Source organism: Vibrio sp. OY15, assembly GCF_000742455.1.
GTDB lineage: Bacteria > Pseudomonadota > Gammaproteobacteria > Enterobacterales > Vibrionaceae > Vibrio > Vibrio alginolyticus.
The window spans coordinates 230,686-281,399 of the sequence record NZ_JPIL01000003.1 but is presented as its reverse complement, the minus strand read 5'-3'; the positions used below and the strand labels follow the sequence as shown (position 1 = coordinate 281,399).

Here is a 50,714-nt window from a genome sequence, read left to right as displayed (position 1 = left end):
TTGTTGTTGAAAATTTCGCGTTCTTAGCTCAGCTGGATAGAGGCCCTGGCTACGAACAAGGCGGTCGGAGGCTCGTATGCATGTGTATAAGCGACATAATAAAGGGGGAAGCCCTGATTTTGGAGAAAGTTGATATCGAAAACTTGCGCGTCCTTAGCTCAGCTGGATAGAGTACCTGGCTACGAACCAGGCGGTCGGAGGTTCGAATCCTCCAGGACGCGCCACTTATTAAAGGGTAATGCCCTGATATTGATGAAATTCGATATCGAAAACTGCGCGTCCTTAGCTCAGCTGGATAGAGTACCTGGCTACGAACCAGGCGGTCGGAGGTTCGAATCCTCCAGGACGCGCCACTTATTGAAAAAGCCTCGCAATTGCGAGGCTTTTTTGTATCTAGACATCTGAAATATGGCGTAGGATCACTAGAGCCTATGTTCCTCTTTTTAAAAGCGAATATGTGCGTATCTAAGCAATTTGCTATCAAGCTTCTGTCGCATCGTGTGAAATCATCCTGATTATCCCTCCTATACACTGACTTCCATTTTTCATTTCAATCACTCTCATGTAGTCACTTTGTTTGTTATTTGTTTATTTATTGTTAATCTTGTTCATCTTTTTGTTTTTGTTGGTTTTTACTGCGTGAGTCCCGATTTGATTTTGAAATCTAAATCGCAGTTTTTATTTATGTCCTCCTTTACTCTGTTCGTAAGGTGATAGCGATTTGAAGTGATTATTTTGTCATGAACTGTGATCTGGGTAGTGAATAAATAATCATTTATCAGGATTACTACAAACCTTCCTTAAACAAAATTGACAAAATTTAACCAATCGAGATAATCCATGGGTCGGGATTTGACACTATTAAAGTCCTGCACGTTGTCAGGATGACAAAGAAAGGAAGCAACATGACTAATATAGGAAGCCTGCTAGTAGATGCGGCCACCCTGATGCTAACGGGGATGGCGGTCGTATTTATTTTCCTCACTATTCTTGTTTATCTCGTTCGGTTAATGTCGAAATTGGTACCAGAAGAAGTACCAGAGCCGATCGCAGCACCAAAAACAAACACTAATATTCAATCAACCTCTTCAGCTGTTAGTCCACAAGTAGTGGCGGCGATCTCGGCTGCGATTCATAAACATCGCGCCTCATTCGCGAAGTAGCCGAACTAGGATTAAAAAGGAGTTTAAGAGCATGTCTAAACCACTAGCTATTACTGATGTGGTCCTTCGTGATGCCCATCAATCACTATTTGCTACGCGTATGCGTATTGAGGATATGCTGCCTATCGCAGCTGAGTTGGATAAGGTTGGTTACTGGTCTCTAGAGACTTGGGGTGGTGCAACATTTGATTCTTGTATTCGATTCTTAGGGGAAGACCCTTGGGAGCGTTTACGTGAACTAAAAAAAGCGATGCCTAATACACCAATGCAAATGCTACTGCGTGGTCAAAACCTTTTAGGATACCGCCATTATGCCGACGACGTAGTAGAAAAGTTTGTTGAACGCGCGCATGCTAACGGCATGGATGTATTCCGTATTTTTGATGCAATGAATGACGTGCGAAACTTCCAGAAAGCCGTGAAAGCAACGGTTGATGTTGGTGCGCATGCTCAAGGTACGTTGTCTTACACAACGAGCCCAGTGCATAACGCAGACACTTGGGTTGACTTGGCAAAACGCCTAGAGGATTTAGGTTGTCATTCGCTGTGTATTAAAGATATGTCTGGCTTACTTAAGCCTTATGAAGCGGAAGAGCTTATCACGCGTATCAAAGCGTCTTGTGATGTGCCATTGGCACTTCATTGTCATGCAACAACGGGGCTGTCTACAGCAACAGCGGTAAAAGCAGTAGAAGCCGGTATTGATATTCTCGATACTGCGATTTCTTCAATGAGTTGTACTTACGGTCATACACCGACAGAAACGGTAGTCGCTATGCTAGAAGGCACCGAGCGAGATACCAATTTGAAACTCGAGCAACTGGAATCTATCGCCGCATATTTCCGTGAGGTACGTAAGAAGTATGCGAAGTGGGAAGGCCAGTTAAAAGGAGTCGATTCACGCATCCTGATTGCTCAAGTGCCTGGTGGTATGCTGACCAATATGGAAGGCCAGTTGAAAGAGCAGGGTGCTGCGGATCGCATTGATGAAGTATTAGAAGAGATCCCTCGTGTACGTGAAGATCTTGGTTTCATTCCATTGGTGACTCCAACTTCACAGATCGTCGGTACGCAAGCGGTGATTAACGTTCTTACTGGCGAGCGCTATAAGAGTATTACCAAGGAAACCGCTGGCCTATTGAAAGGTGAGTACGGTCAAGCGCCAGCCGAGTTAAATGCAGAACTGCAAGCGAAAGTGCTTGATGGTAAAGAGCCAATTACCTGTCGTCCTGCCGATTTACTTGAGCCTGAAATGGAGACGCTTACGGTTGATCTGATGGAGAAAGCGAAATCAGAAGGCATTAAGCTAGCAAGTGAGCGTGTTGATGACGTACTCACTTATGCACTTTTCCCTCAAGTTGGGCTTAAGTTCCTTAAGAATCGTGAAAACCCAGAAGCATTTGAGCCTGCACCAACGCTAGAAGCTGAGAAGCCTGCTGTACCTGTAGCTCAACCAGCAACTGGTGGTGTAGAAACTTATAGTGTACGTGTTGACGGGCAGGTGTATGAGGTGGAAGTTGGCCCTCAAGGTGAACTGACATCTGTTGCTCCTTCTAATGCACCGGCAAAATCGGCTACACCTAGCGCACCTTCTAATGCTTCAGCAGAAGCGGTACCTGCTCCTCTTGCAGGTAACATCTTCAAAGTGAATGTTCAACCTGGTGCTGAGGTAGCTGAAGGCGATGTATTGCTCATCCTTGAAGCGATGAAAATGGAAACTGAAGTACGAGCGGCGCGTGGTGGTGTGGTTCAAGAGCTGAACGTTAAAGAAGGCGATGCTGTCACAGTAGGTGCGCCTCTGTTGAGCCTGGCGTAAGGGAGTATCATGGACGGATTGTTAACCCTTTGGGCAGAAACAGGGATCGCTAACTTCGAGTTCGGCCAAATCTGTATGATGCTGGTTGGTTGTACCTTGCTGTTTTTGGCAATTAAAAAAGGATTTGAACCTTTACTGTTATTGCCGATTGGTTTCGGTGCTATTTTGGCGAATATTCCAAATGCTGGCTTTACTGAGCCTGGTGGCTTGCTCTACTACGTTTACTACATTGGGATTGAATCGGGTGTGTTCCCGCTATTGATCTTCATGGGTGTGGGCGCGATGACTGACTTTGGTGCTTTGATCGCAAACCCAAAAACGTTGTGGTTAGGTGCGGCTGCGCAGTTTGGTATTTTTGCAACACTGTTTGGCGCTATTTTGCTCAACTATGTACCTGGCATGGAGTTCTCCATGGCAGATGCTTCGTCTATCGCGATCATCGGTGGTGCTGATGGGCCAACAGCGATTTTCTTGGCGAGTAAGCTCTCTCCAGATCTGTTAGGTGCGATTGCAGTCGCGGCATACAGCTATATGGCATTGGTGCCGATCATCCAGCCACCAATCATGAAAGCACTGACAACCAAGGAAGAGCGTCAAATCAAGATGGCTCAGCTTCGTCATGTTGGTAAATGGGAGAAAGTCATCTTCCCGCTTGCTGTATTACTGATGACGATTCTGTTCTTACCTTCAGCTACGCCATTGGTTGGTATGTTCTGTTTGGGTAACTTGATGCGTGAAGCTGGTGTGGTCGATCGTTTATCGAAAACTGCTCAAAATGAATTGATCAACATAGTGACTATCTTTTTAGGTCTTGGTGTTGGTTCTAAGCTGCAAGCTGAGCAGTTCTTGAACCTAGAAACGTTAGGTATCTTGGGGTTAGGCGCAGTTGCATTTAGTATCGGTACTGGTGCGGGCGTCCTGATGGCGAAACTGCTTAACAAGTTCTCGAAAGAAGACATCAACCCACTTATTGGTGCGGCTGGCGTTTCTGCGGTACCAATGGCCGCGCGAGTCGTAAACAAAGTTGGTTTACAAGCTAACCCGCAAAACTTTTTGTTAATGCATGCGATGGGACCAAACGTTGCTGGTGTGCTGGGTTCAGCCGTTGCGGCTGGTATATTGTTAGCACTTGTTGGTTAGACATTATTGAAAATGGAATGATCAACCAATTTACAAAATCACGATTAACTTAGGTTAACAAAATGGTTTATAGTCAAAGGGATGCTTTCGCATCCCTTTTTGTTTTCTTGCAGGGAATGGTTTATGGAACACAAACAGATCGTTATCACTGAGTTTGGTGATGCCAACGTACTCGCGATTCAACATGCTTCTACACCATCACCACAGCCTGGTGAAGTCTTAGTAAAAGTCGCTTTTTCAGGCGTAAATCCTATTGATGTCAAAACTCGAGCTGGGCTCGGTTGGGCAGCAGCGCAGAATAAGGATAATTTACCTTGGGTGCCAGGTTACGACATCTCAGGAAAAGTGATGTCTTGTGGAGAGGGGGCATCACGTTTTAATGAAGGTGATGAGGTGGCTGGATTTATTGGTTTCCCAGTTCGAGGCGGTGGTTACAGTCAATACATATGTGTTCCAGAAACTGAGTTAAGTCATGTTCCTAGCTCTGTCACTTTAGAGGCAGCTGCTGCATTACCGTTGGCGGGACAAACTGCGGCACAAGCTCTCAGTAAGGCTAATGTGACGGAAAACGATCGCGTACTTATCCTCGCTGGTGCCGGTGGTGTTGGACACCTCGCGGTACAAATTGCGATCGCGACGAAAGCGGAAGTCTTTACAACCTGCAGTGAACGAAATTTAGATTACCTTGCGACGCTCGGTGCTCATGCAGTGAACTATCAATTTGCACCAGTGTCAGAACGTGTTGAAGATGTTGATGTTTTGATTGATTTAGTAGGCGGAGATGCTGCGTTAGATGCGCTTAAATGCCTGAAAGACAATGCGAGAGTCATCACCGTTCCAACCATAACTGCTGAGCTGATTTGTGAAAAAGCCAAACTCCTAGGCTTTGAGGCTAGTGGCATGTTGGTTGAACCAGACCCTGCGCAGTTAGATACCTTGTTGTACATGGTCGGCGTTGGCTTACTGAAGACTGAAATTCAACAGGTTTATCCTATGAGTGATGTCATTGGTGCTCACCAGCAGGTCGAATCAGGAAGAACCAGAGGCAAGGTGTTGCTTGATATGACATGCTAGAAGCATTTAACACGAGTTTTGAAAGTTTAGCGCTTTGGTTTTCAGATTCAGCATTATGGGTGCTTTTCATGACCGGTTTTCTCAGTGCCACGTTGTTGCCTGGTGGTTCTGAGGCGGGCTTAGTTGCCACTCTCTCATTAAATCAATACTCCGTTTCTTCAATTGTTATGGTCGCTACTATCGGTAATACGCTTGGTGGCTTAACAAATTATTGGCTTGGCTTGTGGATTCCCAACAAAGCACAAGAGGAAAAGCACGGTCATACCGCATTAAAGTGGCTCTCTAAGTATGGCTATTGGGGATTATTTTTTAGCTGGTTACCTGTAATAGGAGACCCGCTGTGTTTAGCCGCAGGGTGGCTAAGAATGAAGTTTCTGCCTTGCGTGATTTTAATATTTTTAGGAAAGGCTGCTAGGTATAGCTTACTTGCGGCCATCTATCTCGGATTATTTTAAGGAAAGTACATGAAGATGTTTTGGGTTGGCGCGTGTTCACTGTTGGTGATCACGGGCTGTGCATCAAATACGCCAGTTTCATCACTGCCGAAAGGGGTAACTTTCGTTGAGTCATCGAAAGCTGAAGAAGGCAAAGTTAAGATTCCATACCAAAAGTATAAACTCGATAATGGTTTAACGGTGATCTTAGCTCCTGAAGATTCTGACCCATTGGTCCATGTGGATGTGACTTACCATGTTGGTTCAGCTCGTGAAGAAGTGGGTAAGTCTGGTTTTGCGCATTTCTTTGAGCACATGATGTTCCAAGGCTCAGAGAACGTTGGTGACCAAGAGCACTTCAGAATCATCACAGAGGCTGGCGGCACGTTAAATGGTACAACAAACCGCGATCGTACTAACTACTTTGAAACGGTCCCTGCTAACCAGCTCGAGAAAATGCTGTGGTTAGAGTCTGACCGTATGGGCTTTTTGTTGGATGCGGTTTCTCAACGCAAATTTGAAATTCAGCGTTCTACTGTAAAAAATGAGCGAGCTCAGCGTTACGATAATCGTCCTTATGGCTTAATTTGGGAGCGCATGTCCGAAGCGCTATATCCTGAAGGTCACCCGTATTCGTGGCAAACCATTGGTTATGTTGAAGATCTTGATCGTGTTGATGTGAACGATCTCAAAGCGTTTTTCTTGCGTTGGTATGGCCCAAACAATGCGACTATCACGATCGGTGGTGACTTAGACGTTGAACAAACTCTAGAGTGGGTAAATAAGTACTTCGGTTCGATTCCTCGTGGTCCTGAGGTTGAAAATGCGCCGAAACAACCTGCAAAACTGCAAGAAGATAAATACATCACTCTAGAAGATCGTATTCAACAACCTATGGTGATGATCGCGTGGCCAACAACCTACAACGGCGAAGAAAGCCAAGCGTCTCTCGATACATTATCAGAAGTATTGGGTGGCGGTACCAACAGCGTGCTCTATCAAGACCTAGTGAAGACTCAAAAAGCGGTCGATGCTGGTTCATTCCATGATTGTGCTGAACTGGCGTGTAACTTTTACGTTTACGCAATGGGTGATTCTGGAGACAAAGGCGACCTATCAAAACTGTACGACGAGCTTTTACAATCACTGAATCAGTTTGCGGAAAAAGGCGTGACAGAAGATCGCCTTGAGCAGTTGAAGGGTAAAGCGGAAGCGGATGCTATTTTTGCGCTAGAAAGCGTTAAAGGTAAAGTGACTCAGTTGGCTTCCAACGAGACATTTTTCGGCGATCCTGATCGTCTTGAGCAACAGCTTGAGCAAATCCGTGCAGTTACGCCGACTTCGGTAGAAAAAGCGTATACGGACTTTATCCAAGGTAAGAACAAAGTGACCCTAAGCGTGGTCCCAAAAGGAAAAACAGACCTTGTCGTAAAACCTGCGACCTTTGTGACGCCAAAGCGCACGCTGCCAGAATATGAGAAGATTTCCGATGACCAATTGGCGTATCGTCGTGCGACCGATAACTTCGATCGCTCAGTGCAACCGCCAGTAGGAGAACCAGTGAAAGCGACGATGCCAGAGCTGTACGAGTTACATTTCAAGAATGGCTCAGAGCTGCTTGGTGCAGTTAGCGATGAAACGCCGACGGTGATGATGCAATTTAGTCTACCTGCAGGGACACGTTTTGTTGAAAAGGGTAAAGAAGGTCTTGCCCAATTGACCGCTGCGATGTTGCAAGAAGGTACAACGAAACGCAGTGTCGAAGAGATTCAAGCTGAGCTTGATAAACTGGGTAGTGTTATCTCTGTTAATGCCACAGGTTATACAACAAACATCAGTGTTTCTGCTCTAGAAAAGAACTTAGAGCCGACGTTAGAAATTGTCGAAGAGATGTTGCTGTCTCCTGCATTTAATCAAGATGATTTCGAGCGTGTAAAAATGCAAGCGCTAGAAGGCCTGGTGTATGAGCACCAAAATCCAAGTTGGATGGCGTCACAAGCGAGTCGCCAGGTGCTCTATGGGGATTCGGTTTTTGCTCGACCAAAAGACGGCACGCAAGCAGGTGTCAGTGCATTAACGTTGGATGATGTCCGTGAATTCTACTCGAAGCATTACACGCCACAAAGTGCGCAAATCGTCGTTGTTGGTGACATCAATAAACAGGAAATTGAGCAGCAACTGACGTTCTGGAAAAACTGGCAAGATGAAGCTGCGCCATTGTATGCACCGCAAAGCATTGCTGCATTAGGTGAGCAAAAGATCCATCTTGTTGATAAACCAGGAGCGCCGCAAAGTGTGGTCATGATGGTTCGTCAAGGTATGCCTTACGACGCAACGGGCGATTTTTACCTAAGTCAACTGGCAAACTTCAACTTAGCTGGGAACTTCAATAGCCGCATTAACCAAAATCTACGTGAAGACAAGGGTTACACATACGGTGCTTACGGCTACTTCTCTGGTAATCCAGAAACAGGCTCGGTGGTTTTCACCGCGCAAGTACGAGCGGATGCAACGGTTGCTTCGATCATTGAGATGGAAAATGAGCTAAATGAATACTCGCAGTCAGGTATTACTGATGAAGAGATGAAATTTATGCGTCAAGCGGTCGGTCAAAAAGATGCACTGAAATATGAAACGCCAACACAAAAAGCGGAGCTCATCAGTGATATTCTTAAGTACAACCTCGATCATGATTACTTGCAGCAAAGAAACGCTATCGTAGAAAAAGTCGATAAGCAGACGTTGAATGCGCTGGCTCAGAAATGGTTTGATCCAAATGACTATCAAATTATCGTCGTTGGTGATGCTAAATCGTTGCGTCCTCAATTAGAAAAGTTGGGGAAAGACGTAGAAGAGCTTGAAATCATTCGATAGAGTACACATTTAATAGCGGAGAAACGTTTCTCCGCTATTCATCTAGATAAGCAACTTTTCGTGGGTTATTTATCTAGATGCATTAACTATCAATAACTTAGCTTACACTTGTGTTATGTAACAAGTGTCCTGCTCCCAATATAAGCGAACCTCATTTTGACTGATTTTGCTGCGCGACTAAAAAAAGTTGCATCAAACCCCGAAGTATTTAAGCAGTTTGGACGCGGTGTTGAGCGAGAAACTTTGCGCTATCGTCAGGATGGACATCTAGCTACAACTCCTCATCCTGAAGGGTTAGGCTCTGCGTTCACAAATCAATGGATCACAACGGATTTTTCGGAATCATTGTTAGAGTTCATTACGCCTGTGTCACATGAAATTCCAGAACTGATGGCACAGCTGAAAGATATCCATCATTTCACTCAAACCAAAATGGGTGAAGAGAAAATGTGGCCACTATCAATGCCTTGCTACGTAGGCTCAGAGGATGATATTCAGTTAGCCCAGTATGGCTCTTCGAATGCAGCGAAAATGAAAACGCTGTACCGAGAAGGCCTAAAGCGTCGCTATGGCAGCCTGATGCAAATTATTTCAGGTGTCCATTTTAACTTCTCGTTTCCTGAAACATTTTGGGATGCGCTCTATGGCGAGCAAGATGAACAAGCCCGCCAAGATGCTAAGTCTGATGCGTACTTTGCGTTGATCCGTAATTACTACCGCTTTGGCTGGATGATTCCCTACTTCTTTGGTGCATCACCAGCGTTATGTGGCTCTTTTATTCAAGGTCGTGAAACCGATCTGCCATTCGAGAAGATTGGCGGGACATTATATTTGCCGAAGTCGACGTCTTTGCGTTTGAGCGATCTTGGCTATACCAATAGTGCTCAAAGTGTGCTGAAAATTGGTTTTAACAGCATTGACCAATACCTCGATGGTTTGAGTGATGCGATTCGCCACCCATCAGAAGAGTTTGCGAAAATTGGGGTAAAAGTGGATGGTGAATACCGCCAGCTTAATTCCAATATCTTACAAATTGAGAATGAACTGTACGCTCCGATTCGTCCAAAACGTGTATCGAAAAGTGGTGAGAAGCCTTCAGATGCGTTACGACGCGGTGGTGTCGAATACATTGAAGTTCGTTCTCTAGATGTTAACCCATTCAGCGCAGTGGGCTTAAATGAAGAGCAAGTACGATTCTTGGATCTCTTCCTTACCTGGGCGGCCTTGTCAGACTCAGACCCTATGGATAACTGTGAATTAGAGTGTTGGCGCGATAACTGGAATAAAGTCATTGTTTCAGGCCGTGAAAAAGGTCTAATGCTGCAAATTGGTTGCCAAGGTGAGCGTCTATCTCTACAAGATTGGGCACACCGAGTTTTCGTCGAGTTACGTCAAATAGCACAGCAAATGGATATGACCGCTGGTGGCTGTGCATACCAAGATGTGTGTAATCAACTCGAGACATGGATTGATAACCCAGAACTAACGATCTCTGGTCAACTATTAGAGCTAACGAAAGAGCTGGGTGGGCTAGGTAAAGTCGGTTGTACTCTTGGTATGAAGTACCGTGATGAAAACCTAGCTCACGGTTATCAGTACTATTCACAAGATACGATGGAAACGGAAGTTGCGTCGTCCGTGGAAAAACAAAAGCAAGCAGAGCAGAGTGACATGCTTTCTTTTGATGATTTTTTGGAAGATTACTTTGCTTACCTGAAGCAGTAATGACTAACTAAGGATTGGTGGGGTTGAACATTAAGTCGTTAGTAGTAGCGGTACTTGGAAGCGTGTTACTTGCAGGTTGTGCTACGGCACCGCCAAAGCAGCAGAATAACTTATGCGAGATATTCCGAGAGAAATCCGGTTGGTACGATGATGCCAAAGATATGGAAGATGAATGGGGTACCCCTATTCATGTCGCTATGGCCATCATTAAACAAGAAAGCAGCTTTCGGCACGATGCAAAACCACCTAAAGATTATTTGCTAGGGTTTATTCCTTGGGGACGAGTCAGCAGTGCGTATGGTTATGCTCAAGCTCAAGACCCTGCTTGGGAAGACTTCCAAGATGCGACAGGTCAGGGGGGCTCTCGTACCAACTTCGATGATTCTATGATGTTTGTCGGTTGGTACACTCATGAAACACGGCGTCAGCTAGGGATTTCATTATGGGATCCCTATAACCAGTATCTGGCTTATCATGAAGGGCGAGGTGGATATAAGCGAGGCACTTATAATCGAAAACCTAGTTTAATCAAAGTCGCTCGACGTGTTGAACAAACAGCGAAAACTTATGGCTGGCAGCTGAAGCAATGTCGTGAGGAATTAGAAGACAACAGCAGCTGGTTCTTTTAGCCCACAGTCAGTTCATGTGCTGTAGGGATGAATGACATTTATCCATTACCGAAAGGTACTGGAGTTACAATCAGGAGAGATGTAATGCCTTTACTCGATAGTTTTACCGTGGACCACACTCGTATGAATGCACCGGCAGTGCGAGTGGCGAAAACCATGCAGACCCCAAAAGGGGATACGATTACTGTTTTCGACTTACGCTTTACTGCGCCAAACAAAGACATTCTTTCTGAAAAAGGTATTCACACCCTAGAGCACCTTTATGCAGGCTTTATGCGTAATCACCTAAACGGTGATTCTGTTGAGATCATCGATATTTCGCCTATGGGTTGCCGCACAGGTTTTTACATGAGTCTGATTGGCACACCATCAGAGCAGCAAGTCGCAGATGCTTGGATTGCAGCAATGGAAGACGTGCTGAAGGTAGAAAGTCAGAATAAGATCCCTGAACTTAACGAATACCAATGCGGCACGGCAGCAATGCACTCTTTAAAAGAAGCACAACAGATCGCAAAGAACATTTTGGATGCTGGTGTTTCGGTGAACAAAAATGATGAACTTGCTTTGCCTGAGTCGATGTTAAAAGAGTTGCGCATCGACTAGGTGCTCATTAAGAAGCATATTGCCCCAATAAGTAAAAAAGCCTGACATGAGTCAGGCTTTTCTTTTGGTTATTTGGATGTCGATTTTTTCTTCTTCGGATAAACACGAACGAGCTTGATTCGGTTCTCTTCAATCTCAACAAGTTCCATTGGGTGACCCGCTACTCTCACGCTTAAATGGCTCTCTGGAATATCTTCCAGGTGCTCCAAAATAAGACCGTTTAACGTTCTTGGGCCATCCGTTGGTAAATCCCATTTCAGGCCTTTGTTAATATCTCGAATATTGGTGCTGCCTTCAATAAGAAAGCTTCCGTCACCTTGAGGACTGATTTCATCAGAGAGGCTTGGAGAAATTGACGTCGTGAACTCACCAATGATCTCTTCCAGAATATCTTCAAGAGTGATTAGACCGATGATATCACCGTACTCATCCACGATCAGACCGATACGTTGCTTGTTGCGTTGGAATTTCAACATTTGCACGTTCAGTGGTGTGCCTTCTGGGATGTAATAGACCTCATCAGCAGCACGTAATAGCGTTTCTTTGTTGAATTCGTTCTTTTCCAACATCAGACGATAAGCTTCACGCAAGCGCAGCATGCCAACCACTTCATCAATTTGGTCACGATAGAAAACTATGCGTCCATGTGGTGAGTGTGTTAGCTGGCGAACAATGGATTTCCAGTCGTCGTTAATATCAATACCGGTAATTTCATTGCGTGGGACCATAATGTCGTTCACGGTGACGTGCTCAAGATCTAAAATAGACACTAGCATGTCTTGGTGTCGGCGAGGGATCAAACCGCCAGCTTCATTTACCACCGTACGCAGCTCATCGGAGCTAAGATGATCTTCTGCTGAGTGATCCGCTCTTACACCAAGTAAGCGGATAAAGCCATTCGTAATAAAGTTAACAAGCATCACTAAAGGCGACAGTAACTTCATCAGTATGGTCAATAATATACTGCTCGCGTAGGACACACGTTCAGGGTAAAGCGCTGCAATTGTTTTAGGGGTAACCTCGGCAAAAACCAATACAACCATAGTTAGTGCACCGGTTGCGATAGCGACACCTAAATCACCATACAAACGCATACCAATAATGGTCGCGATCGCGGACGCGAGAATATTAACGAGGTTGTTGCCGATAAGAATAAGACCAATCAAACGATCTGGACGGTCTAATAGTCTTTCGACTCGCTTAGCACCCTTATGCCCGTTTTTGGCTAAGTGTTTTAAGCGATAACGATTCAGAGACATCATCCCTGTTTCTGAACCGGAAAAGTAACCTGATATGACGATAAGACACGCGAGTAGCGCAAACAAGATACCCGTAGAGATGTCGTCCAAAACGTTGCTGTTCCTTGTAAGTATTGGGTTATATAACGGTTGAGTAAGTCCGTTAAGTCAAAGAGTTAAGGCGTACTGTATTTTATCTAGCCTAAAATATAAAGGATAGGAGCCCTAGAGCTCCTTAATTCAAGATGATTTCTTTTACAAAGCGACTGCCAAAATATGCCAGAGTTAACAGTGTTGCTCCTGCAACAGCGAACCATGTGACTTTTCTACCACGCCAGCCTTTTTGATAGTGACCCCAAAGCAGTATTGAGTACACCACCCAAGCGATGAAAGAAAGAATGCCCTTATGTGCCTTACCTTGGGCAAACATATCCTGCACAAAGACAAAGCCAGTAATGAGCGTGGCAGTTAACAATAAGTTACCGATCAAAATAATTTTGAAGAGTTGACGCTCCACCATTAATAGAGGCGGCAGGTTTGGGTTAATCGCCAAAGATTTTTTTGCTTTCAGTTTGTGATCCAGCCAAGCCAACTGAAGCGCATAGAGTGCCCCGATAGTTAAAGTCGCGTATGAGAAGAGCGCAAATGAAATATGAATGAGTAGCTTAGGGTCATTCTCTAGGTGCTTTATAAACGTGCTTGGCAAAAATGTGGCAGCAGATAAATTGATGGCAGCAAAGCTATAAACGACTGGCAATAAAAACCACAGTCGGTTTTTCAACATAGCAAGGCTCATGACCAGAGAAATAATAAAACTGATCAAAGAAGCCACGTTGAGAATACTCAGGTTTTGACCTGAACCATCAAAAATCAGATCACTCAAAATCCACGCATGAAAAACAAGCGCACAGGCAGCACTAGCAAACACTGTTTTTGCTTTGATTCCTGACTGTTGTGAGAGTCCGGGTATGATGGTCGCAATCGCCAAGACATAAAGTATGGCGGCCGCGATGGCTATTAAGCTATCCATGAATCCTAAATATTATTGTGCACGATGGAGAAATTATACCTTGCATTACACTTTGGGGCTACGTTATATCCGACATCAATCGTGAGAGATGAGATATTGAAATTAATAAGTTACCGCACCATATATAAATAGAGACAAGAATAGGACAGCGGTACGGGTATGACTCAGACCTTGGCTAATGTATACTCACACTAATTAATCGCCATTTTAGCGAAGAGACAAAGATGTTTGAGAATTTAACGGATCGATTATCCAAAACGCTGAAAAATATCAGTGGTAAAGGTCGTCTGACCGAAGACAACATTAAAGAAACCCTACGTGAAGTCCGAATGGCTCTACTTGAAGCTGACGTTGCGCTTCCGGTCGTTCGTGAATTTGTGAACCGCGTTAAAGAAAAAGCGGTGGGCGTAGAAGTTTCTAAATCTCTGACTCCAGGTCAGGAATTTATCAAGATCGTTCAAACAGAACTTGAAGCCGTAATGGGTGAGTCGAATGAGGCGCTAAACCTTGCCGCTCAACCACCTGCTGTGCTTCTTATGGCAGGTCTACAAGGTGCGGGTAAAACCACATCGGTAGGTAAGTTATCTAAGCTTCTAAAAGAACGTGACAAGAAGAAAGTTTTGGTTGTGTCTGCCGACGTTTACCGTCCTGCGGCAATCAAGCAGCTTGAAACACTGGCATCAGACATCGGTGTTGACTTCTTCCCATCATCACCAGACCAAAAGCCTATTGATATCGTCAATGCAGCGATTGACCATGCGAAGAAAAAATTCTACGACGTACTTATTGTCGATACCGCAGGTCGTTTGGCAATTGATGAAGAGATGATGGGGGAGATCAAAGATCTTCACGCAGCTATCAACCCAGTAGAAACGCTATTTGTTGTTGACGCCATGACGGGTCAAGACGCAGCAAATACAGCAAAAGCCTTTGGCGATGCGCTACCTCTTACCGGTGTAGTTCTAACTAAGGTTGATGGTGATGCTCGTGGTGGTGCGGCACTTTCAGTACGCCATGTAACGGGCAAACCAATCAAATTCTTGGGTGTCGGTGAAAAAACTGACGCGCTAGAACCGTTCCACCCAGATCGTGTTGCTTCACGTATTCTTGGCATGGGTGACGTTCTGTCTTTGATTGAAGACCTACAACGCAACGTTGACCAAGAAAAGGCAGAAAAGTTAGCGAAGAAGTTCAAAGAGAAGAAAGGTTTCGACCTTGAAGATTTCCGTGAACAGCTAGGCCAGATGCAAAACATGGGCGGCATGATGGGGATGATGGATAAGCTTCCAGGAATGTCCCAGCTACCAGACAATGTAAAAGACAAAGTTGATGACAAGATGTTCAAACAGATGGAAGCGATCATCAGCTCCATGACAATGAAAGAACGTCAACGCCCAGAAATTATCAAGGGCTCGCGCAAGAAGCGTATCGCGGCTGGTTCTGGTGTGCAGGTTCAAGATGTAAACCGCTTACTAAAACAGTTCACCCAAATGCAGAAAATGATGAAAAAGATGCAAAAAGGTGGCATGAAAGGCATGATGCGCAATATGCAAGGCATGATGGGCGGCATGGGTGGTGGCGGTGGCTTCAATCCATTTGGTCGTTAATTAATCGATCACGCATAGATTCAGGGTGTTAGGTACGTCACAAACTTTAAATTCAATTTATGTTGGTGAAAAAGTAACTAAACTCCTTGCATTGCTCCGGGAGAAGAGTAAAATTCCGGAGCTTTATTTTGGCACGAGACCCCAAACTGTTTAATTTATTGAATGGTTTTTGGGGTTAATTTTATTTTTGAGAAAGCAAAGAGGACGACATGGTAACCATTCGTTTGGCACGTCACGGCGCTAAAAAGCGTCCATTTTATCAAATCGTAGTAGCGGACAGCCGCAACGCTGCAACTGGCCGTTTCATCGAGAAAGTTGGTTTCTTCAACCCAACTGCTAAAGGTCAAGAAGAAGGTCTACGTCTAGACCTAGACCGCGTTAACCACTGGGTTGGTCAAGGCGCGTCAGTATCTGACCGTGTTGCTAAGCTAGTTAAAGACGCTCAAAAAGCGGCTTAATTTTTTACTTGAAAAGTAGAAACTAGTTTATGTCGATGAAAGGTAAAGAAACAATGAGCAACGAAAAGATTGTTGTAGGCAAGTTTGGTGCTACTTACGGCATTCGTGGTTGGCTTAAGGTTTTTTCCTACACAGACAATGCTGAAAGCATTTTCGATTACAGCCCTTGGTACATTAACCAAAAGGGCAAGTGGGTTGAGTACAAAGTAGAAAGCTGGAAGCGCCATAACAAAGGTATGGTGGCTAAGCTGGAAGGCATGGATGTTCGTGAAGACGCGCATCTAATGACGAACTTTGAAATTGCTATTGACCCTGCGGTACTTCCTGAATTGTCAGAAGATGAGTTCTACTGGCGCGAATTGTTTGGGATGCAAGTTGTAACCACTAAAGGTTACGATCTAGGTGTTGTTACTGACATGCTAGAAACTGGCTCAAACGATGTTCTGGTTGTTAAAGCAAATCTTAAAGATGCTTTCGGGCAGAAGGAACGATTAATCCCGTTCCTTGAAGAGCAAGTGATCATTAATGTTGATCGCGAAGCTCAACGGATCGAAGTTGACTGGGATCCTGGATTCTAATCTCCAAAATTACAGAGCGAGATAAACATGTGGGTTGGCGTTATTAGCCTTTTTCCAGAAATGTTCCGTTCTGTTACTGATTTTGGAGTAACAGGTCAAGCGGTTAAAAAAGGTCTTTTGTCGATTGAGACTTGGAATCCTAGAGATTTCACTCACGACAAACATCGCACAGTCGATGACCGACCTTACGGTGGTGGCCCTGGTATGTTAATGATGGTTCAGCCTTTGCGCGATGCCATTTATACCGCGAAAGCAGCCTCACCGGGCAAGACGAAAGTCATCTACCTTTCTCCTCAAGGTCGCAAGCTCGACCAGAAAGGAGTGGAAGAACTGGCAACGAATGAGAACTTGCTTCTGATTTGTGGTCGTTATGAAGGGGTAGATGAGCGCATCATTCAATCTGAAGTCGACGAAGAATGGTCGATTGGTGATTTTGTGATGACGGGTGGTGAGATACCAGCCATGACGTTAATCGACGCTGTCTCTCGGTTTGTTCCGGGTGTACTAGGGGATTTCGCGTCAGCAGAAGAAGACTCTTTTGCAAATGGCTTGTTAGATTGCCCTCACTATACGCGTCCAGAAGTATTGGATGACAAAGAGGTACCAGCGGTACTGATGTCAGGCAATCACAAGGACATTCGTCAATGGCGACTCAAGCAGTCGTTGGGCCGTACTTGGCTAAGAAGACCAGAGCTCCTGGAAAACCTAGCTCTGACTGACGAACAGGAACAATTACTTGCTGAGTTTGTTAATGAGCATAAAGCCATTAAAGAACATAACGCAAAGTAACCTAATTTATTTAGTATCAGTTTATTCTAGGAATTTAAAAAATGAGTAACATCATCAAAGCTCTTGAAGAAGAGCAAATGAAATCAGACCTACCTAAATTTGCACCAGGTGACACTGTTGTAGTTCAAGTTAAGGTAAAAGAAGGTGACCGTGAGCGTCTACAGGCTTTCGAAGGCGTTGTAATCGCAATCCGTAACCGTGGTCTACACTCTGCTTTCACTGTACGTAAGATCTCTAACGGTGAAGGTGTTGAGCGTACGTTCCAAACACACTCTCCAATCGTTGATAGCATCGAAGTTAAACGCCGTGGTGCAGTACGTCGTGCCAAGTTGTACTACCTACGTGAGCGTTCTGGTAAGTCTGCTCGTATCAAAGAGAAGCTTGCTAAGAAGTAATGCTATAACTAGCGTTCTCATCTTAAACGGAGTCCTTTTAGGGCTCCGTTTTTTTATTTGTGTAATTAGCTTGCTCGTTTCTTTTCACCCTAACTGAACTGTCGATGCTCATGCACTGATTTACACTCCACGCCTCTGCCTTGCTGTGAATAGATTCCTGATGTCGCTATGGCTCCTCGGAATGACGGAAAATGATGGTCAAAGATTATATAGCACCGAGGTTCAAATTCGTCATTCTGGACAGCGACGACGGAGCGTGATTCAGGTTCCCCAAGAAGGAACCTAGGGTATTCCTTTACCCTAGGTCTCAATTTAATACTGGTCTTCAGACCAGCCATCACTATCGGACATATCGGGTGCGCCTGGGATGGTGTTTTCTTCATCTGCCCATTCACCAAAATCAATCATTTGGCATTGTTTACTGCAGAAAGGGCGATGAGGACTTTGTTCTCCCCATTCTACGTCGGCGCCACATTGTGGGCATTGAACGATGGTAACTTTAGACATAGTTGAGCGTCCCATTACTAATTGGTGTTAAAGGGTAGTATACCTAAACGAATTAAAGATGGCTTATTCAACGCGCTATTGCTGCTACGAAATTTTATCAAATATAAGCGCAATAAAGCGTTGAATTTTAGATTATGGAGGCGAGGCGTAGTGTCGTCTTAGCTGCAAACAGCAAGTTCAAATTCAATATCTTGTGTGCATGCTTGACCGTTTTCAAACGACATGAACTTGATCGCAAAGCGGTTTTTATGGCCTGAAATCATAGGATACACGCCATATTCCATTGGGATGTGAAGTCTTAGAATGTTGGCTTCATCAGCGTCACTTTGGAAGAAACCTGCACGACCGATTTGAGCTTTGAAATGTCCGGTCTCTCTAGTGAGCTTTAACCATAACGAAAGCGCATCAGATAAGGGCTTTAAGCTTGCTTGCCACTGTTGTGCATCACGCTTTTTACGTTCAATAGGTAGATGAAGCCAGTAGTGTAATGCTGGCAGATCAAAACAGCATGAACCACCCGGTAGATTAAAGCGTTGACGGATAGAGCTTAGGAAGCGATCTTCTTTTAATGCTTGGCCAAAACGTTCAGCACCCATTAGTTGGCTATGAACGACATCTATCTCTTGTAGCAAGGTATTTAATGCGTCTTGATCGACACCATCAACATTGAGCCAATGGCGGTACGACAGCCGTTGCTTCTCAAGATCTTTAGCCAGTTCACTTTTCAGTTGGATTTGTTCGAAGATCTCAACCATATCGAATAACGCACGGAAAAACAGTTGATACTGATGATTTTCGCTAAACCCAGAGGCCAAGTGAGCCTGACGCAGCAGAGACTCCACTCTTAGATAAATACGAGTTTTCTCATTTAACGGATGTTCAAATTTGTGCGTGGTCATCGACATAAGCCTTTGTGAGTTTCGTTCCTATTTTCGCAGATTTTTCTTACACATGGCTAGGTACTTTTCGTGCAAATCTGTGATTTGAAGCAAAAGATCAGGGTCACTTGGATTATTCTTAACCACATCGTCTGCAAGCGCGAGCCTTTGCTCTCTTGATGCTTGAGAGGCAAGGATGGCGCGAACTTGATCTTCACTCACATTGTCTCGTTTCATCGTGCGAGATATCTGTGTATTCGGTTCTACATCGACGACAAGAACGCGATCACACAAACTATCTAGCTTGTTTTCTACGAGCAACGGCACCACAAGTAACGCATACTCTGAAGTGACTTGCTGCAAATCTTCGATCATCTTTTCACGAATTATCGGGTGCAACAGTGCGTTGAGCCATGCTTTTTCATCTGAATTCGAAAAGATTTTTTCTCTCAGCTTTGCGCGATCTAAAGTTTGGTCTTCACGAACGATATCGTGACCAAAGTGTTCAATAATCGCGTTTAGGCCGGGAGTACCTGGCTCGACAACTTCTCTTGCTACAATGTCGGCATCGACGATATCGATTTTAAATTGTTGTTTGAACAGATTCGCGACGGTTGTTTTTCCACTAGCGATACCGCCTGTTAAACCAATAACCAAAGCCATTTACACTCCTAGAACTGAAGTAAAGTACCAGTTTAAAATCTGGTCGCCCCAAATTAAGCTTATCCAACCAGCAATTGCTAAGTAAGGACCGAAAGGGAAAGCTTTTTCAATTCCCTGCTTTTGCAAGCGTAGTTGAATGATGCCAAATACGATGCCAACCACAGAAGAAAGTAGAATGATCATCGGCAGTGACTGCCAACCTAGCCAAGCTCCTAGTGCCGCCAGTAGTTTAAAATCACCATACCCCATTCCTTCTTTACCAGTAAGTAGCTTAAAGCCCCAGTAAACGGACCAGAGACATAGGTAACCAGCAATAGCACCAATGACAGAATCTTGTAGAGTAACAGGACTTATTTCGACTAATGCTAAGGCAATGCCAGCCCAAGTTAATGGTAATGTTAATTGGTCAGGTAACAACATAGTATCGAGATCGATAAATGTTGCGGCGATTAAGATAAAAGTAAAAAAGAGTAGGGCAACGGTAAAGTAACTAAAACCAAAGTAATAAGCGATAAAGCCTGAACAGAACGCGGTGAGCAGTTCAATCAGTGGATAGCGTGCACTAATGGTTGCCTGACAGTTGTGACATTTGCCTTTTAAAAGCAGCCAGCTAATCACAGGAATGTTGTCGCGAATACGTATCGGTGTTGCGCATTTCTGGCAGGAGGAGCGTGGGACGCTCAAGGTCAGCACTTCTTTAGGAGGTTCTATTTTGTATTCAGGAAATGACTCGGCACATTCGCGTCGCCATTCTAGTTCCATGATTTTAGGTAGTCGATAAATAACCACATTGAGGAAGCTACCCACGATAAGACCGAAGATGGTGGCAAACACAACGAATAGCCAAGGGTAGTACTGGAATACTTCCATATTTGTCTCTTGAGCGATGAGTGAAATCAGCAAGATGCTGTTTTAAAGGAGTTAACAGCTCATTCTAGCCCAATACACTCATTAAGTTAAAGATTGGCAAGTACATTGCTGTCACTAATCCGCCAACAACGATACCTAAAAAAACGATAATTAGTGGCTCTAGAATTTTACTAAGGTTGTCGACGGTGTTGTCGACTTCAAACTCGTAGATTGTTGCAACTTTATTGAGCATATCGTCAAGTCGACCAGACTCTTCACCGATCATAACCATTTGTAACACCAATTCAGGGAACACATTACAGTTGCGCATGGCTACATACATTGGCATACCTGCGGCGGTATCACGGTAAACTTCTTCTATGGCGAGTTGATAGTGCAAGTTTCCTGATGTTTTTGATGTAGTTTTTAAACTGGTTAGAATTGGAATGCCCGCTGTAAAGCTTGTGGCGAGTGTTCGACTAAATTTGGCGATCGCTGCTTTTGATAATACAGGCCCAAGGACAGGAAATTTAAGCACAGATCGATTGAGCGTTAAGCGAAAAGAATCTGAACGCTTAGAGAGGATTCTCGCCGAGATGAATAAACTAATGGAGCCTAGTGCTATAAATGGGCTCCAGTTTTGTGTCCATGCGGAAAGATCTAACACTTGCCTGGTAAACCACGGTAAGTCAGCACCAAAACCAACAAACATTTTTTCAAACTCGGGAATGACTTTGGTGAGCATGATAAACGACACGCCTAACGCTACTAGCACTACCATCGCTGGGTAGATCAGTGCTTTGATCACTTTCGCACGGAGTTGTTCATTTTTTTCTCGGTAGGTGGCTAAGCGCTCGAATACTTCTGCTAAGTTACCGGATTGCTCACCTGTGGCGATAAGATCGGTATAGAGTGGGTCAAAGTGTTCACTTGCAGTGCGCATGGCTTTTGACATGGGCGTCCCCGCTTCAACGGCGCGTGTCACGCTCATCAAAATGGATTTCATCTCTGCTTTTTTATGATTTTCTGAGACCAATTTTAAAGCCTGAACCAAGGGCACACCGGTTATCAACATCGTCGAAATCTGACGGGTAAACACCGTGATGTCTCTGCCTTTCACGCGATGGCTGAGTTTAGTGAGAAACGAGATACTGCTTTTCTTTAACTTCTTGATCTTGATGTGCTGTGCGTCTAGACGCTCGCGTACTTCAATTTCTGTCATCGCGAGGGTTTGTCCAGACGTCTTTTTGCCAGAACTGTTGATGCCTTTCCAGCGGAAGTTTTTAAGTTGTGGTGTAGTGCTTTTCATGGATGTGACTGCTGATTAAAGGATTAAAAATAAAGTACGCGCTGTAGTTCACTAAAACTTGTGATTCCTTGTTTGAGTTTTTCTATGCCCGACATTTGTAACGTGCTCATACCATTTGCGATGGCGAGTTTTTCTAGTTCATGTACCGAGGCGCCTTTAATAAGCGCTTCGGAAAGAAATTCATCAAAGCGCATCACTTCATAAATCCCCGTTCGGCCGGAATAACCATGGGTACACTCATTGCATCCATCGGGATTGGCTTTAAAAATGTTGTCGCTTGCTTGAATTCCAAGATGTTGTAGCTGAACGGTAAGCTCTTGTGATTGTTTACAGTGCGAGCACAGTTTACGGGCTAAGCGCTGGGCAATAATCAAACTAAGAGATGAGGCCAAGTTAAAGCTTTCTACGCCCATGTTTGATAAACGAATAACCGTTTCAGCCGCAGAGTTGGTATGCAAGGTTGAAAGTACTAAGTGACCGGTTTGCGAGGCTTTGATGGCGATCTCCGCAGTGTCTAAGTCACGAATCTCACCGACCATTACCACATCCGGGTCTTGACGTAAGAAAGAGCGCAGGGCTTCGGCAAAACCAAAACCAATCTTAGGCTGAACTTGAACTTGGTTAATGCCCGATAAGTTAATTTCTACTGGGTCTTCTGCCGTAGAAATGTTGATTTCTGGTTTATTGAGGATACTCAGCCCGGTGTACAGAGAAACGGTTTTTCCGCTCCCGGTTGGACCTGTCATCAGAATCATGCCTTGTGGGCGACGCAGCGCATCCAAGTACAATTGTTTTTGTTGTTCGCTATAACCAAGCTTGTCGATATCCAATGACGCAGAGCTGCTGTCGAGCAGTCGTAGTACAATTTTCTCTCCAAATAGAGTAGGCAGCGTGGATACACGCATATCAATTGCGGTGTCTTGATTCAACTTGAGCTTAATACGCCCATCTTGTGGTAAACGTCGCTCTGCAATATCAAGCTTAGAGAGGATTTTGATACGAGCGGATAAGCGACGACTCAAGTGGCTTGGTGGCTGCTGTGTTTCAATTAAGATGCCATCACAGCGCAGGCGCACGCGGTACATCTTTTCATAAGGCTCAAAGTGGATATCGGATGCGCCTTTGCGCACAGCGTCCAATAGAATTTGGTTGATGTAACGGCTAACAGGAGACTCATCTTGGCTCAAGTCTTCAATGTTGTCGATTTCATCTGCGCCCACGTCAACCAGATTGGCTAACTCTTCTTGGTTGATCTCTTTTAACCCGGACTTCTCATGACTCAATGAACGACCATACAAGCGTCGAATTGCCGCGCTGAGTTGACTAAATTCCCCCAAGACCAATTCAACCTGTAAACCAGTGGCAAAGCGAAAATCATCTTCTGCTTGTTGGTTGGTGGGGTCGGCAACGGCGAGTAATAACGTTGAAGACGTACGCTGGAGTGGGAGTGCGTTATGCCGCGTGATTAATTCCCTAAGGCCAAGTTGCTGACAAAGCGAAGCATACTCGTACTGAGATAACTCGGGCTGATTTAAACCAAAGAGAGAACTTAAGTGCTCAGCGAGTTCGCTTGATGTAAATAATCCAGAACTGAGTAAAGCCTCTGGCATCGAAATGCCAGAAGCTTTGACTTGCTCAAGTAACGATTCTTCTTGGGAAAAAGCCAATAGTCCTTTTTGACGAAGAATCGTGGAGAGGTTGGTTTGCATGAATTATTCAGGACAGTAATCAGATTGGTTATTACCATTAGAATCTTGACATGAGCCCGCCCACTCAATACCACTAGTCGTGTAGTTAGATGCCATAGTATACTGTTCTCCACTAGCAATCGGCCCTTTTACTGCTACAGCTTTTGCAATGACATTTACGCCTGATGATCCAGCAACTGCTTCAATAGAGATATCATTTAGGTTGTTAATTTTTGAAGGTACACCATTACTACCAGATAAGCAGTTCGTTTTAAAAGTAGCTGCGTTTGATGCATTTTCATGTGCACACAACTCAACGGCTAACTTCATCGCAGAAGCTGCTTTTGGGAACTCTGCCAGCGTCGCTTTTTTTGTGTAGTTTTGATAAGCAGGCACAGCAAATGCGGCCAAAATACCAATAATCGCGACGACAATCATTAATTCAATCAAGGTAAAACCTTGCTGTTTTTTCTGTTTACTGTTTTTCATTTTTAACCCTTTCTAAAAAATTAATAATGCTCTTGCATTAGCGAAAGATTATGGAGAGTTAAAGTGGGTTGAAAATGGGGAAGAGATGGGCTCTCGAGTGAGATAAAACTCTTTGGTGAAAAGTTGCATATCGCATGCAGAGTTTTGCGAGTAGTACTATTTTTTTAGTGGATAAAAAGAAAGGGCCAATTGGCCCTTTTAAATGATGAGTTACTCACAACTCACTGAGTTAGTTGAAGTAATTGAGATTGTGTTGCTTTAATTATTTGAAGCGCATCGAAAGATCCATCGCTTTTAGATGCTTAGTCAACGCGCCTACCGAAATGTAATCGACACCGGTTTCTGCGTATTCTGCGATGGTCTCTAGCGTAATGTTGCCGGAGTTCTCTAAAGCGGCACGACCTGCGTTAATCGCTACGGCTTCACGCATCATTTCTTTTGTGAAGTTATCGAGCATGATGATGTCGGCACCAGCCTCTATCGCTTGTTTCAACTCTTCTAAGCTTTCCGTTTCGACTTCTACCGGTTTGCCTGGGTTAAGCTCTTTCGCTTTTTGGATGGCTTGAGTGATGCCACCACAAGCAATAATGTGGTTTTCTTTAATGAGGTAAGCGTCGAACACGCCGATGCGATGGTTAAAGCCACCACCACACGTCACGGCGTATTTTAGTGCGCTACGCAGACCAGGAATGGTTTTGCGTGTGTCGAGTAGACGACACTCAGTATGCGCGATTTTTTCAGCGTACTCTGCGGTAACTGTTGCGCAGCCAGACAGCGTTTGGATGAAGTTCATTGCGTTACGCTCACCAGTCAACAAGTCACGAGCAGGGCCTGTCAGCGTGCAAAGGGTTTGGTTAGGTTCGACTTTATCGCCGTCCTTTACGTGCCATTCAATGCTGACCTTGCCACCGAGCTGTTTAAAAACTTCATCAGCCCATGCTTGACCACAGAACACACCATGCTCACGAGTAATAATCGTTGCGGTATTAACCGCATCGGCAGGGATCAAAGATGCAGTAATGTCGTTATCTGCGTTGACACTGCCACCTAGATCTTCTTTTAAGGTATCAGCGACAGAGCGAGTGATCTCTAAAGGGAGTTGTTGTTTAAGGTATTCTAGGCGTTCTTGAATGTTGTGTGTGTTCTTCATCGCAAATCTTGTCTTGAAAGGGAGATGGCAACGAATGATACTCTCCGGTGTCAATAATTTCAGCAGTTAATTTGAAAAGTAGAGAGGTTGATATGCGCCCAATTATCGAGAATGGCTGGCTGACACAGGCAAAGCATGTTCCGTCACCATTTTTTGATGCACGCTCTGATGTAAACGACATCTCTCTGCTGGTGGTACATAACATCAGTTTGCCTCCTGGGCAGTTTGGTGGACCATATATAGAGGACTTCTTCACTGGCAAGCTAGACCCAAATGAACATCCATTTTTTGAAGTTATTCACAAAATGGGCGTTTCTGCACATTGCTTGATTAAAAGAAACGGCGAGGTTGTTCAATTTGTTTCTTTTCTCGATAGAGCATGGCATGCCGGTCAATCCAGTTTCGCGGGCAGGGAGCGTTGTAATGACTATTCCATTGGTATCGAGCTTGAAGGGACAGAATTTACTGCCTATACAGAAGCGCAATATCAATCACTTGCAGAGATCACTGAGGTGATTATGCAGTCTTATCCTCAAATCACCCCGCCACGAATTACCGGTCATCAATATATTGCGCCCTTGAGAAAAAGCGATCCTGGTCTAAGCTTTGATTGGGTGAAATATAGACTGCTTATACAGCGTTGATTTGTAGCGAAAGTGTAAATTCAAAAAAGCGAAATAAATAAGGCATACGATCAGGTATGCCTTTTTTTGATACCAGAAATATTAATGATTGTTAAAAGTTAACTACATTTTTACGCTCGTACATGCCGTTTTGGTGAATAAATAGACTGATAATTTTGTCATTTTCTGTATTTCTTTTCCAAAACTGCTAGCACGTCGACTTCCCATTTGTATGCTTTATGTAATTGGTCATACCAATTCTATTGCTGTTTTAACAGTCGATTGTTATCAGAGTGTTGGAAGTAAGCTCGTTCTATGATTTAGGTCAATTTTCGGCTGGACAGTGGCGTTTTAATTATGTTAATTTCTGCACCAACTTAAAATTGGTATTACCAATTACCTGCAAGAGTAGAAGAACAATAAATTATGGCTTATCAAAGGATTCGTCAGCCAAAACTCTCTGATGTTATAGAACAAGAGTTAGAAAGGTTGATAGTGGAAGGAACATTGTCTCCGGGGCAACAACTGCCTCCAGAGCGTGAACTGGCAAAACAGTTCGATGTGTCTCGTCCTTCAGTCCGAGAAGCCATTCAACGCTTGGAAGCGAAGCGTTTGTTGACTCGTCGCCAAGGTGGCGGAACATTCGTAAGTGAGAATATCTGGAAGAGCTTTTCAGATCCCTTGTTGAATTTGTTGTCTAGTCATTCTGAAACCCAGCTTGATGTGCTTGAGTCTCGTCATGCGATGGAAGGAATTTCAGCCTACTTTGCAGCTTTACGTGGTACCGAAGAAGATTTTGCGCGTATTCAAGGTTGCCTTGAGCGCATTAGCCAAGAGCAAGCAAACAACGATATCGAAGCTGAATCTGCGGAAGTAATGCAATTTTTGATCGCTTTGACAGAAGCCGCGCACAACGTGGTTTTGTTGCACATTGTTCGAAGCTTAGCACCTTTGCTTGAGCAAAATATTCTACAAAATTTTAAATTACTACGTCGCCGCCCAGAAGCGGTCGAGAAAGTCAGTAAACACCGAGCCAATATCGTGGATGCGATTGTTTCTGGTCAGCCTGAAAAGGCGCGAGAAATGTCCCACTCGCACTTGGCTTACATCGAAGAAACATTGTTGGATTTGACTCGAGAAGAGTCTCGACGAGAGCGTTCTCTACGTCGAATTCAGCAGGGTAATGACTCGTAAGAGCGTTACTTAAATAAGTAGATCCAACCAACAGAAGGATAGATCGCCATGTCTGATATGAAGCATGACGTAGATGCACTGGAAACTCAAGAATGGCTACAAGCGCTTGAGTCAGTTGTACGTGAAGAAGGTCTAGAGCGTGCTCAATTCCTATTAGAGCAAGTTCTAGATAAAGCACGTCTAGACGGTGTTGATATGCCAACAGGTATCACAACTAACTACATCAACACGATTCCTGCAGACCAAGAACCAGCATACCCAGGTGACACAACACTTGAGCGTCGTATTCGCTCAATTATTCGTTGGAACGCTATCATGATCGTTCTACGTGCATCTAAGAAAGACCTAGAGCTAGGCGGCCACATGGCGTCTTTCCAGTCTTCTGCTGCGTTCTACGAGACATGTTTCAACCACTTCTTCCGTGCACCAAACGAGAAGGATGGTGGCGACCTAGTTTACTACCAAGGTCACATTTCACCAGGTATCTACTCACGTGCATTCGTTGAAGGTCGTCTAACTGAAGAGCAGCTAGACAACTTCCGTCAAGAAGTAGACGGCAAAGGTATTCCTTCATACCCGCACCCTAAACTGATGCCTGAATTCTGGCAGTTCCCGACAGTATCGATGGGCCTAGGTCCAATCGCTTCTATCTACCAAGCTCGTTTCCTTAAGTACCTAGAAGGCCGTGGTCTTAAAGATACTTCAGAGCAGCGCGTTTACGCGTTCCTAGGTGACGGTGAGATGGATGAGCCAGAATCACGTGGTGCGATCTCTTTCGCTGCGCGTGAGAAACTAGACAACCTATGCTTCCTAATCAACTGTAACCTACAGCGTCTAGATGGCCCTGTAATGGGTAACGGTAAGATCATTCAAGAACTTGAAGGTCTGTTCAAAGGTGCTGGTTGGAACGTAGTGAAGGTAATCTGGGGTAACAACTGGGATTCACTACTAGCTAAAGATACGACTGGTAAGCTTCTACAGCTTATGAATGAAACGATCGACGGCGACTACCAAACATTCAAATCAAAAGACGGCGCGTACGTACGTGAGCACTTCTTTGGTAAGTACCCAGAGACAGCTGCACTTGTTGCTGACATGACTGATGACGAAATCTTCGCACTTAAGCGTGGTGGTCACGAGTCTTCTAAGCTATACGCGGCATACAAAAACGCGGCAGAAACTAAAGGTCGTCCAACAGTAATCCTAGCTAAGACTGTTAAAGGTTACGGCATGGGTGAAGCGGCTGAAGGTAAGAACATCGCGCACCAAGTTAAGAAGATGGACATGACTCACGTACTACACCTACGTGATCGTCTAGGTCTTCAAGACATCCTAACTGACGAAGCAGTGAAAGAACTTCCGTACCTGAAACTTGAAGAAGGTTCAAAAGAGTACGAATACCTACACGCTCGTCGTAAAGCGCTACACGGCTACACGCCACAGCGTCTACCAAAATTCACTCAAGAATTCATCGTTCCTGAGCTAGAAGAATTCAAGCCACTATTAGAAGAACAGAAGCGTGATATCTCTTCTACTATGGCATTCGTACGTGCACTAAACGTTCTACTTAAGAACAAGAACATTGGTAAGAACATCGTTCCTATCATTGCTGACGAAGCACGTACATTCGGTATGGAAGGTCTGTTCCGTCAAATCGGTATCTACAACCCGCACGGCCAAACTTACACACCAGAAGACCGTGGCGTTGTTTCTTACTACAAAGAAGCGACTTCAGGTCAGGTTCTACAAGAAGGTATCAACGAGCTAGGTGCTATGTCTTCATGGGTTGCTGCTGCGACGTCATACTCGACAAACGACCTACCAATGATCCCGTTCTACATCTACTACTCAATGTTCGGCTTCCAACGTGTTGGCGACATGGCGTGGATGGCTGGTGACCAACAAGCACGTGGTTTCCTACTAGGTGCAACTGCGGGTCGTACAACGTTGAACGGTGAAGGTCTACAGCACGAAGACGGCCACTCGCACATTTTGGCGGGTACGGTTCCTAACTGTATTTCTTACGACCCAACATTCGCGTACGAAGTAGCAGTAATCATGCAAGACGGTATCCGTCGCATGTACGGTCCAGAACAAGAAAACGTGTTCTACTACCTAACGCTAATGAACGAAAACTACGCAATGCCAGCAATGCCAGAAGGCGCTGAAGAAGGCATCCGTAAAGGTATCTACAAGCTAGAAACTTACACGGGCGACAAAGCGAAAGTTCAGCTAATGAGCTCTGGTACTATCATGAATGAAGTACGTAAAGCAGCTCAAATCCTAAGCGAAGATTACGGTGTTGCTTCTGATGTTTACTCTGTAACGTCATTCAACGAACTAACTCGCGATGGCCAAGATGCAGAGCGTTTCAACATGCTTCACCCAGAAGCGGAAGCGAAAGTACCTTACATCCAAACAGTAATGGGTACTGAACCTGCTATCGCAGCAACTGACTACATGAAGAACTACGCAGAGCAGGTTCGTGCATACATTCCTGCTGAGTCTTTCAAAGTTCTTGGTACTGATGGCTTCGGTCGTTCAGACAGCCGTGAAAACCTACGTCGTCACTTCGAAGTGAACGCAGGTTACGTAGTAGTAGCAGCGCTAACTGAACTAGCGAAACGTGGCGAAGTTGAGAAATCTGTAGTTGCAGAAGCAATTAAGAAATTCGACATCGACACAGAGAAAACAAACCCGCTATACGCTTAATTAAGAAGGTAGATAAGAAATGGCAATCGAAATTAATGTACCAGACATCGGTGCGGATGAGGTTGAAGTTACTGAGATTCTTGTAAGCGTTGGCGACAAGGTTGAAGAAGAGCAGTCTCTGATCACAGTTGAAGGCGATAAAGCTTCTATGGAAGTTCCTGCTTCTCAAGCGGGTATCGTTAAAGAAATCAAAGTTGCAGAAGGCGACAAGGTTTCTACTGGTTCTCTAATCATGATTTTCGAAGCCGAGGGTGCAGCTGACGCTGCACCTGCTCCTGCGGCAGAAGCAGCTCCAGCAGCAGCTCCAGCTCCAGCAGCAGCGGCAGAACTAAAAGAAGTTCACGTACCAGACATCGGTGGTGATGAAGTAGAAGTTACTGAAATCATGGTTGCCGTTGGCGACAGCATCGAAGAAGAGCAATCTCTTCTAACTGTTGAAGGCGACAAAGCTTCTATGGAAGTTCCAGCGCCATTCGCAGGTACTCTAAAAGAGATCAAAGTTGCAACAGGCGATAAAGTATCGACTGGCTCACTTATCATGGTATTCGAAACAGCAGGTTCAGGCGCTCCAGCAGCACCAGCGGCAGCTGAAGCTCCTGCGGCAGCAGCTCCAGCAGCGTCTGCGGCAAAAGAAGTGAACGTTCCAGATATCGGCGGCGACGAAGTTGAAGTTACTGAGATCATGGTTGCGGTTGGCGACACAGTGGAAGAAGAGCAATCTCTAATCACTGTTGAAGGTGACAAAGCTTCTATGGAAGTTCCTGCACCATTCGCTGGCACAGTTAAAGAAATCAAGATTGCAGCTGGCGACAAAGTGTCTACTGGCTCACTAATCATGGTATTCGAAGTGGCGGGCGCAGCACCTGCTCCTGCAGCAGCTCCAGCTCAAGCGGCAGCACCTGCAGCTCCAGCTCCTAAAGCAGAAGCTCCAGCGGCAGCAGCTCCAGCAGCGACTGGCGATTTCAAAGAAAACGATGAGTACGCTCACGCATCTCCAGTTGTTCGTCGTCTAGCGCGTGAATTTGGCGTTAATCTTTCTAAGGTTAAAGGTTCTGGTCGTAAGAGCCGTATCTTAAAAGAAGACGTTCAAGCTTACGTGAAAGATGCACTTAAGCGTCTTGAGTCTGGCGCAGGTGCAGCAGCATCTGGCAAAGGCGACGGCGCGGCTCTTGGTCTACTACCATGGCCAAAAGTGGACTTCAGCAAGTTTGGTGAGACAGAAGTTCAACCGCTATCTCGCATTAAGAAGATCTCTGGCGCAAACCTACACCGTAACTGGGTAATGATCCCGCACGTTACACAGTGGGATAACGCAGACATCACGGCTCTTGAAGCATTCCGTAAAGAGCAAAACGCGATTGAAGCGAAGAAAGACACTGGCATGAAGATCACACCACTTGTGTTCATCATGAAAGCGGTAGCTAAAGCGCTTGAAGCGTTCCCAGCGTTCAACTCTTCTCTATCAGAAGACGGTGAGAGCCTAATTCTGAAGAAATACGTGAATGTTGGTATCGCGGTAGATACACCAAACGGTCTAGTTGTTCCTGTATTTAAAGACGTGAACAAGAAAGGCATCTACGAGCTATCTGAAGAGCTAATGGCGGTTTCTAAGAAAGCACGTGCTGGTAAGCTAACTGCGGCTGACATGCAAGGTGGCTGTTTCACTATCTCTAGCCTAGGCGGTATCGGCGGTACAGCGTTTACTCCAATCGTAAACGCACCAGAAGTTGGTATCCTAGGTGTGTCTAAGTCAGAAATGAAACCGGTATGGAACGGTAAAGAGTTCGAACCGCGTCTACAACTTCCACTGTCTCTATCATACGACCACCGTGTGATCGATGGTGCTGAAGGTGCGCGCTTCATCACTTACTTAAACTCATGTCTATCTGACATTCGTCGTCTAGTTCTGTAATAGAAATTAGATGAATGAGAGGCGGCAACTTAGCCGCCTCTGCTAATCATAATTACCGACAATTTGGTTATCAGCCTTGCTTCGTTCAGGGTTTTCACAATCGAATTGTTGTCTAGCTCACAGGCTAAATTGATTTACTTTTCACACCATTAACATCTCTGTAAACTGTTAGCGGTCTGAAAATAACTGTTTAAAACAAATCTCTCTTAAACATAAAAAATCGATACCCACTCAGCCTGTTAGGGATAATGACTACAAGAGGTCAAAATGAGCAAAGAAATTAAAGCCCAAGTTGTTGTACTTGGTTCTGGTCCTGCTGGTTACTCCGCTGCATTCCGTTGTGCGGACTTAGGTCTTGAAACTGTACTAGTTGAACGTTACAGCACGCTTGGCGGTGTATGTCTGAACGTGGGTTGTATCCCATCTAAAGCACTGCTTCACGTTTCTAAAGTAATTGAAGAAGCGAAAGCGATGGCTGACCACGGCGTTGTGTTCGGTGAGCCTCAAACAGACATCAGCAAAATCCGCATCTGGAAAGAAAAAGTTGTTAACCAACTAACTGGCGGCCTAAGCGGTATGGCTAAGATGCGTAACGTAACAGTAGTTAACGGTTACGGTAAGTTCACTGGCCCTAACTCTATCCTTGTAGAAGGTGAAGGTGAGCCAACAGTTGTTAACTTTGACAACGCAATCGTTGCGGCTGGTTCTCGTCCAATCAAACTGCCATTTATCCCGCATGAAGACCCACGTATTTGGGACTCTACTGACGCTCTAGAACTAAAAGAAGTGCCAGAAAAACTGCTTATCATGGGCGGTGGTATCATCGGTCTAGAAATGGGTACGGTTTACCACTCTCTAGGTTCTAAAGTTGAAGTTGTTGAAATGTTTGACCAGGTAATTCCTGCAGCAGACAAAGATATCGTGAAAGTATTTACTAAGCGTATCAAAGACAAGTTCAAGCTAATGCTAGAAACGAAAGTAACAGCAGTTGAAGCAAAAGAAGACGGTATCTACGTTTCAATGGAAGGCAAGAAAGCGCCAGCTGAAGCTGAGCGTTACGATGCGGTTCTAGTTGCTATCGGTCGTGTACCAAATGGTAAGCTAATCGACGGTGAAAAAGCGGGTCTAGAAATTGACGAGCGCGGCTTCATCAACGTTGATAAGCAAATGCGTACTAACGTTCCTCACATCTTCGCGATCGGTGATATCGTTGGTCAACCAATGCTTGCTCACAAAGGTGTGCATGAAGGTCACGTAGCTGCTGAAGTTATCTCTGGTAAGAAGCACTACTTTGACCCTAAAGTTATCCCTTCAATTGCGTACACTGAGCCAGAAGTGGCTTGGGTTGGTAAGACTGAAAAAGAAGCGAAAGAAGAAGGCATCAAGTACGAAGTAGCAACATTCCCATGGGCAGCATCAGGTCGTGCAATTGCATCTGACTGTGCAGACGGTATGACTAAGCTAATCTTCGACAAAGAAACTCACCGCGTAATCGGTGGTGCTATCGTTGGTACTAACGGTGGTGAACTACTTGGTGAAATCGGCCTTGCAATTGAGATGGGCTGTGATGCAGAAGATATCGCTCTGACTATCCACGCTCACCCAACTCTACACGAGTCTGTAGGTCTAGCTGCTGAAGTATTTGAAGGTTCAATCACTGACCTGCCAAACAAAAAAGCAGTTAAGAAGAAGTAAGCTTTTTCTGACTGAATGATAGAAGCCGCTGCATTGCAGCGGTTTTTTTATGCTTGTTATATAGAAATATAAATGTGTGCTTAGCTGACAGCAGACAATAAAAAGCCCACCAAACGGTGGGCTGACATATATTACGAGCTAAGCTTTAGTGTTCACGGTTGTAAATGCAAAGCATATCTAAGTATGAATTCACTAGGTGTTTCAGCTCCGCTTCACCTTTAGCGCGGTTCGCTTGGACAAACAGTGAGTAACAAATACCGTGGAACAGGTTTGCCAAGTGTTCTGAATCGTGCTGGTCACACACTTCGCCACGTTCAATTGCTTTAATGAACATGTTTTGTACCAGCAACTGGTTAGTACGGTTAGTTGAAACAAACAATGGCCATACTTCGTCACGTGTTGAAGCACTCCACTCGAACCATACTTTTAGCCAGTGACAATCTTGGCTGACAAGCTCGATCATCGCATTAGTAATATTGGCGATGTTTTCACGTGCATGTAAGTCTAGGTCTATGTTATCCGATAGGAAGTTTGAGAACTGACGTACGACGTGATTGAGAACTTCATCCACCAAGTCTTCGCGTGTAGGGAAGTAGTTAAAAACAGTCGCTACAGAAACTTGAGCAATTTCTGCGATATCTGCGTGACCACCACGACCGATGCCGCGGCGCGCAAATACTTCCAATGCGATTTCCATTAACTGTTGCTTACGCTTAATTGGAGAAAGCCTAGTTCTAGGTCTCTTTGCAATTGAGTCCATATCCATTTTCCTTGCCATTTGAGTTGATATTGGGGGTAACCCCCTAATTGATTATTTTAATAGTTGCTTAAAGCAGTGATGAGTGTAATGGTGCATATGCACAAGGTCAACATCTGTAGAACAATTTATATACAGTAATGTCATTATTATTGATAAATTTAGCTATGAACTTTATAAAACTAAGACCTTCTTCCAAGATTTTTTGGCAACAGGATGCGACTTTCAACCCAATGAACGTGGTGATACACTACACGCCGTAAGATTAGGTGATCGTTTGCGTGCGACTTACCTCAACCCACAAATTTAGATTGAGCACAGTATGAAACATACAATAGAAGTCATGATTTCTGAGCAAGAAGTTCAGGAGCGAGTTCGTGAATTAGGCAAACAAATTACAGAGCGTTATCAAGGTAGTGAAGATCTTGTGTTGGTAGGCTTATTGCGTGGCTCATTTGTATTTATGGCAGACTTGGCACGTGCTATCGAACTGACTCACCAAGTTGATTTTATGACTGCGTCAAGCTACGGCAATACGATGGAAAGCTCACGTGACGTTCGTATCTTGAAAGATTTGGATGATGACATCAAAGGTAAAGACATTCTGCTTGTTGAAGACATCATTGACACTGGTAACACACTAAATAAAATCCGTGAGATTCTTTCGCTACGTGAGCCGAAGTCTATCGCGATTTGTACGCTCCTAGATAAACCATCTCGTCGTGAAGTGAATGTTCCTGTGGATTGGATTGGTTTCGAAATCCCAGATGAGTTTGTCGTTGGTGTGGGTATTGATTACGCGCAGAAATACCGCCACTTACCATACATCGGTAAAGTTGTACCTCAAGAATAATCATTGAGAGCAGCATTAAAAATATAAAAAAACGCCCATCTAAGATGGGCGTTTTTTGTTCAACTTTTAGATATGACTTAGCGACAAAGCAGCTTGTTATCTGTATTTAGAATCGTCGAAAGAGCTTTCTGGTAAGACGCTTCTACGGTTTCCTTAGAGTTAGAACGAATGCCTAAGTACTCTAAGCGACCATCTTCAATTCCGTATACCACACCATGAATTTCAACATCTTGTCCACGCTCCCAAGCGTTTTGCAGGATGGTTGAGTTACCCAAGTTGTACACTTGCTCTGCAACATTAAGCTCGCCTAGTTTATCCGCTCGATCTTGTTGCGGCATTTGATCTAGGTAAGTGCGGTGTTTGAAATAGATATCTCTGATATGTAACAGCCAATTATTAATAAGACCTAGCTTAGGGTTATCAATGGCTGCGTTTACGCCACCACATCCATAGTGTCCACAGACAATGATGTGTTTAACCTTAAGAACGTCTACGGCGTACTGGACGACCGATAGACAGTTGAGATCAGTATGGATAACTTGGTTTGCAACATTCCGATGAACAAAGAGTTCACCTGAGTATAGTCCGGTTAGTCGCTCGGCAGGAACGCGACTATCAGAGCAGCCAATCCAAAGAAAATCAGGCTTTTGACCCTCTGCGAGTTTTGCGAAGTATTCAGGTCGATCAGATTTGATCTCTTGAGACCATTTCGAATTGTTTTCAAATAACTGTTTTATTTCCGGCATTTTGCAAACTACTTCCCTTAAAAGACAAAATCGCTGCCGCTGTTTGTGTGCACATGCAAGCGATCAGTGTTGTAACTATACACAATGTTACAATTTCGATCTCGTTAAATATTCGTCAGATAGGACTCATCTGACTAGTTTTCATTAAGAAAAAAGTAAAATCTGGTGAAACTATTTGTGGTGTGAATTTAGCCTTAATCTATTTATGGTTTAAATTTTCGCCTAGCTCGTTAAAGTAGTGATATTTTACTTTTTAAAATTGAATGCAGGGAAAATCAGCAGTGTTCGGTAGTCGTTTTGAAGATATCAATTTCAAAGGGGATGTATTTGGCGGGGTAACCACGGCGATTATCTCTCTCCCTCTGGCGTTAGCGTTTGGTGTTGCATCCGGAGCCGGTGCTGAGGCCGGCCTTTGGGGAGCAATAATGGTCGGTTTGTTTGCCTCGTTATTTGGTGGTTCTAATACGTTAATATCAGAACCGACAGGGCCAATGACGGTAATCATGACCGCAGTATTAACCAGTATGATGGCGAAATACCCAGAAACGGGCATGGCTATGACTTTCACGGTTGTCATGATGGCTGGCGCGTTCCAAATCCTATTGGGGACGTTGAAACTGGGTAAATACGTTACCTTGATGCCTTACAGCGTTATTTCCGGGTTTATGTCTGGCATTGGTGTGATTCTTATCATTCTGCAGTTATCGCCTTTGATGGGGCATGCTGCGCCTTCAGGGGGAGTACTCGGAACGTTATCTGCTTTGCCGGAGACCATTTCTAACCTTAAGTTCAGTGAGTTGTTTTTGGGACTACTGACTTTGGGGATTCTTTTTTTCTTCCCTAAGCAATATCGTAAATACGTTCCTGCACAGCTCGTGGCATTGGTCGCGGTAACTTTATTGTCTGTGATTCTCTTTGATACAGAAGATATTCGTCGTATCGGTGAAATTCCTGCTGGGTTACCTTCTCTCGTCGCACCATATATTGACACAGATATGTTTGTCGAGATGGTCATTGATGCATTAGTGCTAGGCACATTAGGTTGTATTGATACTTTGTTAACGGCGGTTATCGGTGACTCATTAACTCGTAAAGAACACGACTCAGATAAAGAGCTGCGAGGTCAAGGGTTAGCTAACATGATCTCTGGCTTGTTTGGTGCGCTGCCGGGGGCGGGAGCTACTATGGGGACGGTAACGAATATCCAAGTTGGGGCTCGCTCGCCATTATCTGGTGTGATTCGCGCACTAATGTTGGCGTTGGTTGTACTGGTTGCTGGTGGGCTAACAGAGCCAATCCCGATGGCTGTGTTAGCAGGCATTGCGGTGTATGTTGGCTTTAACATCCTAGACTGGAGCTTTATTCAGAGGGCACATAAGGTAAGCTTTTCCGGAATGGCGGTGATGTATGGCGTTATGCTGCTTACAGTATTCGTTGATCTTATCGTTGCGGTGGGTTTAGGCGTCTTTATCTCGAACATTATCATCATCGAGCGTTTGAGCCGAGAGCAGGCGCGACAAGTAAAAGCGATCAGCGACGCGGATGAAGATGATGTGCCGCTGACTGACAGCGAGCGTGGTTTGTTGGATCGTGCTAATGGTAAAGTGCTGTTCTTTTATCTTTCCGGTCCGATGATCTTTAGTGTTTCTAAAGCCATTTCACGTCAGCACTCTAGTATTTCGGACTATGACGTGATGATTCTCGATCTTACGGATGTACCAATGATTGATGTGACCGTCGGTTTGGCGTTAGAGAATGCGATTAAGGATGCTCTCGATGCCAATTGTGCCGTGTATTTATTATGCCCGAATGAGCGAACACGAGAACAGCTAGAGAAATTCCATGTGATTGACCTTGTGCCTGATGAAAATATGTACCAATTCCGTTACGAAGCATTGAATGCGGCGGTGGCACATGTTGAGGCAGACCAGTATCAGCGCATAACGGCGTAATCATTCTGACAGTTAAAAACGCAACAGTGTCCTGTTGCGTTTTTTTATGCTCTATTTTGTCTTACTCAGAGATAACCTTTACGAGGTAAGGGTTATATTTCCAATATTATCGAAAGGTTTATTTGTAATCATCGTTATTCAACGATAAACTGATGGACCTCCAATACGATACCCAAGGCGATTTTGTAGTAAACCGCTGCTAAATATGAGTCGGTATTAGTAATCACAAACAAACGGCAATCAAGACCTTATGTACGCATTAGAAATTGAACAACTGCGCAAGACGTATGCAGGTGGCTTTGAGGCGTTAAAAGGTATAAGTCTCCAAGTGAAAAAGGGTGACTTCTACGCGCTTCTGGGTCCCAATGGTGCAGGAAAATCGACCACGATTGGCATCATCTCCTCCTTAGTGAATAAAACCTCCGGAACGACGAAAGTTTTCGGTTATGACATTGATACCGACCTCGAATTGGCCAAGCAGAATTTAGGCTTGGTGCCACAAGAGTTCAACTTCAACCAGTTTGAAACCGTTGAGCAAATTGTGATGCAGCAAGCTGGCTATTACGGTGTGTCTAAAGTGTTAGCCAAAGAAAGAGCAGAAAAATACCTGAAAAAATTGGATTTATGGGAAAAACGCCAAGAGCGTGCTCGTAACCTATCCGGTGGGATGAAGCGTCGTTTAATGATCGCAAGAGCTTTGATGCACGAGCCGCAATTACTCATTTTAGATGAACCAACGGCTGGAGTGGATATTGAACTACGCCGCTCAATGTGGGGGTTTCTGAAAGAGATCAACCAAGAGCAAGGAATTACGATTATTTTAACGACACACTACCTAGAAGAAGCGGAGATGCTGTGTCGAAATATCGGCATTATTAATCGTGGTGAGCTGATTGAAAATACCACCATGAAGGCGTTACTAGGTAAGCTAAGCGTCGAGACATTTATCTTGGATATTGAGTCAGAAGTCGAGGTGCCTGAGCTTGAAGGTGTTAATCGACAAAGTATTGTTGATGGCTCTTTAGAGATAGAACTAGATAAAAGCCAAGGATTGAATTCGGTATTCAGTCAGTTAACAGAGCATGGCATTAAAGTTCTCTCAATGCGTAACAAAGCCAACCGACTTGAAGAGTTGTTTGTCAGCATTGTAAGAGAGGGGAGTAATTAAATGTACGGTTTATATTGGACGGCATTTCGCAGCTTGCTGAGCAAAGAAGTCACTCGCTTTACACGTATTTGGGTGCAAACCTTAGTGCCGCCAGCCATTACGATGACGTTGTACTTCATCATTTTCGGTAATCTTATTGGCTCTCGAATTGGTGAGATGAGCGGCTTTAGTTACATGGAGTACATTGTTCCAGGTTTGATCATGATGTCGGTGATCACCAACTCATACTCGAATGTTGCGTCTTCATTCTTTAGTGCAAAGCTACAGAAGAATATTGAAGAACTGCTGGTGGCCCCGGTACCAAACTATGTGATTATTGCTGGCTACGTGATGGGCGGTGTTACTCGAGGTTTGTTGGTCGGTGCAATTGTTACTTGTGTGTCACTTTTGTTCGTTGATTTGCAAGTGGAGCACTGGGGCATTATTGTCGCGACTGTCTTCATGACGTCGGTGGTATTTGCTCTCGGTGGCTTGATCAATGCGGTTTACGCAAAAACATTTGATGATATTTCGATCATCCCTACGTTTGTATTGACTCCTCTAACTTACTTGGGAGGAGTCTTTTATTCGATTAGTCTTCTGCCTGAATTTTGGCAAGGCGTTTCTAAGATCAACCCAATCGTCTACATGGTGAATGCGTTTCGCTACGGCTTTTTAGGTGTCTCGGATGTGGGCATTGTCACTTCATTTAGTGTACTTGCAGTGTTTGTTGTTGCACTGTATGCCATTGCGCATTATCTAGTAACCAAAGGGATTGGCCTAAGAAGCTAAGCCATTCTCATAAAGCAAAGAGCGGCGATTCACGCTGCTCTTTCGCGTGCATAACAATACATACCCATACAATTTTTCGGTTTTTATCATGGTAGGTTTCAATCATTTGTAATAAATGAGTGATCCTATGAATATTGTCCCGCTGCCGCCTTTCTCCTATCAGTTACTTAAGCCCAAATATTGGTCTGTATGGCTGGCATTTGGATCTTTAGCGATTCTTGTTAATGTACTGCCATACGTAGTATTGCGAATCTTAGGTAGAAGCATCGGCTGTATTGCGATGCATGTAATGAAGCGCCGACACAAGATCGCTCTGCGTAATCTCCAGCTGTGTTTCCCTGATTTTACGGATTGGCAATGTAAGGACGTAGTACGAAAAAACTTTCAATATACTGGAATGGCGATCATCGAAACCGGTATCGCTTGGTTTTGGCCAGATTGGCGGATACGTCGGATAACCTCTATTGTTGGAAAAGATCGTTTACTCGCTGAGGAAAAGAATGGACGTGGTGTGTTGGTGGTGTGCAGTCACCATTTAAACTTGGAGATAACCGCTCGTATTTTTAGCCAGTTTGCCCAAGGTTATGGCGTTTATCGCCCAAATTCGAATCCTGCTTATGAGTTTATTCAACATCGAGGTCGAACTCGTTTTGGACATCAAATGATTGACCGAAAAGACGTGAAATCAATGCTCAAAGTTCTGAAAAATGGTCATCGACTTTGGTATTTGCCCGACCATGATTATGGCGTTAGCCATTCTGTTTTTGCGCCGTTTTTTGCTGTTGAACAAGCGGCGAGTACCGTCGGGTCTGGTGTTCTCATTGATGCAACAAAGTGCGCGGTTATATCTGGCGTTACAGTGAGTAAAAATCACCATTACACGCTGTACATTGGAAAAGACATTAGCGAGCGTTTCGAGAGACGTAATGCGGTTAAAGCGGCAAGCATCTTGAACCAAGAGCTTGAGAAAATGATAAAACGTGATATTCCAGCGTGGATGTGGCTGCACAAGCGGTTTAAAACTCGCCCTGAAGGGTTAGATTGCGTCTATACGTAGAGTATAAAAAAGGTCGACTAAGAGTCGACCTTTTTACTTTTATGACTCAGAGCTTACTCTGCGCTCTCTGAGTTTGTATTGTTAGATTCAGCTTCTTCCTTCGCTTCGACAACCATATCTACCGTTTGGTTATCGATAAGACGAGCTTTGCCTAGGAACGCAGACATCAGAATGACAGCTTGTGTCGTTTCTGGTGTGATCACTTGTAATGTACGAGCATCACGAATGAAGATCTCATCAGGGTGCAGACCTGCAGCTCGAAGTTGGTCGCTTGCATCTTCGATGATCGATGCGTAGTCATCGCGGCCACCGCGAATGGCACTGCTGATCCAACGCATTGTACGAGCAAGTACAGGCGCACGTTGACGCTCGTCCAGCGTAAGCAAGCCATTGCGTGAACTCATTGCTAAACCGTCCATTTCACGTACGGTTGGTACACCGATGATTTCAATGTCCATTGCTAGGTCATCAACCATCTTGCGGATAACAGCAAGTTGTTGGAAGTCCTTCTCGCCGAAGCACGCGACATCCGGTTGTACGATGTTAAACAGCTTATTCACAATCGTCGTCACGCCACGGAAATGACCTGGTCGAGACGCGCCTTCGAGAATTGTTGATAGGCCAGGGACATCGACGAAGGTTTGCTTATCCAGACCTTCAGGGTAGATAACTTCTGGTGTTGGCGTAAATACCACATCGACCCCTTCAGAGGTTAACTTGCTTAAGTCTTCCTCTAGCGTGCGTGGGTAATTATTTAAATCGTCTGCACGATCAAACTGCATCGGATTAACAAAGATGCTTACGACAACGATATCAGCGTATTCGCGTGCTTTACGCACTAAAGTTAAGTGGCCTTCGTGAAGGTTGCCCATGGTAGGGACAAACGCCACTTTACGACCTTCACGTTTAAAGGTTTTAAGGTGTTCACGAACTGCTGAGATTTCCGCAAAAGTTTGCATGCATTTATCCTCTAGGCAATGGTATGAGCGTCGTCTGGGAATACACCGTTGGCTACATCTTCAATGTATTTAGTAACGGCTTTGCGCATATCACCTGTTTCAGCAAGAAAGTTTTTGGAGAATTTCGGCATGTAGTTGGCAGAAATACCAAACATATCATGCATTACGAGAATTTGACCATCTGTTACGTTACCTGCACCAATACCGATAACAGGAACGTCAAGCACTTGCGTAATACGTTCAGCAAGCTCAGCTGGTACGCATTCTAGTAAGACGATTTGAGCGCCTGCTTCTTGCAGCGCTAATGCGTCTTTTACCATGCGGTCTGCTTTTTCTTGATCGCGACCTTGGATTTTGTAACCACCAAAAATATTAACAGCTTGAGGAGTTAAACCAAGATGAGCACAAACTGGAACTGATCGTTCAGTGAGCATTTTCACCGTGTCGACAAGCCAGTCACCACCTTCAATTTTTACCATATTGGCACCAGCACGCATCAGTTTAGCCGCATTTTCGCAAGCTTGCTCTGGGGTGGTGTAGCTCATGAATGGCATGTCTGCCATCAACAAACAATTTGGGCTACCAGCGCGTACGCAACGAGTATGGTAAGCGATATCATCGACCGTTACTGGTAGAGTATCGTTGTGACCTTGCAAAACCATACCTAGAGAATCACCGACAAGAAGTACTGGCATTTCTTGGCTTTCAAACAGTTGGGCAAAGCTCGCATCATAAGCGGTTGAAGTAGCAAATTTACGACCTTCTTGCTTCCACTTGATTAGGTCGTTGATGGTCATTTTTTTCATGGTTTTATCCTTACTAGGAGTTGGCTATGACTGCCAGATACTGAGGCCGTTTCTATCTACTTGTTCCAGTAGTTCAGAGACCTCGGTCCCATCAGGGAGTTGTAAACTTGGTGCAATTTCCGCAAGAGGGTAGAGTACGAATTCACGCTCTTTCATTCCATAATGAGGAACGATCAGCCTCTCGGAATTAATCACCTCATTGCCATAAAGCACAATGTCGAGGTCCAAGGTTCTTGGTCCCCAGCGTTCGTCTTTACGGACACGCCCTTGTTCTTGCTCTATAGCTTGTGTGCAATTGAGCAATTCAATAGGCGTCAAACTGGTGTTAATAGACACAACCGCATTGATGTAATCCGGTTGGTTTTGTGGCCCCATTGGCGTGCTGCTGTATAGCGAAGAAGCTTGAACAAACTCTGATTTAGGCAGCGTTTTTAATGCTTCAATCGCTTGCTTCGCTTGGCTGACAGGATCCGCCAAGTTACTGCCTACCGCAATGTACGCTGTAATCATGATTTGGGCTTACTCTTTTTCTTGCGATAAGTTTTACGGCGGCGCTGGCCTGTTTTCGGTGATTGACCGTCTAAGTCGGCAGCCATTGCTTGACGCATTTCTCGGCCTGCATTTTGAAAAGTTTCCCACCACTTGGCAAGCTTCTGAGTGTCACCACCTTCAATTTCACCGCGCATTTCAAGAAAATCAAAGCCAGCTCTAAATTTATTGAGCTCCATAAGACGGAATGCACGTTTACCGTTACGTCGTGGAAGACGAAGCTGTAACTGCCAAATCTCGCGAATGGTTGCGGTGTGGCGTCTTGGAATGGCAATTGTGCGAACTTGCTCGTCAAGAATGATGTTGCTCGCTTCCATAATGGCGTCGTAATGGCCTAAGTTGCGCTCTTCCATCAGTTCATCGGCTTTCGCACACAGTGGGTACCACAGCATTGCAGCAAACATAAATGCTGGATTGATGCGTTTCCCATCTTCGATGCGCATGTCGGTAGAATCTAGGACAAGATCCAACATCTGCTCAGTGTGAGAGGAGTAATCTTCTGTAAAGTGCGCTGCAATCGTCGGGAATAGTTGCTGGAATAGGTTGTACTCACGCAGTAGGTGGTAGGTTTCTAAGCCATGACCGGATTGCAATAATTTGAGTGACTCTTCAAAAAGACGCGCTGACGGAATGTCACCGAGCAACGGTGCCATGTGTTCGATTGGCGCTGCGGTGTCTTCTTCAATATCAAAGTCTAGTTTTACCGCGAAACGAACCGCACGCAGCATGCGCACAGGGTCTTCACGGTAGCGTGTTTCTGGATCACCAATCAGTCGAATTAGGCGATCTTCTAAATCTTCAATACCACGTGCGTAGTCGTGAATCGAGTAATCTGCGATGTTGTAGTACATCGAGTTAATCGTGAAATCACGGCGCTCAGCATCTTCATCGATGGTGCCGTAGACGTTGTCACGCAGCAGCATACCCTCTTTTGATTGCTGAGAAATGCTCTTATTCTTTTGCTCTTGGTGGTGACCACGGAATGTCGCAACCTCAATGATGTCTCGGCCAAACATAATATGAGCCAAGCGGAAGCGGCGACCAATCAAACGGCAGTTACGAAATAGCTGTTTGATCTGTTCCGGCGTTGCGTTGGTCGCAATGTCAAAATCTTTTGGTTTTTGTCCAAGCAGTAAGTCTCGAACCCCGCCACCCACAAGAAAAGCATCGAAACCAGCACCATTTAGGCGGTACAGTACCTTCAGCGCATTATCACTGATCTGCTTACGCGAAATGTTGTGCTCTTCACGAGTTATTACATTGAGAGCGAGCTCTGGAATTGTGGCAGGTTCGCTTGGTGTATAGTCGTTTGTATTCATGTGCATCTGGCAATAACTGGGTTTAATCCAATCTTGCTTTGGTTAGTTTTATACGCCTCTAGGGCCTAATTTGCGGCTAATGATAGCCTACACAATGCCATTTGAGAATCACGGTGTGATCTCGATCTCTGCTGGAAGCTGTTCCAAGCGCCAGTTTTCGCAGCCCCAACGAAGAATATCTTCTATGTTGGCCGCCCTTACGGTTTCAGGTATCTCGAAACCTAAAAATGTCATGGCGCGCAATAGAGTAGGTTTTGGTGTATCTATATCAATAGCCGTCGCGTGATTTTGTTTCGACAATTTATTGCCGTTGTTGTCCATCGCCAATGGTAAATGCAAGTAGCTAACTTCAGGCTGACCAAGTATTTGGTACAGGCTAATTTGACGCCCTGTCGGCTCGATTAAGTCTGCACCTCGCACGACTTCTGTGACGCCTTGGTCGATGTCGTCCAATACTACCGCAAGATTATAAGCAAATAATCCATCTCGACGTTTAATAATGAAATCTTCATTAACGAGTTGCTCTGGAATAGTAATGGTTCCCCGCTTTTGGTCGAGGAAATGAGCGACAGGCTTGGTCATTTTTAGGCGAATCGCGCCGTCTTTCAAGTTTTTATCGCGGCAAGTGCCAGGATAAAAACCGCCATGCTCTTTAATTTGCTTACGAGTACATTGGCAATAATAGGCTTCCCCATTTTCGAGCCATTTGTTTATTTGAGCTTGGTAAAGGTCGTGACGTTCGCTCTGGTATACCACTTCTCCATCCCAATGCAGCTGATAGGCCTTGAGTGCCTCTAGGATAAGTTGCGCTGCACCTGGCATTTCTCTTGGTGGGTCTAAGTCCTCAATACGTACTAACCAAGCTCCGTTTTGTGCTTTCGCTTGAAAATAACTGCCAAGAGCGGCAATCAGTGAACCAAAATGCAGTGGACCAGAAGGAGATGGGGCGAATCGACCTACATAGCGTGTCATGCGTGTATCTCGAATTTAGTAAACAAATAGGGTGCGAAGATAGCCAAAACAAAAAGGGAGCCTGAGCTCCCTTCAACAATCATAATGCTGGGTGATTAACCTTGCATTTGCTTCTCTTTGATTTCTGCAAGTGTTTTACAGTCAATACAAAGGTCAGCGGTTGGACGTGCTTCAAGACGGCGAACGCCAATCTCTACGCCACAAGACTCACAGAAGCCAAAATCGTCTTCTTTGATTTTATCCAAAGTCTTTTCAATCTTCTTGATCAAACGGCGTTCGCGGTCACGGTTACGCAGTTCTAGGCTGAACTCTTCCTCTTGAGAGGCGCGGTCAACTGGATCTGGGAAGTTTGCTGCTTCGTCCTGCATGTGGTGAACAGTACGATCCACTTCAGCTCTTAGCTGGTCGCGCCAAGCTGTTAAGATTTTCGTAAAGTGTTCAACCTGCTCTGGTGACATGTACTCTTCACCAGGTTTTTCCTGATATGGCTCCACGCCGGCAATGGCTAGGATGCCTATCGTTTTCTTCTTTGATTCTGGCATACAGCATCTCCTACTTACACCTAGTCAACTGCTACGCAGTCAATTTAAGGCGGGTATCTATAGCAAAAAGAGGCGGTGCAAGCAAATACTGAATCGCAAAGTTATCGTCAATGTGAAGACGACATCATTTTTTCTCTTAATTGATAAAATCAATAGCGGAAATCAGCTTCATTCCAGTATCGCTCAGTTCAGCTTTGTAGCAGAGAACTTCCACTCCAGCGTCTTGTGCTTGTTTGAGTAATAGTGAATATTTCGCGTCTATATGGTGCGCCGCGGATACTTTTTCAATACCTGAATGTAAAACAGTGAATAAAAGTATGGCTCTACTTCCATTTTGTGCCATTTCTGTGAGCTCTCTCAGGTGTTTTTGTCCCCGAGTCGTGACCGCATCTGGGAAGTATCCTTGTCCAGTAGAGTCGGTCTCATCAAGAAGAGTGACGCTTTTCACTTCTATATAGCACTTTGGCTTGTCGTCTGCGCTGAGCAAGATATCAATTCGGCTATTTTCATTGCCGTATTTCACCTCAGTTTGAAGTGTGTCATAACCACAAAGCTCTGAAATGACATTATTTTCAATAGCCTCTACGGCTAATTGATTGGCGCGCGCGGTATTGATACAAATACGGTGGCCTTGTTCGGTTTCACTCAACTCCCAACTATTGGGGTATTTTCGTTTCGGGTTGTCGGAAGTAGAAAACCAAACTTTGTTTCCGGGCGTTGCACAACCCGTCATTGCACCTGTATTTGCGCAGTGGATTGTACGGATTTCACCAGTATCGAGCTCGATATCGGCAAGAAAGCGTTTATAGCGTTTGAGTAGAGTGGCGGACTCTAAAGCGGGTGTGAAATGCATTTGCTTATTTAGACAAAAAATTTTTTATGTACAATGTTGCCACCATTACACCATAAGGTATTTCCTTTGTCACAATTGCCGATTGAAGCCGTGATGCCTGAGTTGCTGACGGCGGTCAAAAATCAACATCAAGTGATCTTAAAAGCGGCGCCTGGTGCCGGTAAGTCGACTTACTTCCCTTTGCAGTTACTCTTAAATCATTCGGTTGCTGGAAAAATTATCATGCTTGAGCCAAGACGACTCGCGGTGCGTAACATTGCCCGTTATCTTGCTGAGCAATTGGGAGAGCAAGTAGGTCAACGCGTGGGTTATCGAGTCCGTGGTGAGGCAAAGGTAAGCTCAGCAACGCAGCTGGAGATCGTAACCGAAGGGATTATGACTCGGATGATCCAAACAGACCCGGAGTTGGATGGGGTTGATCTACTGATCTTTGATGAGTTTCATGAACGCAGCATTCATGCCGATACCGCTTTGGCATTCAGTTTAGAAGTTCAAGAGGCATTGCGAGACGATCTCAAGCTGGTGGTAATGTCGGCAACGCTTGACCAACAAGCATTACAATCGTTGTTGCCAGAAGCCAGTTACATTGAATCTGAAGGGCGCAGCTTTGATGTGGCAATGCGCTACCAGCCGTTAGGTGTGAACGAGCATTTACCTACGAGTATGGCAAAAACAATAGAAAGTCTTATGAACAAAGAGTCTGGATCTTTGTTAGCTTTCCTACCGGGTGTTGGTGCCATAAAACAAATTGAAGAGCGGTTGTCTCATTTAGCGGATGATATCGACGTATGCCCACTTTATGCTCAACTGAGCTTTGCAGATCAACAAAAAGCGATTACGCCAGCAGAACAAGGTAAGCGTAAAGTCGTTCTAGCGACCAACATTGCAGAAACTTCACTAACGATTGAAGGCATTCGCCTCGTCGTTGATTCTGGGTTAGAGCGTATTGCCCGCTTTGATTTGAAAAACGGTTTAACACGCTTAGAGCAAACACGCATTGCACAGTCTTCAGCGATTCAGCGTGCAGGACGAGCGGGACGAATAGAAGAGGGCATTTGTGTTCGTCTTTATTCTGAAAGCCAGTTCAAGCAGCAACCGCTGGTTCCCCTACCCGAAATTTTGCATTCCGATTTGGCTAGTTTAGTTATGGAGCTTGCCTTTTGGGGAACGGGTGATATCCACGATCTAAAGTGGCTTGATGTTCCCGCTAATGCGTCATTGGAACAAGCGAAGCAGCTATTGGTGTCATTGGGACTACTGACGGAAAAAGGGCAATTAACGTCCGAAGGAAAACAGGCGCATGAACTAGGCGTTGAGCCTCGTGCGGCTGCGATGCTAATTAAAGCGCTATCTTACAGTGATAATATGTTAAATGCTGCTTTGGCGGCGGTCGCACTGATTGAAGAGCCAGAGAGAAATGTTACCAATATCGCTCATAGCTTGCATCGTTGGCTTGTTGGTACTCATCCAAAAAAGTCGATGTTGTTCAAGCGTGCTCAATCTCTGGCGTACAAATTGGATACGGTATTTGACCTGAAAGGCGTGGATGAAGATGCATTACCGCTGGTGTTAAGTTTGGCATTTCCAGATCGCATTGCGCAGCAGCGCACAAATCAATTTGGGCGATTTACTTTGGCTAATGGTCATGGTGCAGAATGTCATCAGGAAGACATGCTAGGTGGCTGTGAGTATTTGGTTGCCGTTGACTTAATGCGTTCTCATTCTAATTCAAGTCAAATTCATTCGGCATGTGAATTGGATGTCAATATATTGCGAACGACCTTTGATACGCTATTTTCGTCTGAAGAAGTAGTGGACTGGGATGAAAAAAGAGGCCGTCTAATAGCTGAGCGACAAACAAAACTCGGTCTGCTGGTCGTTGAACGCGAGCCGTTGCCAAGCCCGGGCAAAGAAAAAATGACACAAGCTTTACTCACGTATGTCCGCCGCCAGGGCTTACAGAGTCTAAACTGGACACCGGCAGCGGAGAGCTTGTTGGCTCGGATTCGTTGTGCGGTGGAATGGTTACCTGAGCAGTCATGGCCAGTGTTTGATGAAGCCAGTTTGCTGGATTCATTAGAGGAGTGGTTAGAACCATACATGACGTCTGTCAGCTCGGTTAAAGACCTGAGCAAGATAAACTTGGTCGAAGCGCTTAATGCTCGATTAGGTTGGCCTCTCAATCAACAACTGGATGAATGGTTACCTGAGCATTACCAACTACCCACAGGTTCAAAGAAGCGTATCCGTTACCAATATGGCCACGAGCCGATATTATCGGTGCGTATGCAAGAAGTATTTGGGGAGAGTGGTTCCCCAACGGTGGCTCTTGGCCGCAAGCGTTTGGTGCTTGAACTGCTTTCACCGGCACAACGTCCATTGCAAGTAACGTCGGACTTGGCGGCTTTCTGGAACGGAAGCTACAAAGACGTTCAAAAAGAGATGAAAGGGCGCTACCCAAAACACGTTTGGCCAGATGATCCTGCCAATCATGTAGCAACAACGAAAACAAAAAGACAATTGAATAATGACTGACAGCAAGAAGCCTAGCGCGAAAAAAGCGCCAGCGAAGAAAAGTACAACCAATAAAGGAGCCGCAAAACAGACTCGACGTACGCCGAGTAAAAAGCCGACTAACGAGAAACGTTCGTGGTTGAAAGTTCTGTGGTCGTTTAGCTGGAAAGCTGGCGTTGCACTTGCCGCTGTTTTGCTGTTTGTTGGGATTTACTTAGATAGTGTGGTGAAAGAACGCTTTGAAGGCCAGCTGTTTGAGCTGCCAACGGTGGTTTATGCCCGTATCTTGAATCTAAGCCCTGGTGAGAATATCACCATCCAAGAACTGCGCAACGAGCTAGATGTGTTGAATTACCGTAAAGTGAGTCAACCTCGTTACCCAGGCGAATATTCCTCTTCTTCCACTCGGATTGAATTGATTCGTCGTCCATTCGAGTTTGCCGATGGTCCCGAGCCAGATCGTCACATTATGCTGCATTTCTCTGATTCCGGTTTGCAACGTATTCAGTCTTTAGAATCTCGAGGAGACCTTGGTTACTTGCGCCTAGAACCGAAGATGTTGGGCATGCTGGAGAAAGACCGTGATGAACAGCGCCTTTTCTTACGTCGTGATCAGTTCCCTGAAATTTTGGTGGATGCACTGCTTGCGACCGAAGACCGGGATTTTTATCAACATGACGGGGTGTCACCGCTCGCGATTGCACGTGCATTGGTTGCGAACATTAAGGCGGGTCGTACTGTTCAAGGTGGTAGTACGCTGACTCAGCAATTGGCAAAAAACCTGTTTTTGACTCGTGATAAAACACTGTGGCGTAAAGTTCGAGAAGCGTATATCGCGCTAATCTTGGATTACCGTTACAGCAAAGATCGTATCTTAGAAGCCTACCTAAACGAAGTGTACCTAGGTCAAAGTGGAGGTGAAGCGATCCACGGGTTTGGCTTGGCGTCGCGTTACTATTTTGGGCAGCCAATTCAGGAGTTGCGAATCGATCAACTGGCGATGTTAGTTGGGATGGTAAAAGGACCGTCTTACTACAACCCAATTCGTTACCCTGAGAGAACGAAAGAGCGTCGTGATCTCGTTCTGCGCCTGTTAATGCAGCAAAACATGTTGACTTCAGAGCAGTATGAACAAGCTGTAAGTCGTCCACTCGATACGCAAAGCAAGCCACGTATTGCGAGCCGTCAGCCAGCTTATTTCCAACAATTGAGCATTGAATTAAAAGAAAAAGTTGGGGAGCGATTTAAAGCAGAGACCGGACTGCGCGTATTTACGTCTCTGGACCCAGTATCGCAAAGCAAAATGGAACAAGCTATCGCGAAAAAGATCCCAGAACTAGCTAAACGGGGTGGTAAAGAGTTAGAAGCCGCTGCTGTGGCCGTTGATCGCCATAGTGGTGAAATCCGTGCGATGGTTGGTGGTAAACGTGTCGGTTATGAAGGCTTTAACCGCGCGCTCAATGCCAGTCGTCCGATTGGTTCTTTAGTGAAACCAGCGATTTACTTAACGGCTCTAGAACAACCGGATAAATACAACCTAGGCACGACGCTACACGACACGCCGTTAAGTCTGAAGAGCAGTAAAGGTAACGTGTGGACGCCGCGCAACTACGATAGAAAATATCGTGGTGATGTGCCACTTTACATTGCTTTAGCGAAATCACTTAACGTACC

Annotated in this window: 45 protein-coding genes and 2 tRNA genes (1 of these 47 running past the window's edge); 28 read left to right on the top strand and 19 right to left on the bottom strand. The window is 44.9% G+C overall.

Annotation, left to right across the window (positions count from 1 at the left end):
- Positions 1–147 precede the first annotated feature (147 nt).
- The 11 genes from IJ23_RS05210 to luxS all read left to right on the top strand — a co-directional run bounded on the left by IJ23_RS05210 (position 148) and on the right by luxS (position 11,458).
- Positions 148–224, top strand: a tRNA-Arg gene (locus IJ23_RS05210).
- A gap of 52 nt (positions 225–276) precedes the next feature.
- Positions 277–353, top strand: a tRNA-Arg gene (locus tag IJ23_RS05205).
- 552 nt (positions 354–905) lie between these two features.
- Complete coding sequence (locus IJ23_RS05200; protein ID WP_005379932.1) at positions 906–1,163, top strand: oxaloacetate decarboxylase subunit gamma; 258 nt, start codon at positions 906–908, stop codon at positions 1,161–1,163.
- A gap of 31 nt (positions 1,164–1,194) precedes the next feature.
- Positions 1,195–2,979: a sodium-extruding oxaloacetate decarboxylase subunit alpha gene (oadA, locus tag IJ23_RS05195; RefSeq protein ID WP_033905601.1), complete on the top strand. Its 1,785-nt coding sequence runs from the start codon at positions 1,195–1,197 to the stop codon at positions 2,977–2,979.
- Between the two features lie 9 nt (positions 2,980–2,988).
- Positions 2,989–4,119 carry a sodium ion-translocating decarboxylase subunit beta gene (locus IJ23_RS05190; RefSeq protein ID WP_005379935.1) on the top strand — a complete coding sequence of 377 codons (1,131 nt, stop codon included), beginning with the start codon at positions 2,989–2,991 and terminating at the stop codon, positions 4,117–4,119.
- Positions 4,120–4,242: 123 nt separating this feature from the next.
- Positions 4,243–5,193 carry an NADP-dependent oxidoreductase gene (locus IJ23_RS05185; RefSeq protein WP_005385434.1) on the top strand — a complete coding sequence of 317 codons (951 nt, stop codon included), beginning with the start codon at positions 4,243–4,245 and terminating at the stop codon, positions 5,191–5,193.
- Positions 5,187–5,648 (top strand): YqaA family protein, encoded by a 462-nt coding sequence (locus IJ23_RS05180; RefSeq protein ID WP_005379938.1) that lies wholly within the window; start codon positions 5,187–5,189, stop codon positions 5,646–5,648. The genes IJ23_RS05185 and IJ23_RS05180 overlap by 7 nt, the downstream gene beginning before the upstream one ends.
- Before the next feature lie 9 nt (positions 5,649–5,657).
- Complete coding sequence (locus IJ23_RS05175; RefSeq protein ID WP_033905599.1) at positions 5,658–8,501, top strand: M16 family metallopeptidase; 2,844 nt, start codon at positions 5,658–5,660, stop codon at positions 8,499–8,501.
- Between the two features lie 156 nt (positions 8,502–8,657).
- Entirely contained in the window at positions 8,658–10,226 is a 1,569-nt protein-coding gene (gene gshA, locus IJ23_RS05170) for a glutamate--cysteine ligase (RefSeq protein WP_033905598.1), read from the top strand.
- Between the two features lie 23 nt (positions 10,227–10,249).
- Entirely contained in the window at positions 10,250–10,855 is a 606-nt protein-coding gene (locus IJ23_RS05165; RefSeq protein ID WP_172563496.1) for a transglycosylase SLT domain-containing protein, read from the top strand.
- Between the two features lie 84 nt (positions 10,856–10,939).
- Positions 10,940–11,458 (top strand): S-ribosylhomocysteine lyase, encoded by a 519-nt coding sequence (gene luxS, locus IJ23_RS05160; RefSeq protein WP_017820391.1) that lies wholly within the window; start codon positions 10,940–10,942, stop codon positions 11,456–11,458.
- 68 nt (positions 11,459–11,526) lie between these two features.
- On the opposite strand, the gene IJ23_RS05155 is transcribed toward luxS, so the two are convergent.
- Both IJ23_RS05155 and IJ23_RS05150 read right to left on the bottom strand, forming a co-directional pair.
- Positions 11,527–12,807 carry an HlyC/CorC family transporter gene (locus IJ23_RS05155; protein WP_005379948.1) on the bottom strand — a complete coding sequence of 427 codons (1,281 nt, stop codon included), beginning with the start codon at positions 12,805–12,807 and terminating at the stop codon, positions 11,527–11,529.
- A 124-nt stretch (positions 12,808–12,931) separates the two neighbouring features.
- Complete coding sequence (locus IJ23_RS05150; protein WP_005379950.1) at positions 12,932–13,726, bottom strand: cytochrome C assembly family protein; 795 nt, start codon at positions 13,724–13,726, stop codon at positions 12,932–12,934.
- A 224-nt stretch (positions 13,727–13,950) separates the two neighbouring features.
- Here IJ23_RS05150 and ffh point away from each other — a divergent pair, with 224 nt between their 5' ends.
- From ffh to rplS, 5 genes are all read left to right on the top strand, one after another.
- A complete protein-coding gene (gene ffh / locus IJ23_RS05145) occupies positions 13,951–15,333 on the top strand; it encodes a signal recognition particle protein (RefSeq protein ID WP_033905596.1) in 1,383 nt (460 codons plus the stop codon).
- A 209-nt stretch (positions 15,334–15,542) separates the two neighbouring features.
- Positions 15,543–15,791: a 30S ribosomal protein S16 gene (gene rpsP, locus IJ23_RS05140; RefSeq protein ID WP_005379962.1), complete on the top strand. Its 249-nt coding sequence runs from the start codon at positions 15,543–15,545 to the stop codon at positions 15,789–15,791.
- A gap of 29 nt (positions 15,792–15,820) precedes the next feature.
- On the top strand, positions 15,821–16,369 hold the full coding sequence (rimM, locus tag IJ23_RS05135; RefSeq protein WP_005379964.1) for a ribosome maturation factor RimM: 549 nt from the start codon (positions 15,821–15,823) through the stop codon (positions 16,367–16,369).
- Positions 16,370–16,396: 27 nt separating this feature from the next.
- A complete protein-coding gene (gene trmD / locus IJ23_RS05130; protein ID WP_033905595.1) occupies positions 16,397–17,158 on the top strand; it encodes a tRNA (guanosine(37)-N1)-methyltransferase TrmD in 762 nt (253 codons plus the stop codon).
- Between the two features lie 41 nt (positions 17,159–17,199).
- A complete protein-coding gene (gene rplS / locus IJ23_RS05125; protein ID WP_005379971.1) occupies positions 17,200–17,553 on the top strand; it encodes a 50S ribosomal protein L19 in 354 nt (117 codons plus the stop codon).
- A 312-nt stretch (positions 17,554–17,865) separates the two neighbouring features.
- Here the strand turns inward: rplS and yacG are convergent, their stop codons facing one another.
- The 8 genes from yacG to nadC all read right to left on the bottom strand — a co-directional run bounded on the left by yacG (position 17,866) and on the right by nadC (position 25,086).
- Positions 17,866–18,060 (bottom strand): DNA gyrase inhibitor YacG, encoded by a 195-nt coding sequence (yacG, locus tag IJ23_RS05120; protein ID WP_017635922.1) that lies wholly within the window; start codon positions 18,058–18,060, stop codon positions 17,866–17,868.
- 158 nt (positions 18,061–18,218) lie between these two features.
- Complete coding sequence (gene zapD, locus IJ23_RS05115) at positions 18,219–18,959, bottom strand: cell division protein ZapD (protein WP_005373086.1); 741 nt, start codon at positions 18,957–18,959, stop codon at positions 18,219–18,221.
- Positions 18,960–18,986: 27 nt separating this feature from the next.
- Positions 18,987–19,601, bottom strand: coding sequence for a dephospho-CoA kinase (gene coaE, locus IJ23_RS05110; protein ID WP_017635920.1), 615 nt, complete (start codon positions 19,599–19,601; stop codon positions 18,987–18,989).
- Positions 19,602–20,471 (bottom strand): prepilin peptidase, encoded by an 870-nt coding sequence (locus IJ23_RS05105; RefSeq protein ID WP_017635919.1) that lies wholly within the window; start codon positions 20,469–20,471, stop codon positions 19,602–19,604.
- A 64-nt stretch (positions 20,472–20,535) separates the two neighbouring features.
- Complete coding sequence (locus IJ23_RS05100; RefSeq protein ID WP_033905594.1) at positions 20,536–21,759, bottom strand: type II secretion system F family protein; 1,224 nt, start codon at positions 21,757–21,759, stop codon at positions 20,536–20,538.
- Positions 21,760–21,782: 23 nt separating this feature from the next.
- Positions 21,783–23,468: a type IV-A pilus assembly ATPase PilB gene (gene pilB, locus IJ23_RS05095; RefSeq protein ID WP_033905593.1), complete on the bottom strand. Its 1,686-nt coding sequence runs from the start codon at positions 23,466–23,468 to the stop codon at positions 21,783–21,785.
- A 3-nt stretch (positions 23,469–23,471) separates the two neighbouring features.
- Entirely contained in the window at positions 23,472–23,936 is a 465-nt protein-coding gene (locus IJ23_RS05090) for a pilin (protein WP_033905592.1), read from the bottom strand.
- Between the two features lie 262 nt (positions 23,937–24,198).
- Positions 24,199–25,086 carry a carboxylating nicotinate-nucleotide diphosphorylase gene (gene nadC, locus IJ23_RS05085; protein WP_033905590.1) on the bottom strand — a complete coding sequence of 296 codons (888 nt, stop codon included), beginning with the start codon at positions 25,084–25,086 and terminating at the stop codon, positions 24,199–24,201.
- Positions 25,087–25,178: 92 nt separating this feature from the next.
- Here nadC and ampD point away from each other — a divergent pair, with 92 nt between their 5' ends.
- The 5 genes from ampD to lpdA all read left to right on the top strand — a co-directional run bounded on the left by ampD (position 25,179) and on the right by lpdA (position 33,222).
- On the top strand, positions 25,179–25,730 hold the full coding sequence (gene ampD, locus IJ23_RS05080; protein WP_005386614.1) for a 1,6-anhydro-N-acetylmuramyl-L-alanine amidase AmpD: 552 nt from the start codon (positions 25,179–25,181) through the stop codon (positions 25,728–25,730).
- Positions 25,731–26,135: 405 nt separating this feature from the next.
- Entirely contained in the window at positions 26,136–26,903 is a 768-nt protein-coding gene (pdhR, locus tag IJ23_RS05075) for a pyruvate dehydrogenase complex transcriptional repressor PdhR (protein ID WP_005379989.1), read from the top strand.
- A gap of 48 nt (positions 26,904–26,951) precedes the next feature.
- Positions 26,952–29,615 carry a pyruvate dehydrogenase (acetyl-transferring), homodimeric type gene (aceE, locus tag IJ23_RS05070; RefSeq protein WP_005386612.1) on the top strand — a complete coding sequence of 888 codons (2,664 nt, stop codon included), beginning with the start codon at positions 26,952–26,954 and terminating at the stop codon, positions 29,613–29,615.
- Between the two features lie 19 nt (positions 29,616–29,634).
- Complete coding sequence (gene aceF / locus IJ23_RS05065; RefSeq protein WP_033905589.1) at positions 29,635–31,527, top strand: pyruvate dehydrogenase complex dihydrolipoyllysine-residue acetyltransferase; 1,893 nt, start codon at positions 29,635–29,637, stop codon at positions 31,525–31,527.
- Positions 31,528–31,794: 267 nt separating this feature from the next.
- Positions 31,795–33,222, top strand: a complete 1,428-nt coding sequence (gene lpdA, locus IJ23_RS05060) for a dihydrolipoyl dehydrogenase (RefSeq protein WP_005379993.1) — start codon at positions 31,795–31,797, stop codon at positions 33,220–33,222.
- Positions 33,223–33,367: 145 nt separating this feature from the next.
- Here the strand turns inward: lpdA and opaR are convergent, their stop codons facing one another.
- The gene (opaR, locus tag IJ23_RS05055) at positions 33,368–33,982 is read right to left on the bottom strand and encodes a transcriptional regulator OpaR (RefSeq protein ID WP_005379994.1); all 615 of its coding nucleotides are present in this window, start codon (positions 33,980–33,982) and stop codon (positions 33,368–33,370) included.
- Between the two features lie 319 nt (positions 33,983–34,301).
- On the opposite strand from opaR, the gene hpt reads away from it, so the two are divergent.
- On the top strand, positions 34,302–34,832 hold the full coding sequence (gene hpt, locus IJ23_RS05050) for a hypoxanthine phosphoribosyltransferase (RefSeq protein WP_005379995.1): 531 nt from the start codon (positions 34,302–34,304) through the stop codon (positions 34,830–34,832).
- Positions 34,833–34,909: 77 nt separating this feature from the next.
- On the opposite strand, the gene can is transcribed toward hpt, so the two are convergent.
- The gene (gene can, locus IJ23_RS05045) at positions 34,910–35,578 is read right to left on the bottom strand and encodes a carbonate dehydratase (protein ID WP_005379996.1); all 669 of its coding nucleotides are present in this window, start codon (positions 35,576–35,578) and stop codon (positions 34,910–34,912) included.
- 281 nt (positions 35,579–35,859) lie between these two features.
- Between can and IJ23_RS05040 the strand changes: the two genes are divergently transcribed.
- The 4 genes from IJ23_RS05040 (at position 35,860) to IJ23_RS05020 (ending at position 40,526) form a co-directional block, all read left to right on the top strand.
- A complete protein-coding gene (locus tag IJ23_RS05040; RefSeq protein WP_005379997.1) occupies positions 35,860–37,530 on the top strand; it encodes a SulP family inorganic anion transporter in 1,671 nt (556 codons plus the stop codon).
- A 250-nt stretch (positions 37,531–37,780) separates the two neighbouring features.
- The gene (locus tag IJ23_RS05035; protein ID WP_005380000.1) at positions 37,781–38,698 is read left to right on the top strand and encodes an ABC transporter ATP-binding protein; all 918 of its coding nucleotides are present in this window, start codon (positions 37,781–37,783) and stop codon (positions 38,696–38,698) included.
- Positions 38,699–39,469, top strand: a complete 771-nt coding sequence (locus IJ23_RS05030; RefSeq protein WP_005386598.1) for an ABC transporter permease — start codon at positions 38,699–38,701, stop codon at positions 39,467–39,469.
- 127 nt (positions 39,470–39,596) lie between these two features.
- Positions 39,597–40,526: a Kdo(2)-lipid IV(A) acyltransferase gene (locus IJ23_RS05020; RefSeq protein ID WP_033905588.1), complete on the top strand. Its 930-nt coding sequence runs from the start codon at positions 39,597–39,599 to the stop codon at positions 40,524–40,526.
- A 53-nt stretch (positions 40,527–40,579) separates the two neighbouring features.
- On the opposite strand, the gene panC is transcribed toward IJ23_RS05020, so the two are convergent.
- The 7 genes from panC to sfsA all read right to left on the bottom strand — a co-directional run bounded on the left by panC (position 40,580) and on the right by sfsA (position 46,526).
- The gene (gene panC / locus IJ23_RS05015; protein WP_005380005.1) at positions 40,580–41,485 is read right to left on the bottom strand and encodes a pantoate--beta-alanine ligase; all 906 of its coding nucleotides are present in this window, start codon (positions 41,483–41,485) and stop codon (positions 40,580–40,582) included.
- 11 nt (positions 41,486–41,496) lie between these two features.
- Positions 41,497–42,291: a 3-methyl-2-oxobutanoate hydroxymethyltransferase gene (gene panB / locus IJ23_RS05010; protein WP_005386592.1), complete on the bottom strand. Its 795-nt coding sequence runs from the start codon at positions 42,289–42,291 to the stop codon at positions 41,497–41,499.
- A 24-nt stretch (positions 42,292–42,315) separates the two neighbouring features.
- Positions 42,316–42,801 (bottom strand): 2-amino-4-hydroxy-6-hydroxymethyldihydropteridine diphosphokinase, encoded by a 486-nt coding sequence (gene folK, locus IJ23_RS05005; protein WP_017635910.1) that lies wholly within the window; start codon positions 42,799–42,801, stop codon positions 42,316–42,318.
- Complete coding sequence (pcnB, locus tag IJ23_RS05000; RefSeq protein ID WP_005386589.1) at positions 42,798–44,165, bottom strand: polynucleotide adenylyltransferase PcnB; 1,368 nt, start codon at positions 44,163–44,165, stop codon at positions 42,798–42,800. Before pcnB ends, folK begins: the two co-directional genes overlap by 4 nt.
- A 102-nt stretch (positions 44,166–44,267) precedes the next feature.
- Positions 44,268–45,131 carry a tRNA glutamyl-Q(34) synthetase GluQRS gene (gluQRS, locus tag IJ23_RS04995; protein ID WP_005386586.1) on the bottom strand — a complete coding sequence of 288 codons (864 nt, stop codon included), beginning with the start codon at positions 45,129–45,131 and terminating at the stop codon, positions 44,268–44,270.
- A 95-nt stretch (positions 45,132–45,226) separates the two neighbouring features.
- The gene (gene dksA / locus IJ23_RS04990) at positions 45,227–45,673 is read right to left on the bottom strand and encodes an RNA polymerase-binding protein DksA (protein WP_005386584.1); all 447 of its coding nucleotides are present in this window, start codon (positions 45,671–45,673) and stop codon (positions 45,227–45,229) included.
- Between the two features lie 136 nt (positions 45,674–45,809).
- Complete coding sequence (gene sfsA / locus IJ23_RS04985; protein ID WP_017635909.1) at positions 45,810–46,526, bottom strand: DNA/RNA nuclease SfsA; 717 nt, start codon at positions 46,524–46,526, stop codon at positions 45,810–45,812.
- 66 nt (positions 46,527–46,592) lie between these two features.
- On the opposite strand from sfsA, the gene hrpB reads away from it, so the two are divergent.
- Together hrpB and mrcB are read left to right on the top strand one after the other, a co-directional pair.
- Positions 46,593–49,061 (top strand): ATP-dependent helicase HrpB, encoded by a 2,469-nt coding sequence (hrpB, locus tag IJ23_RS04980; protein WP_033905587.1) that lies wholly within the window; start codon positions 46,593–46,595, stop codon positions 49,059–49,061.
- A protein-coding gene (mrcB, locus tag IJ23_RS04975) for a penicillin-binding protein 1B (protein ID WP_017820402.1) crosses the window boundary here: on the top strand, positions 49,054–50,714 show its 5' portion. The gene runs 712 nt beyond the window's last position; only the first 1,661 of its 2,373 coding nucleotides appear in the window; it begins with the start codon at positions 49,054–49,056; its stop codon lies off the right edge, out of view. The genes hrpB and mrcB overlap by 8 nt, the downstream gene beginning before the upstream one ends.

Excerpts from the sequence above, each read along its gene's own strand:
- IJ23_RS05200 (WP_005379932.1), top strand. The coding sequence starts at position 906 with ATGACTAATATAGGAAGCCTGCTAGTAGATGCGGCCACCCTGATGCTA.
- oadA (WP_033905601.1), top strand. The coding sequence starts at position 1,195 with ATGTCTAAACCACTAGCTATTACTGATGTGGTCCTTCGTGATGCCCAT.
- IJ23_RS05190 (WP_005379935.1), top strand. The coding sequence starts at position 2,989 with ATGGACGGATTGTTAACCCTTTGGGCAGAAACAGGGATCGCTAACTTC.
- IJ23_RS05185 (WP_005385434.1), top strand. The coding sequence starts at position 4,243 with ATGGAACACAAACAGATCGTTATCACTGAGTTTGGTGATGCCAACGTA.
- IJ23_RS05180 (WP_005379938.1), top strand. The coding sequence starts at position 5,187 with ATGCTAGAAGCATTTAACACGAGTTTTGAAAGTTTAGCGCTTTGGTTT.
- IJ23_RS05175 (WP_033905599.1), top strand. The coding sequence starts at position 5,658 with ATGAAGATGTTTTGGGTTGGCGCGTGTTCACTGTTGGTGATCACGGGC.
- luxS (WP_017820391.1), top strand. The coding sequence starts at position 10,940 with ATGCCTTTACTCGATAGTTTTACCGTGGACCACACTCGTATGAATGCA.
- IJ23_RS05150 (WP_005379950.1), bottom strand. The coding sequence starts at position 13,726 with ATGGATAGCTTAATAGCCATCGCGGCCGCCATACTTTATGTCTTGGCG.
- ffh (WP_033905596.1), top strand. The coding sequence starts at position 13,951 with ATGTTTGAGAATTTAACGGATCGATTATCCAAAACGCTGAAAAATATC.
- rpsP (WP_005379962.1), top strand. The coding sequence starts at position 15,543 with ATGGTAACCATTCGTTTGGCACGTCACGGCGCTAAAAAGCGTCCATTT.
- rimM (WP_005379964.1), top strand. The coding sequence starts at position 15,821 with ATGTCGATGAAAGGTAAAGAAACAATGAGCAACGAAAAGATTGTTGTA.
- trmD (WP_033905595.1), top strand. The coding sequence starts at position 16,397 with ATGTGGGTTGGCGTTATTAGCCTTTTTCCAGAAATGTTCCGTTCTGTT.
- rplS (WP_005379971.1), top strand. The coding sequence starts at position 17,200 with ATGAGTAACATCATCAAAGCTCTTGAAGAAGAGCAAATGAAATCAGAC.
- yacG (WP_017635922.1), bottom strand. The coding sequence starts at position 18,060 with ATGTCTAAAGTTACCATCGTTCAATGCCCACAATGTGGCGCCGACGTA.
- zapD (WP_005373086.1), bottom strand. The coding sequence starts at position 18,959 with ATGACCACGCACAAATTTGAACATCCGTTAAATGAGAAAACTCGTATT.
- coaE (WP_017635920.1), bottom strand. The coding sequence starts at position 19,601 with ATGGCTTTGGTTATTGGTTTAACAGGCGGTATCGCTAGTGGAAAAACA.
- IJ23_RS05105 (WP_017635919.1), bottom strand. The coding sequence starts at position 20,471 with ATGGAAGTATTCCAGTACTACCCTTGGCTATTCGTTGTGTTTGCCACC.
- IJ23_RS05100 (WP_033905594.1), bottom strand. The coding sequence starts at position 21,759 with ATGAAAAGCACTACACCACAACTTAAAAACTTCCGCTGGAAAGGCATC.
- pilB (WP_033905593.1), bottom strand. The coding sequence starts at position 23,468 with ATGCAAACCAACCTCTCCACGATTCTTCGTCAAAAAGGACTATTGGCT.
- IJ23_RS05090 (WP_033905592.1), bottom strand. The coding sequence starts at position 23,936 with ATGAAAAACAGTAAACAGAAAAAACAGCAAGGTTTTACCTTGATTGAA.
- nadC (WP_033905590.1), bottom strand. The coding sequence starts at position 25,086 with ATGAAGAACACACACAACATTCAAGAACGCCTAGAATACCTTAAACAA.
- ampD (WP_005386614.1), top strand. The coding sequence starts at position 25,179 with ATGCGCCCAATTATCGAGAATGGCTGGCTGACACAGGCAAAGCATGTT.
- pdhR (WP_005379989.1), top strand. The coding sequence starts at position 26,136 with ATGGCTTATCAAAGGATTCGTCAGCCAAAACTCTCTGATGTTATAGAA.
- aceE (WP_005386612.1), top strand. The coding sequence starts at position 26,952 with ATGTCTGATATGAAGCATGACGTAGATGCACTGGAAACTCAAGAATGG.
- aceF (WP_033905589.1), top strand. The coding sequence starts at position 29,635 with ATGGCAATCGAAATTAATGTACCAGACATCGGTGCGGATGAGGTTGAA.
- lpdA (WP_005379993.1), top strand. The coding sequence starts at position 31,795 with ATGAGCAAAGAAATTAAAGCCCAAGTTGTTGTACTTGGTTCTGGTCCT.
- opaR (WP_005379994.1), bottom strand. The coding sequence starts at position 33,982 with ATGGACTCAATTGCAAAGAGACCTAGAACTAGGCTTTCTCCAATTAAG.
- hpt (WP_005379995.1), top strand. The coding sequence starts at position 34,302 with ATGAAACATACAATAGAAGTCATGATTTCTGAGCAAGAAGTTCAGGAG.
- can (WP_005379996.1), bottom strand. The coding sequence starts at position 35,578 with ATGCCGGAAATAAAACAGTTATTTGAAAACAATTCGAAATGGTCTCAA.
- IJ23_RS05035 (WP_005380000.1), top strand. The coding sequence starts at position 37,781 with ATGTACGCATTAGAAATTGAACAACTGCGCAAGACGTATGCAGGTGGC.
- IJ23_RS05030 (WP_005386598.1), top strand. The coding sequence starts at position 38,699 with ATGTACGGTTTATATTGGACGGCATTTCGCAGCTTGCTGAGCAAAGAA.
- IJ23_RS05020 (WP_033905588.1), top strand. The coding sequence starts at position 39,597 with ATGAATATTGTCCCGCTGCCGCCTTTCTCCTATCAGTTACTTAAGCCC.
- panC (WP_005380005.1), bottom strand. The coding sequence starts at position 41,485 with ATGCAAACTTTTGCGGAAATCTCAGCAGTTCGTGAACACCTTAAAACC.
- panB (WP_005386592.1), bottom strand. The coding sequence starts at position 42,291 with ATGAAAAAAATGACCATCAACGACCTAATCAAGTGGAAGCAAGAAGGT.
- folK (WP_017635910.1), bottom strand. The coding sequence starts at position 42,801 with ATGATTACAGCGTACATTGCGGTAGGCAGTAACTTGGCGGATCCTGTC.
- pcnB (WP_005386589.1), bottom strand. The coding sequence starts at position 44,165 with ATGCACATGAATACAAACGACTATACACCAAGCGAACCTGCCACAATT.
- gluQRS (WP_005386586.1), bottom strand. The coding sequence starts at position 45,131 with ATGACACGCTATGTAGGTCGATTCGCCCCATCTCCTTCTGGTCCACTG.
- dksA (WP_005386584.1), bottom strand. The coding sequence starts at position 45,673 with ATGCCAGAATCAAAGAAGAAAACGATAGGCATCCTAGCCATTGCCGGC.
- sfsA (WP_017635909.1), bottom strand. The coding sequence starts at position 46,526 with ATGCATTTCACACCCGCTTTAGAGTCCGCCACTCTACTCAAACGCTAT.